The following is a 57671-nucleotide window of genomic DNA, read 5'->3' as shown; positions in this document are numbered from 1 at the left end:
ACCCAGGGCGTACGCTATGGCGGCAGTAGCGCCTCGGGACTTCAATTGAAGTGGGCACGCAGTTACAACGTGCGGGAAGTGAAGCGGATCCGAAGCAATAAGACCGAGGGCACCTCGGCCTTTGTGTGACGCTATCGATTGCGTTGCCACAGGCGGAAATAGTCGACTTCGAAGGTGGAAGGCAGGTCGGCATCGTCGACTACACCAAACCATTTCCACATGGCTTCGCTGTCGAAGATCACCTCCATCGGGAAGTAAAAATGGGTGTTCTTTGATTCCCTGACCAGTACACCATCGACGTACCAACGCAGGGTGTCGGGCTGCCAGTCGAAACCGTAGACATGGAAGTCGTCCGCCAGGCGCCATGGACTGATCCAGGTGCTGCCGTCGGCCAAGTGCTCCTTGCTTTGCGGTGTAGCCCACACGTGGGCATTCATGTTGTACGAGCGGTCGAGCGCCGCGTTTTTGGTTTTGCCGCCGATTTCGAAGATGTCGATTTCGGTGGCGTTGTCCTCCATGCCCGTCCACGCCAGCCAGAATGCGCTGGAACCCGCAGAATTCATGGGTTTGGCGCGGGCTTCATAGTATCCGTAGAAGCCCTTTTCAATGGTTCGGACCATGGCGGAGGTGTAGTCCTTGAAGCCGAGCTGGACGTACTTCTGCGGCAAGGTTTCCTTGCGGAAGACAATGTTCAGGTTGCCGTTGTTGACGGATGCATTGTTCGGCGTGAACAACGCGGGTTTGCGTCCCAGCGACTCGTTGCCGATGGCATTGTTGACGTGCCAGCGTTGGCGATCGAGGGTGCTGCCATTGAAGTCGTCGGACAGTTTGCTGTTGAGAATCCACTTACCGGTATTGGCCTGATCGGACAGCGGCAGATTGGCGTTGACCCGGTTCGGCAGTGGGCCCAGTGGTCCGACGCGGGTCCATGTATTGGCTGATTTCGGAATGGCAACCGACCATTTATCCGCCAGGTACTGAAATGCATGCTGGCGTTCTGCGAGGGAGGCAAACGCACGGTCGTACACCAACACTTCCGCGATGTCGCCGCGAAAGTTTTCAGAATTGCCAATGGCATTGCGCCCGACGGCATAGGGGCCAATCGGCACATCGTAAAGCTCCAGGACGGATACGGTCGGCGCATACGCCGTGGTCTGTTGCAGGCTGATGGCGAAATTCGGCAACACGTTATCGTTGTCGGTGCTTTGCGGGCGTGAGCTGAACAAGCGTTGCCAGGGATCAACCTCGGCTTGTTCGGCCAATCGGCGGGAAACGATCAATACCGTGACCGGGCCTTTGGCGCTGCGGATGGTTTTTCCCAGAAACCCCGACACGCCACTGAAACGCACCACCGAATGGCCATTGAGAGCGTTTGCCATGCGCTGTGGCTTGGAGGCGCCATCATCGACTGTGGCGTGATGGGATTTTCCGGATTTGTCGTTCCAGCGCTGGACACTGTCCTGCGCGCCCAGGGTCAGCGTGTTCGCATCGGCGCCGTCCAGCCACAGCACCAGCCCGGTGGTGGGGGGCGATTGTGCGGCGGTGCAAGCCAGCGAAACCCACAGCAGTACCAGCAGCAGACAACCCCTGAACATCATTTGACTGCAACCAGCGACGGGGTTTCGAACGAAGATTGATACCCCTGCGGATTACACGACTGCCACCGCCAGGTATCGATGATCATTTGTTCCAGGCCACGTTGCGCGCTCCATCCCAATTCACGTGCTGCCTTGCTCGGATCGGCCCACATTTGCGCGATGTCACCTTCGCGTCGCGGTGCGAAGCGATAAGGAATGCTGATGCCGGTGATGTCTTCGAAACTGTGGATGATCTGCAGCACGCTATAGCCAATGCCAGTGCCCAGGTTCCAGAAATCGATGCCGCGGGTGTGCTGCAATACCTGAAGTGCCTTGAGGTGGCCGATGGCAAGGTCGACCACGTGGATGTAGTCGCGCACGCAGGTGCCATCCACGGTCGGGTAATCGTTGCCGTACACCGTGAGTTCGGGGGTGCGGCCAATCGCGACCTGCGTCAGGCACGGCAACAGGTTATTGGGGCGGCCTCTGGGGTCTTCGCCGATCATCGCGCTTTCGTGAGCGCCAATCGGATTGAAATAGCGCAGCAGGCCGATGCTCCAGCGTGGGTCGGAGTGGCACAGATCGGTGAGCAACTCTTCGATCATGAGCTTGGTACGGCCATAGGGATTGACCGGTTTGCCGGTGCCGAAATCTTCGGCAATTGGTGTGCGTGTGGGCTCGCCATAAACCGTGGCCGAAGAGCTGAACACCAGCTGGAATACGTTATTGCGAGCCATTGCCCGGCACAGTTCAAGCGTGCCGGCGACATTGTTGGCGTAGTAGTCCAGCGGCTTGCGCACGCTTTCTTCTACGGATTTGAGGCTGGCAAAATGCACCACGGCATCAATGTCGTAGCGGTTGAAGATGGTGTCCAGCAGGGCCGTATCACGGATGTCGCCATTGATGAAATCAACCCGGGTCAGGGTCAGTTGCTCAAGGCGCGCAATGCACTCACGGCAGCTGTTGCACAGGTTGTCGAGCACCAGCACTTTGTGTCCGGCATTGATAAGCGCCAAAGCGGTATGAGAGCCGATGTAGCCGGCGCCGCCAGTAATCAACGTAGTTTTGCGCATGGTGAGGTCTTCCTGTCTCAGTGACTGAGTTCAGCGGGTGGTGAAAACCGATTTGAATTCCTGTGGCCAGCGCGGGTGCATGACGCTATACGCCACGGCATAGCTCAGCGCACCCACCACAATGTTGCAGACCAGGTGTAGGTAGCCTTGCAAACCCAGCTGCGGTGACACGTACAAGACGGTTGCGGCCATGACGAGTGAGGCAATCACGCTGCGGTAATTGGAGTCGAAGTACCGGCGCCAGCCGTAACCGATAGCTGCGTTGAGTCCACGGATTTGCAACGGTGTGATGATCAACATCCGCGTCAGCAGCGCGAGCGCCGCGGCCATACCGCCATAAAAGGTGCCGAAGCCGTAGACCAGCGCCAGCGCCAGTACAGTGGTTGCCACTTCGGCTTTGATCGTGAGGTGGCTGCGGTTGACCGCCACCAGTGCGGTGGTGGCGTACATGGCGGTGTTACCGATGGCCGCCGTGCAGGCCAGCACTTGCAGCAGGGGAATGGCTTCAGCCCACTTGGCACCGAATATCAACAGGATGAGGTCGTTTGCCGTCAGCGCGAGGCCAATGAACAAGGGCGTCAACAGAAAGCCGCTGACGGCGGTTGAGTCACCCAGGATCCCGAGCAATCGCAGGGGTTCTGCGCTGCGCCGGGCGAACGCCGGCAATGCATAGCTCAACAGACCGTTATAAATCGCAGTGCGTGGCAGTTCGATGATGCGCATCGCCATGTTGAACATGCCGACCGCGTTCACGCCGGCCGTCATCCCAAGCACCACGTTGACCCCGCGCTGCAGCGTTTGTGAACTCAGTGCGTTGATGGCAACCGGTGCGCCGGCTTTCAACAGTTCGCGCAAGAAAGGACGGTCAATGTAAAAGGCAATGCGCCGCGGATCTGCGCGCATCAAAACGATGATGGACACGAACTCCATGAGCAGCGCCTGGGCAACGACCGCCCAGGCACCCAGTCCCCAGAGCGCCACAGCGATGCCGCCGACACCGCCTACCACCTTGCCCAGCAACGTGCGCGACGCCAGTGTCTTGAAGTCGCCGCTGCGGCGCATTTGCGCGACATAGACACGCGCCATCATGGTGAAAAGGATTTTCACCGAAGCCACCGCCGTCAACCATCGCAGCAGCGGGTCGGGCGTGTACAGCATCACCGCGACCGAGATGACGACGATCGACACCAGGCTGACGAGGACCGAGGCCCAGAACGCCGTGCTGATGTGTTTGTCTTCCAGCCGTTCGAGCCGTACCAGCGGGTCTTCCAGAACCGACGAATACACCAGCCCGATCAACTCGACGATGGCAATGATGACGGTGCCCACCCCCAACTCTGCGGGCGACAGCAGCCTGGCATAGGCGACAAAGGTAATCATCGACAGGAAGATCAGGCCGAATTTCTCGGTAAAGATCCAGGTCAATGTCACCAGACGATGATTAGCCATGGCGGGTACCGGTTCAATGAGCGGTGGTTGACGCCGTTGCCTTGCGCAAGGTTTTGGCGCGGGCATAGAGGTAGCGCAAGGTCGGTTTGCCGTTGTGGAAGATCAGCGCTTGCCAGGAGCACTCGAGCATTCGTCGGTACACATCGATCACTTCGGCATGCTCGTCGCGTCGGGAAAACGCATTGAGAAAGTCAGTGTGGTTACCCAGCACGAAATCGATCCGTTGCTGTTTGCTGAGCTGCGCGCCATAGCGGGCGAGGTACACCTCGATGAACCTGATCTTGTTCTGGTAGTACTTTTTCGGTTGCGCGGTCATGTTGCCGGCGTTGACCGTGCGCTCCAGCAGAATTTGCGGCACCGTGTGGATCTCCCAATGTTCGGCGATCCGCGTCCACATGTAACGGTCTTCGGAGTAACGCAGGCTGGCATCGAAGCCACCCAGTTGCATGATCACGTCGCGTTTGACCAACGCGGTGGATACGCCATTGACGACGTTGGCGTGGATGAAATCGTAGAAATGCCTGCCGCTCTTGCGCACGTTGTCCAGTTGCCGCCTGCCGTCGCTGTAATTGACCTGCGTGTAGCAGTCGATCAACCCCACCTGCCGACCCTGACGCGTGAGTTCGTCATACAGGGCCAGTTGTAACTCCAGCTTTTGCGGGCGAAATTGATCGTCGGCGTCGAGCATCGCGACAAAGGTTTCCTGAGAGTGGCGCATCCCGTGATTACGAGCACTGGCCTGGCCTTCGTTGGCCTGCTGCAACAGTGTCAGGCGAAACGGCGCGACGAAGTCTCTGACCCGCTGGGGGCCGTCATCCGTAGAACCGTCGTCGACGACGATGACGTGATCGGGCAGCCGGGTTTGCTCGGCCAGCGATGACAGCGTTTGCTCAATGCTTGCGGCGCCGTTGTACATCGGGATCACGACGCACACTGTTTGCGGTGAAGGGGAGGCTTGATTGGGCACGGGTGATTCTCCTTTTGTTACGCCTTGGCTGAATCGCGCGGGAATCCCCGACCAGTCGAATGCTGGCCCAGGGTTGTCGGTGATAATTCGGGGAATGTGACGTGGTGTTGCCGGAAGGACAGGGCCAACGTGCAGAACACCAAAAACTCGGCAGAGCGGTAATTGGGTATCACGTAGGCCACATAGTTGGTGACGATGAACAAACCGATGATCACCAGGGCGCTGGCGCGAAACCTGGCAGCCTGGTTCGCCGTTACGGCGCGGTACTGTTTAAACAGGGCTTCGCCCAGCAGCAACGCCAGCGCAGTCAACTGAATAGCGCCGCCGTTGAGCAGAGTTTCCATGTAGCCGCTATGGGCGTTGCCGATGTAACCCCAGCGACGGATGAAACCATCGGCGTCGGGGCTGGCCCAGAAGGCGCCGAAGCCGTATCCCTTGAGCCATTGCTCATCGACAAACGGCGCGAGCAGCTCCCAGATCAACGTGCGGTCAGTGAGTGAGGGGTCACGACCGGCCAACTCCAGCAGCCACGAAAGGTTGTTGTAGAGAAACAGGCACACCAGCAGGAACGCCAGCGTGCAAAAGAAGAACAGCCACTGCGAGCGGTTGATGTGCAGCCGGATCAGGGTGAGGAAATACCAGTAGCTCAGCGTCCCGGAAAGGATCAGTGCCACGCCCGTTGCCGATTGGGCGAGCAGGATGGCGACCAGTGAAAAAAACGCACAGAAGAGTGCCCAGCGATTGCGTTGGCGGATCATCGGCAGCAACAACAGGATGGCGATTGCGTTGAGCCGCGCCCCGGCGTTCTTTTCGGCGAAAATCCCCTTGAATGCACCGTCACGGATGCCGCCGGACAGGAACGCGACGTCAGGCATGATCACGGCGAGTATCAAACCGATAAACGCCGCCACGCCGATGGCACAGCCCAGCATGAAATTGATTTTTTCAAGCGGGTAGTTATAGGCAATGAAACCGGCAAAGAACACCACGCTGAGCAGCGCGATAAAGCGCTTGAAACTCAGCATCGGGTCGCTGGACCAACTGATCGAGGCAATGACACAGAATATGAACACCAGCAGAAAGAAGTTGCTGCGGTAAAAGGTTTTGCTCAGGAACACCTTGTTGCGGATGAAGAAATACAACGGCACCAACAGTGTGATGAGGCCGCAGATCTGGTTGGCGACGTTGCCTTCGAGGTCTTTGCTGATATCACCGAAACTGGCTGCGCCACCCAGGCTGAGAACAAACGTGATCACCTGGATGTAAAACAGCACACCGAACAGGGTGAAGGCATCGCGTAGCGTGGAATATCTGATCTCCAGGGTACTCATGGCGATGGTCTCCGCAGTAACGCGGCGAGGTAGGTTTCTACCGCGCAGCCGTTCATGAAGCGCGCAGCGGCATCGATGCGGGACTGGCGCTGTAGATCTCGCGGTGTCGAGAGTTGCAGGGTGATCGCTTGCGCCAGGGCGAGCGGGTCGTCGACCGCCACCAGTGGCGCGACGAGGCCACCGATAAGAATGTCTTGCGGGCCGTGGGGACAGCGGGTCGACACCACCGGTGTGCCGGTGGACAAGGCCTCGACCAGCGCGTTGGGACTGCCCTCGAAACGCGACGACAGCACAAAGCAGTCGGCGGCGGCCACTTCTGCCATGGGATCACTGGCATAGCCCGGCAGATCGACTCGATCCGCCACGCCCAGTGTTCGGGCCAGGTCTTGCAACGAGTCCCTGAGTGCGCCCTCACCAAAAATGATCAGGCGAGTGTTGGCGTCCGGCAACGAGGCGAACGCGTTGATCAAGGTGTCGAAGCCTTTTTGCGGCGCCAGGCGCCCTACGGCGACAATCACCGGCCCGGGCTTGTCCTGGAGCCAACGGTGGCTTGGCTGCGCCGGCCGCTTGTTGCGAAAGTCGTCGTCAAGGACCGGGTTGTCGGCAATGGTCACGTCCTGGCGGCGCGCAATGGTGGTGTTGACCAGATCCTGGGCGACACCTCGCGAGACGCAGATCACCGGGTTGGGAATCAGCCGGTACAACAACGGTGCCACCAGGTATGCCAGCCGCACCATGAAGTCGGGGTTGACGTGTTTGTCATGGGAAAACGCGTTGCGCTCGCTGACATGCAGCCGTGTCAAAGTCCCCGACAGCAATGCGGCGAGGATGGCCACCACGTTGACGTGAGTCAGGGCCGCCAGTTGCGCGTCGAAGCGATTGGCCCGCAGAAACCGCGCGAGCGCCGGCACTGCACGCGCAGTGCGTGGGCTTCGCAATTCGACTTTCTTTACTCGCGGGTCGAGGTGCGCCGCATGCAGGCCGCCACCGGTGAGCATCAGCAAGGTCACATCATTGCCGGCGTCCACCAGTGCACTGGCCAGGCGCGCCATCATTTTTTCCGCCCCGCCAGCGCTGAGGTCGTGCAGGATAATCAGCAATTTTTTCATTGGTTCCATACCTGGTAGTACGTTTTCGCGGCGTACTGGCTGGTGTACGGTTGAATGGCGTCGGCGAGCATTTTTGCGCTTGGCGCAACGCCAGTCGGTGAAACCAGGCTGTTGAGCATTCCCTTCGCCAGGGCGGGTACGTCGTTGGCATTGACCAATTGACCCAGCCGGCCGTTGTCCAGCAGTTCCCTGGGCCCGGTTTCGCAATCACATGCCAATACCGGCGTACCCAACGCCAGTGCTTCAATCAGCACAGTCGGCATGCCTTCCTGTACCGAGCTCAGAATGAACAGCCGGGCGTGCCTGAGCAGGGGATAGGGGTTGCTCAGGAATCCGCTGAAATGCACCCGATGTGCGATGCCCAATCGGCTGGCCTGGGTGGTCAGTGCATCGAGCAGGGGACCGTCACCGGCGATCACCAGATCCGGCAGGGCTTCACTGCGCAGCGCCAGCGCATAGGCATCGAGCAACAGATCAAAGCCTTTGGGTTCCACCAGGCGACCCACGCTCAACCAATAGTCGCCGGGTAACCCGACGGGCAACGGCGCCCGTGAGGCTCGCAACAGTTGGTCGGTAACTACGGCGTTGGGGCAATAACGGATGCGTTGCCGACCCCAGGGCATCAGATCGATGAGGGACTGGCGCAGGGCCGTGGAAACCGTGACCACCTTGCCGCTGCCGCAGAGGTACAGCGCGTAGAGCAGACGCAGGCTGGAGGGGCCGGTTTTCTGTTCAGTGCAATCGAGTGCCGCGTGGCGGCTATAGATGACTTTGCAGGGAAGGCCGAGGGTGGCGAACCAGGTGCAGAGGTTGGCTTGCTCCTTGGCGGAAATGAGGTGAGTGATGCCCTCGCGGCGAATCAGCCGGCGCAACAGCACGATGGACTTGAACAGGCCGACGATGCCGTTGCCGCCAGCGCCGTTGAGCGTTTGCGCACCCGCGCTGTCCGGCGTGTCACCGTTCATGACGAAAAAACTCACGCGGTTGCCGTCCTTGAGAAACTGCTCGGACAAGCGTTGCTGGACGCGCTCGATACCGCCGCCCGCTCTGAAATCCTTGAGAATGAACAGAATGTGCATCGGTCATTCCCCCACGCTGATGGCGACTTTGCGCCGAACGAGCAGGGTCAACAGGTGTAAAAAATTGCTCGGGTAGTCGATCAGGTAGCGTTTGATCGTATGGGGCTCGCGGTACATCCGGTAAAACGCGCGCAGATGCAGTTGATCGATCATGGCGGGGTAGTAATTGCGGGTGGCCATGGCTTCCTGGCGAATGAACCCGCCACAGGTAAAGGCGACACCGCGAAAGCCTGCACGCAGCGCATCCTGTTCAAATCGCTCTTGCAGCCCGGCACCCAGGCCGACGATCAGAATGTCCGCTTCGCTGCGGCAGATGTCGGCCTGAATGTCCACAGCCTGGGACGCATCGAAATAGCCGTTGTGATAACCGGCGATGGTCAGTCGCGGATAGAGCGTCCTGATCTTGTCGATGAACAGATCCAGTTCAACCTGCCGGGCACCGACGAAATACACGCGCTTGCCCTGTTGCTCGGCACTGCCCAGTACCGCGTCGGCAATCGAGGTGAAGTCAAAGCTGACCCGGCCGATTGCACGGCCGGTCACCCGGGACATGAACAGCGACATCAGCATGCCGTCGCAAAAATAGGCGACGGTGCTTGGTGTCTGCTCGAAAAAACTGCTGATGGATGCAAAGTTGATGAAGGAATACGCCTGGTTGGCGTCCAGTAACCTGGGAGAAAAACGCCGGACTATCTGCAGCTTGATCATGGCGCGACTCCTGTCAGTTGACCGGCCGGGTTTGCCGGCCCACGGAGACGTAGGTAATGCCGCGCTTGCTCAAACGCTGCGGATCGAACAGGTTGCGTCCGTCGAAAATCAGCGGTTGCTTGAGCTGGCGGATCAGCAAATCGAAGTCCGGTGCCCGGAACGATTGCCACTCGGTGACGATAATCAGTGCATCGGCATTTTTCAGCGCTGCTTCCTTGGTGCCCGCCAGTGTCAGGTCATCGCGCGAGCCATAAATGCGCTGGGCTTCTTCCATGGCCTTGGGGTCGAACGCCTGGACGCTGGCGCCGGCGTGCCACAAGGCCTCCATCAACACCCGGCTGGGGGCTTCGCGCATGTCGTCGGTGTTGGGTTTGAAACTCAGGCCCCACAGGGCGAAGGTCTTGCCGCGCAAGGCACCCTCGAAATGATCGAAAACCCTCTTGAACAGGCTGGCTTTCTGCTCATGGTTGCGAGACTCCACGGCCTTGAGCACCCGGGCGTCGATATCGACGCTGGTGGCGGCGTGTATCAGCGCCTGCACATCCTTGGGGAAACACGATCCGCCATAGCCCAGGCCCGGATAGATGAACTGATAGCCGATGCGCGGATCGGACCCGATTCCGTGCCGGACCATCTCGATATCGGCGCCGAGTTTTTCGGCGAGGCAGGCCATTTCGTTCATGAAACTGATCTTGGTCGCCAGCATGCAGTTGGCCGCGTACTTGGTCAGTTCGGCGCTGCGCATGTCCATGACGATGATCTTTTCTCGGTTGCGATTGAACGGTTCGTACAGTTCGCGCATGACCGCTTCGGCGTGTGGGCTGTCGGTGCCGATGATGATGCGGTCCGGGCGCATGCAGTCCTCGACCGCGCAACCTTCCTTCAGAAACTCGGGATTGGAGACGACATCGAAGGTCAGATGGCTGCGATCGTTGTCGGCCAGCACCTGCTCGATGCGTTCGCGCACCCGGTCGCCAGTGCCGACCGGGACGGTGGATTTGTCGACGATGATGTGATGGCGGTCCATGTTCAGCGCGATGGTTTGCGCAACGTCCAGCACGTATTTGAGGTCCGCTGAACCATCTTCATCAGGCGGCGTCCCGACCGCGATCAACAGCACATCACCATGGTGCACCGCACTGGCAAGGTCAGTGCCGAATTGCAGCCGACCACTTTGGTGATTATCACGGACCAGGCTTTTCAAACCCGGCTCATAGAGCGGCAGCGTGCCGTCCTTCAGCGCGTCGACCTTGGCGCTGTCGACGTCTACGCAGAGGACGTTATGGCCGACTTCCGCCAGCGCGGCGCCTTGTACCAGGCCCACATAACCAATACCGAATACGCTCACATTCATGATCTAACCTCGGGGCGTCGTGACGCAGGTTCACGATGGGGCAGGGCGTCAGTAGATGTTTTTGGAGAACAGCGTGAAGGGGGTTTTGATGAGGATCTTGATGTCCAGCCACAGCGACCATTGGTTGATGTAGTTGAGGTCCTGGGCGACGCGCAGCTGCATCTTTTCCACGGTTTCGGTTTCGCCCCGATGCCCGGTGATCTGGGCCAGCCCGGTGATGCCAGGCTTGAGGCGATGACGGGCCATGTAGGCGCGCACTTTGCCGGTGTAGTAAATGTTGTGGGTCACGGCGTGCGGGCGCGGCCCGACCAAGGCCATCTGACCGAACAGCACGTTGAACAGCTGGGGCAATTCGTCGATGGAGCTGCGACGCAGGAAGCGTCCGAGCGGGGTGACGCGATCATCGTCCCGGGTGGCCTGGCGCACGTCGCTGTCGTCGTGGAGGCGCATCGAGCGAAACTTCCAGACTTTGATCACTTCGCCGTTGCAGCCGTGGCGATTTTGCTTGAACAGCACGGGCCCGGGGGAGGTCAGCTTGACGGCAATCGCCACCCCCAACAGCAACGGGCCAAGGACAATAATGGCCATGGCCGCCAGGCTGCGCTCGAACAGATCCTTGCAAAACAGGCTGGCGGGATGCGAGCTGATCAGGCTCTCGTTGAGATAGATGGCCGGCATTCGCTCTATTTCGGAGATCGAATGGTTGAGCAGCACCATGCTGCCGAAGTCCGGGATCCACACCACATCGACGTTCATGTCCAGCAGATCGATGTACAGCGCTTCGATGGTGGCTGCGTGCGCCATTGTCAGGACGATGTAGACGCGACGCACGTCCAGGCGCGTGATGATTTCGCGGATCGAGTCGACATGTCCCAGCAACGGCAAAATGCTCGGTGCCGGGCCACTGTCATCGGCGGCGGAGATGAAGCCCAGGACCAGCGCGCGGTTCGGTCGCGAGAGTTTTTTCGCCAGTTCGTGAGCGGTCGGGCAGGTGCCGATGATCACCGAGCGACGCTCCCTGCAGATCATCCGCGAATGCAGCCGGGCGAAGGAGTGCAGCGGCAGAAAACTCGCGGCCTGGACCACAAAGCCCAGCACTGCCCAGACCATGATGACCTGGCGAGAGTACGTCGCACTGGTCTGGGTGATGAAGGCAATGCTCGCCAGCACTGCCAGCAGGATCAGCCAGCCGGCCAGTAGACGGCCGAGCCCGACCACCAGGCCATGACGCTTGTGATAAACCTGCATCATGCTGTAGATCGGCACTGAACCGAGCACAGTCAGGATCATCAGGATGCGGTAAGGGCTGGTGAGGCTGCCGACGCGCCAGTACACGAGCAGCATTAACAGCGCGACCACCAGCGTCATTGCGCAAAACCACTGGCCCCAGAACGTCAGGCCTCGGCGGTGTGCCATTTGAGCGGTATAGAGCGGAGTCATGGGCTTGACCTCAAGGCAAAATGAATGCGTCAGCGCTTTAGGAGCGGACACGGCGTGGCTCCCGCAGGCTTTTCCGTAGCTCGGCAGAGGTGAAGCGAAGTGTTGTGTTGTGTTGTGTTGGCAGTTAACAGCGCAGTGACAGACCGGCAGGCCGGGCGTTACCGGGGTGCGAAGTCGTAGTTATAAAACGACTTGGAATGGTGGTAGCCGTATTTGCGCGCCTTGCGCAGGTCTACCTGATTGAGCACAGCGCCAAATACCGGCACATGGCTTTGTTGCAACATGGCAATGCCTTTCTGCACTTGGCTGATCGGCGTGCTGTCGGCCTTGACCACATAGATCACAGCGTCCGAATGCTTGGCCAGCAACAGCGCGTCGCTGATCATGTCCGCAGGCGGTGAATCGATGATGATGTGGCGGTAACGCGACTTCAGCGCCTCCAGCATCCGCGCCATGCGCGGTGAACTGAGCAGATCCTGCGGCGGAGGCTGGCGTGACGCGTTAAGCGAATCGGCAGGGGACGGCAACCGCGGTGCGGCGAACAGATCCACCGAAGGCGGCATGACCATCCCGGCCGGCAGCATGTCCAGGTTGCCCACCGAAACGATGCAATCCTCGAGCCTTGCAGTGCCTGCAATCACATTGGCCAGTCCCGGACTGTCGGGCGGAAAGTCAAAGTTCAGCGACAGGGTGGGCTGACGCATGTCGGCATCGATCAGCAGCACGCGCTCCAGTGGAGTGAGCGAGCTGGCCAGGTTGTTGGCGATGGTGCTTTTGCCTTCACCGGCAACCGTCGACGTGACCAGCACCACCTGCGAGGGCATGTCGCTGCTTTGCAACATCAGCCAGGTGCGCAAGTTGCGAATGGTCTCGGAAAAACGCGGGTTCTCATTGTCTTCGAACAACCGCGCCAGTTGCCGACGGCTTTTCTTCATGACCAGCGGAACGACGCTGAGCAGCGGAATGTTCAGCGTGCTTTCAATCGTCTCGTCAGTCTTGAAGGTGTTGCTCAGTTTGTCCATGAGCAGCGCCAGCGCCATGCCGACCAACGTCGCAACCAATCCGACGATCCCCACGATCAACGTTTTACGAGGCTTGCTCGCTTCGACAGGGACAATGGCCGGGTCGACGATGCGCACCTTGGTGGAGTCCATATCGGCGGTGGCTGCGGTCTCCTTCAAGCGGGTGACGAAGGTTTCATACAGCGCGCGGGTACTGTCGACTTCACGCTGGAACTCGCGCAACTGGAACTCTTTGCGAGCGATGTCCTGGATCTGCGCCTTGTTGCTGTTGAAGGACTGGCGCAGCGAGGCTTCGCTGGCCGTGGCGAGCTGGTATTGCCGTTCGATGCCGGCGACTACCTGCTGCACCTGCAATTGCAGGCTGGTGGTGGCCGCGCGCAATTCGGACTGCGCGGAGATCAGGCTCGGGTGTTTGGGCCCGTAGCGTCCCGCCAACTCATCGACCTTGGCCTGGGCTTTGGCGCGATCCGCCTGGAATTGCTGGACCAGCGGGTTGCTCAAGACTGCCGGCACGCTGGACAGACGGCTCAGATCGCCGTTGCTCAGGGCCTTCGCCTGACGGTATTCACTCTCGGCTTCGGCACGGTTGCGACGGGCGTCGACCATGCGATTGCCGGTCATCTCCAGTTCATTGGCGCTGATGGTGGCGACACCGCCGACGTCAACCAGCCCTTGCTCTTCGCGGTAGCCCTGAAGCTTTTTCTCGGCGACACGCAGGTTGTCGCGCAGCTTGATCAGTCGAGTGTTCATCCAGGCAGTAGTGGCCTGCGATGACTTCTCGCTGGTGTCCAGTTGGCTGTCGGTAAAGCCTTGGGCCAGCGCGTTGGCCGCTGCTGCTGCCAGAACCGGGTCGGGCAGTTCGACCTCGATTTCCAGCAACTGGCTTTTGCCAACGAACTTGACGCTGGTGTGCTGCATGAGGTTTTGCGTGACCTGGTTGAAGACGTCCTCTTCGCTGGGCACTTTTTTCATCGGTACCCAGGTACTCAGCCCCGGCAGCCATTGGTCAAGCTCAAGCTCCGCCAGCCATTTGCGCGGGGTGAACCAGGGTGTCGGTTGCTGGCGCGGGTCAGTGACCGGGTTGGTGGTCAGGCCGAGTTTTTTCACCGCGCGTTCGGCAAGGTCCCGCGATTGCAGGAGCGCTTGTTGTGTCTGCAAATACTCGGTGGCATTGCTGCCCGAGTCCTTGACCTGTTGGAAGGACATCAGCGGCGGGGTTTTATCGTTGAACAACAAGGTGGTACTGCCGATGTATTGCGGGGTAATGGCTGATACAGCAATGGCGGCCAACGCACAGCAGAACAGGACGAGCCAGGCGATGTTCCATTTGGCGCGCCAGATCACCCTCCAGATTTTGAGCAGGTCAATGGTGTCCTGGTTTTCGCTGTACTGTTGATGTACGTGCGTTGACAGAGGACGTTCGACGTAGGTGCTAGGGCTGTTGTCCATGATTAGAAAAAGCCTTGTGCAATGGAAATGGTATCGCCGGGGCCGATCGTGGTGTTGCGGGTGACTTCATCGGTGAGTGTGGCGCCGCCATCACCGCGCACGATGGTCACGCGTTTGATCGAGGCCCGTTCGGTCAAGCCACCGCCCAGGGCGATGGCTTTCTCCAGGGTGAGCCCGGGTATGAAGGGATAATTGCCGGGTTTTTTCACTTCGCCGTTGATATAGAACGGACGATATTCGATCTGGCTCAGGCTGACTTTCGGGTCGTTCAGATAGCCTTGCTTGAGTCCGTCGACGATGATCTTTTCGACTTGCCCGGGGGTCAGTCCCTTCGCGGAAATTTCCCCCAGGAAAGGGTAGGAAAAGGTGCCGGCATCGCTCAGACGGATTTTTTTCATGCTCAGCTCCGGCTCGCCAAAGACGATGATGCGCAAGACATCGCCGGCGGCGAGTTTGTATTGGGTGCCGGGGTCTGCTGCATATGTATTGGGTAGTACCGCCAGTGCGAACAACAAGGCAACTATGCGTATGTTCATGACGAAACCCTCTTAGAGGCTTACGTTGAAGCTGATCTGAACCACGTTACGGGTAAAACTTTCGTTGTCGGCATCCGAGTCGTTGTCGCGGAAGCGATAGCCGAGCTCGATGTCCAGCCACCGGCGCATCGCATAAATCACCGCCAGGTTGTAGTCCTGTAAATCGTCCGTGCGGCTTTGGCCTTCGTAGACATATCGACCGAATCCGGCCTGTGCCAGGGTGGTGATCCGATCCGTCCAGCCATGGCGCCAACCGACCTGGGTAAAGGTCGACTTCACCGCATCGGCGCCATCGTCGCCCTCGGCGAGTGCCTGGCGGGCGACAAAGGTGAATGTTGAATAGGTGCGTGGCTTGTATTGCAGGTCCACTTGCCACGTCGGGTTGTCGAGGTCCTTGGATTCGCTGTTGTCGAAGTCTTTTTTCTCGTAACCGAGGCGGACTTTACCGGTGGTCTTGGCGGTGACGTCCCAGACGGCACCGGCGTATACCGCGTTGGATTGGCTGCTGCGCGTGCTGTTGGTTTCCAGATAGTCGAAATCGGTGTGGTCATACTCCAGCAGGCCACGGGTATTGCTGCCGATGCGGTGATACCAGGTGCTCGTAAGTGCAGTGGTATTGCGTTCCTTGTCCTCGTTGATGCCATCGGAGTTGTCGGTACGCAGTTCGGCGTAGCTGGCGCCAAAATCGATCTGGTTGTCCGCGCTTTTGGCGCCATAGGTGTAAAGACCGCCCACCCGTTTGTTGTTGAACTTGTCGTTTTCACCTTCGACCGCGGTCGATTCGGTGCGCTGCCACTTGCGGTATTCGGCTTCCAGTTTCAGGCGGTGCCTGTCGGTGAACTCCATGATGCTGTCCGCCCGCAGCCGTTGTGCGGTGTAAGAGGCATCCGATTCGTCGTGATAAATGTAGCGGGCAGGCTGCCAGATCAGTCGTGTCGCGCTGTTGCGGTCTTCAGCCTTGAGCTCGAAGTTGGGCACCAGCTTGGTGATCATCGAGGACTGCGTGTTGTTTTCCAGTTCTCGAAAGTTATCGTCATAGCTCTCTGCGACCAGGAAGGTCGGCGTGAAATCGAATCCGTAAACATTGATCGGTGCCGGATCGAGACTCCAGGCCATTCCTGGGTAAAGAGAGACCATCATCAATGCAAAAGGGCAACGTGAACTCAAGGCCATGTCATGGCTCCGTCAGATATTGGGGTGAATCGAGGATAGCTGACGTTCGAGGTCACGGAGTGGCATGCAGATCGTTTGATTCCGGTTCAGAAATTGAAGCAGGATCATGACGCGCTCAGCCCCGTGCGATGTGATGAAAACCCCCTCGAGTGTTGACAGTGGCCCGCGAACTATTTGCAGGTGGTCGCCGGGTGTCAGGGGCGGGTCATCAGGGGTTAACGATGATTCAAAGCAGCGCGCACGCAGGTGCTCGATGACGTTCTCGGGCACCGTCGCAGGACCATGATTGAATTCGACGAAACGACTGACGCCACGGGTAGAGCGAATGGGCGACCAGTTGTCGTTCCCGCCAAGATGGATGAACAGGTACCCGGGAAAGAGGGACTCCCGAACCCGTTGTTGTTTGCCGCGAATGACGCGATCCCTCAAAAGCTGGGGATGAAAAACGGCATAATTCTGTTGAAGCAGATTGAGGTGGGCGCGTTCGTCCTGGTGAGGCTTGCATTGCAACAGGTACCAGTTGGAACGATCGGAGCTAATTGCGGGCATGCTGGTAAACTCCGTCAATATCGAAAGTTTAGGCAGGCAGTGGCTCTACTGAGTCCGAGAAGTTATCAAGTCAGGCAGAGTTGTTGTTTTTATTTGATGTCCATAAGTGTGTTTCAATAATGAATCACAATATGTTTCATCGGCGTAACAGTGAAGGTAACTGGATTGGCGTTATATCTGACAGCTTGTTAGGCATAACCATCAGGCAGTTTTCGATAGGCAAAGCTACCGCACGGTCCTTACCAAGGATCATTGAAAAACAGAAAAAACTGATGGCGCCCGATCAACAGAAATAAGCGTACAAACTGCACTCGTATTCTGGTTTATCAGACCTGTGTAGTTATTGACCAGTCTCAACAGCATGTCAAACGTTCCTTGTCAAAAAACATGCCTTCTATCCAATAGTTCAAAGGGTGTTGCTTAACCTGTTGTTTTGTAATGTGTTTATATTTCGGCCGAACGGATTAAACTTTTTTTGATGCTTATAGTCGTGTGCTGCATGAGGGGTTCAGAGGCAATTACCCAATAGTGGGGCTGGTTATTGAATCTGGACCCTGAAATAAAGCAAGGCTATAAGTAAAGGCCATGGGAATAACACGCGGGCAGAGATCATGACGATTCTTGTGACTGGCGCTGCAGGCTTCATCGGGTATCACACCGCCAAACGGTTGTGCCGGGACGGTCTTGAAGTTGTCGGTATCGACAACCTCAACGACTATTACAGCGTGGAATTGAAACTCGCCCGACTCAAGCAACTGAGTGAGCTGAGCAATTTCCGTTTTCAGAAGATGGACATTGTCGACAAGTCGGCCTTGATGGCTCTATTTAAACAGCACGGTTTTACCGAGGTTGTGCACTTGGCCGCTCAGGCGGGGGTTCGCTACTCACTGGACAATCCGGATGCCTATGCGCAATCGAATCTGGTCGGGTTTCTCAATGTGCTGGAAGCCTGTCGACACTATCGGCCCGCACACCTGATCTACGCGTCGAGCAGTTCTGTGTACGGCGACAACAGCAAGTTGCCATTTAGTGTCGATGACGCGGTCGAGCAGCCGGTTTCCCTGTATGCCGCGACCAAGCGCGCCAATGAGTTGCTCGCCTGCAGCTATTGTCATCTGTACGGTCTGAAGGCCAGCGGGTTGCGTTTTTTTACCGTTTACGGGCCTTGGGGCCGGCCGGACATGGCGCTGTTCAAGTTCACGCAAGCGATCCTCCAGGGTCAGCCGATCGATATTTACAATCATGGCCAGATGGCTCGGGATTTCACCTACATAGACGATATTGTCGAAAGCATTGTCCGCCTGTGTCCGAAGCCGCCGGTGCCGGACAAACAGGGGGAGGGCGTCAACCGGCTTTTCAACATAGGCCGTGGCATGCCAATGGCCCTGCTGGATTTTGTCGATTGCCTGGAAGCGGCACTGGGCATACACGCTCAGCGCAACTTTGTCCCGATGCAGGCCGGCGATGTCGTCAAAACCTGGGCTGATGTTTCGGCGCTGGCAGACTGGGTCGGTTTTTCTCCGCAGGTGGAGGTTGAAGCCGGTGTGGCGCAATTTGTGCGCTGGTATCGCCGCTTCTACCAGGTGTGAACGCAGGCTGACCAAGCAAGATCGAAACACTCTGATTGCCCGCACACGCGGGCACTCTTATGCGATCAATTTCATCTACATCCAGAGCGACCAGCACTGAAATCCAACGGCGCTATTTCACCCCCTCAATCTCATAATTCACATAACCGAACTCGTTGCTGCGAGCCGCCACATAGCGGCCGTTTTGCTCGAATACCGTGGCCTCGAAAGGCGCGCCGCCAAGGGTCGTCAGCAGATGCCCGTCCTTGATTTCGTATTTGGCCGGCACGCCGAATTGACCGCCATGCAGCATGTTCAGGTATTCCCCCTCTGTGGGCGGCTTGCCATCGACGCTGGCGACCAGGCGTTGGCCGTCTGTGCCGTAGACGATCTCGAATGTCTGGCCGGTGACGGTATTGCGTACCTTGATGGTTTTTCCCACCACGAAAGCTTGCAACTGCTCGTTGGTGAGGGCTTTGGCGCCTTCGGTTTTCAGTTGCTCGATGGTTTTGCCAGCCACCGCGGATTTGCTGTCCTCGGCTGACGGCGAGTACCAGATCGGTGAAGTCCACGCGCGCTCCTGGACGGTTGGCGCGACGTCGGCCGGTGGCGGTACTTGCAGTTTGGCCGCGTCGTAGGTGCTCCAGCGCGGTGTCGGAATCTGTAGCACGCGGGCGTAGTAGAACGCGTGCTGAGCCGGATCGAAATCCGGATCGACCCAGACTTTTTTCAGCTCCGTGGCACCGATGGTGTTGGAGTAAGTCGCCTTGGAGACATCGACCGTGGACCCCACCGCAGGGACTTTGCCAGTGATCGAGTCCGGTTGGCGATCACCGGCCCAGGCGACGTCGTAGATTTTCTCGAAGGTCTGGCCGTTTTTGGTCCAGCCCTTGATGATCTGGATGCGGTCGAGGTTGCCATCGTCGGCATCCTTGACCGCCCATACCACAAAGGAGGGTGCCTGTTTACCCGGCTTCGCCGGCAAGTCAGCGCCCATGGGAACGCCCTTGGTGTAAGCGGCATGCACCCAGTCCTTTTCGTTCCACACATTACTGTCGAAGCCCCAGCCACCAAACAGGCGCACGGGAATTCGCACGCCGCTGGTGCCGTAGACTTCTTTACGCTTCATGGCATCGAAAATCGATTCACGGGTGTTTTCTTCAGCCCATACGCCAGCCAGACCCGAGGTGCTGGTTTGCAAAGCCACCATGCCCGAATTGGCTTTGCCGGAAAGACGTGCCGCCGGTGTGCTGTCGGTGAAACCGTGGGAACCGAAATTGTTGTTCTGCAAATAAGGGATGACCCCGTTATGCGAGTCGCTGGCACCCACCACGCCCATTTTATAAGGGTTGTATCCGCGAGACTCCTGCAGGGCCATACCGTTTTGCCAGGCTTGCCTGATGTAACTGCCATTGATTTTCGACGTGCTGTTGTCGACGCCAAGCAAGAAACTCATGATCTCGTAATTGGCGAATTCATCGGTCGGCGACAGCTCAGGGTGGGTTTCGGAGGTGCCCTTGACCTGGTGGATTTCGGTGAGGGATTCATTGCGCATCCGCGTTTCGGCCCAGGCGGCATCGATGGGGCGACCACGGTCATCGACATCCACCGCAAACATCAAGCCGTTGCTGAGGTTGGCGTTGTGGGAGATCGCCAGTACTTCGTTGCCCTTTTTGCGCTGATCGTCCATCCAGCCCCACAAATCCTCCGGTTTGTCCGAGTCGAGGGCCGTGAAGGGCAGGTCCGGCACCTTCTTCGAATCACGGAAAAACACGTTCCGGTGCATGTTCTGATTGTTGGGGGCCGAGGTCCATTCATAGGCGACGAAGGTGGTGAACTTGCCGGGTTTGTAGTACTTGTCGGCAATGGCGATGTTCTGCTGCCAGATATTGCCGGCCACTTTCGGATCAATCAGCTCCTTGATCGGGTGGCTCAAGCTCCCGGCAATCCACTTGAACACCCGATTGAATTCCTCCGGCGTCCTGGCGATCAGTTTTTGCGCGATCGGCAGTTTGCTGAAGTCTGACTTGGGATCGTTGGCCAGGGCGATCACGCCAACGTATTCCGAATGGTCGGTCACGCCATGGAAATCCAGTGGTCGGCCCTTGAGCTGGACTTCAAACCCCATCGGATGCTTGACCGGCATGCCCAATGAGTATTGGTAGGCTTGCTCGGGATCGACCTGATGATTGCCGATCAGGTAGGCATCGATTGACCAGGAGGTGTGCGAATGCGTCTGGCCAAAGTAAACCTCGCGATCCGGGTTGCCCTCTGCCATTGCCATGGGGCCGACAGCCAGCAAGGCACAACCCAGCAGTGACGGTGTAATGAAGCAGGTTAGGGTTTTCATATTCCACGTCTCCGCAATACGGCAGTAACAGTGCTGGGTTCAGGCCCAGAAACTCGAGACTCGCTCAAAAAACCAAAAGGCAGCCAGCGTACCCAAACCGTAAGCAGCCATCGGTCGGGCATACCGGAGGGCGGGCTGTGGTAGCCGACAACGCAACAACAACGCTCGCAGGCACAGCACGGCGGCGACAAACATCAACTGACCGATTTCGACGCCGACATTGAACGTGAACAGGGCCAGCGGCAGGTCGCGCTGGGGCAAACCGATTTGCGTCAGCGCACCGGCAAAACCAAAGCCATGCAGCAAGCCAAAACAGAACGCCACCACCCATGGCCATTGGAGGGTGAAGCTGACGTCACCGCGGTTTTTGCGGGCTATTTCCACTGCCAGCAACAGAATGCTCAGGGCAATGGTCGCCTCCACGGGTGGGCCGGGAAGCCGCACCGCATCCAACGCTGCAAGGGCCAGGGTGATGGAGTGGGCGAGGGTGAACGCGGTGATGGTCTTGACCAGCATCCAGCCATTGCCCACCAGCAACAGGAGGCCGAAGACGAATAGCAGGTGATCAAAGCCTCCAAGAATGTGCTGGATGCCATGCACCAGAAAGGTACCGGCCACGGAAAACGCCCCCGGCGAGGCGGCGATTTCTATCCAGGGCCGAGCAGGGTGGACAAGGGTGGTCGTCTGACTGCCGTCCAGGCGCGAGACACGCACCAGCACATCGGTAATGCTCGCTTGCAGGCCTATGAATTCGATGCGCTGCCCGACCAGTCCCGATTGGCCGGTATCGATGATCCGACGTTCGATCAGTGAGTCGTTGAGCTGGCTTTCCACGGGTTCGACGACGGTGCGCATCCCTTCGGCAAAGCGCAATGCAATGGGCAATCGCATGCCTGAAAGCACCGGTGTGCGCCACAGCACGTCATAGCGTCCGATGGCCGTTTCATTGAGCTCCAGGTACGCGGGGCGCGACTCATGGGCGATCGCGGTCAGGCCCATGAACCAGAGCAGCAACAGCAGCCAGACCTTGCGCTTCATTATTGCTGGCGCTCGGCTTGCGTGGCGGCAATCGCACCGTCCGCTGCGGGAACCATCATTACCACTTCGTAACGTGCCTTCAGCGCGTCGAAACTGCTGCGCTTGGATGCGCTGCGTTGCTCCGACAGCCAATCGGACTTGACCTGCTGCGCCACGGTTTCGAAGGGCGGTGCCGGAGGTGTGGCCAGCGCATCGATCCACAACAGATGCCAGCCGAACCCGGATTCCACAGGCCCGACCCAACGTCCGGGCGTTTGCTTGAACAATGAAAGGGCGAAGGTTGAGCCGAATACCCGCGCCACCTGGTCCTGTGATTGCTCTGTGTAGGCGTTTTTGAACAGGAAGCCATCGCCTGCACCGCTGTTCTTGTCTGTCAAGCGACTCAAGGCGGCCAGCGCGTCGGCTTGCGCATTGGCACCGCGTTTGTCCGCAGCAAAAAATACATGGTGGAAAGTGGCAAGCGGTGGCGGCGCGTATTGCTCTTGATGCTGTTGGTACCAGGTTTCAAGTACACCAGGCGCAGGTTCGCGAAGCGACGCAACATCTTCGGCAAGGAAATCCATTTTTTGCGCCAATCGGCGTCGAATAATGGTGTCGTCTTTATCCAGGCCAAGTTTCAATGCTTCACGGTAAAGGATTTCCTCTTTCACATATTCATCAATCAGACCCTGCATTTGCAGTTCCGAGGGAGAGCGCTGCCAGCGCGCCAGCCAGGAAATGGCGATGCGCTGAACAACTTCAGGGGTGATTTCGATGCGTTGCGGATCTTGATTGACGGTTGAACGCTGTAAACCGCCGTACAGCATGAAGAGTGCAAAACCGCCGAGTAAAAAGTGCAGTAACGGCTGACGAAGGCATCGCTTGATTGACGAAAGTCGAGACGCCTTCGCTTCACCCACGGTCAAGTTCATGGCTCGGAGCCCCACGCTATACTCGAATGGTTTTCGAATCAGAGTGGAGTATTGCTGTTGGGCCGGAACTTTCCACCAAGGCTAATCACGATAGGCACTAATCATTAGTCGCAATCGGATTAACCGCCACAAAACTCAGGCCGTCTCCGATCCCAGGGAGATTACACATTGAGCTCCATCATCATTGGAGGAATGGTTTTCGTCTGCCTGTTCGCTGCCGCGATGATGGGGATGCTGCTGCGCATGCGATTACCTAATCATCACCTGGATATCGAGTCCAAGGACGTCATACGCCTGGCAACTGCCGTCGTGGGGACGCTGTCCGCACTGGCGCTCGGGCTGCTGATTGCGTCTGCAAAAAACGTCTACGACAGTAACGAGATTGAAGTCCGGACATCGGCCGCACGCATCGTCCTGCTCGACAGGGTCATGGCCCAGTACGGACCGGAGACAGCGCAGGCCCGAACCCGTCTGCGTCAACTGATTGAAACGCGGTTGAACCGGGGGTGGGGCAGCTCGTCCGCCGAGTCGACGGCGGTCAATCCTTTTGACGAGTCCCCGGGGATCGAACCGGTTCAGGTTGTACTGCGGGCACTAACGCCAGGTAACGAACCGCAACGCATGCTTCAGGTTCGCGCCTTGGAGGTCAGCTCTCAGCTGGCGGAAGCCCACTGGATACTGGTCGAGAGCAATACGGAGGGACTGCCCACGCCGTTTCTCGTCATCCTGACCTGCTGGCTGGCCTGGCTATTCGCGACGTTCGGCCTGCAGGCGCCGGCCAATCCCACCGTGATAGGCGTCATGCTCATCTGCTCTCTGTCGGTGGCCGCAGCGGTCTTTCTGGTGGTCGACATGGCGCATCCTTACGTCGGGATCATCCATGTTTCCGATGCGCCGTTGCGTACGGCGCTGATGAATATTGGCAAGTGATTTCCCGAGTGAAGCAGTAACGACAATCCAAAGGCTGCCTAAGGCGCACTGAACCGCTCGTTGATACCCGCTGCCTGCACCCGGTAAGTCTTGGGCGCGCAGCCCTGGGCCTTGTGAAAAAAGCGGCTGAAGGCGCTTAGGCTGGAAAAACCCAGCACCTCGGCAATCTGCGAAAGTTTCAGGTCGGTCTGGCTCAGGTATTTGCGGGCCAGGTCCAGCTTGGTCTGTTGCTTGATGGCCTGGAAGGTGGTGCCGCTGCCGGCCAGCCTGCGTTGCAGGGTTCGGCGGCTTTGCAGTTGATTGAGGGCGACAGCTTCGAGCGGCGCGCCACTGCTCGCCAGCAGTTTGCGTACGGAGTCTTCGGTGGCCGAGGCGGGACTTCGGTTGCGTCGTTGTTGGTTGTCCCGCAGATAGTCAAGCAAGGCGGGACGGGAGAAGGGCTGTTTCTCGTTCAGTGGATGCGCCAGCACCTGATGGCTGAGCAGCATGCCGTTGCACTCCTGATTGAAGAACACATTCTGCCCGAACATCCGTGTATAGCTCGCGCGGCTTTGCGGTTCCCGGCAACGCAGCATCACCCGCTCGGGCGACCACTGAGGGTAAAGGTCGCTTCGCAGCTTGCGCGCGAGCAGGGCCAGGCCCAGATGTACGGACTGGGTTTCGTCGATTTCGGCTGTTGCGGTCACCTCATAGTGTACGGTCAATCCGAGTTCATGTTGTTCCAGATGCACCAGAGCTCCGGACATCAGCACGTGAAAGTAGCGCGACAGCCGCTCGAGCCACTCGCCGACCGTGGTCGCTTCGCTGACGATGTCGAGCAGCGCACTGCCCAATACGCCCATCCCTTGTTTTTGTGCCAGCAACAGCCCGAAGTCCTCACGCCCGGTTTCCCGGGCAGCCAGTTCGAGAAAGTGCACCACCTTGGGTACCGGCAAGAGCAGGTCCAATTGGTCCAGCGACTGCGCTGCGATCGATGCCCCATGCGCCACTCGCCAGGGATCGCCGTGCAGATCGGCGATCAGCTCGCGGACGCCGTACAGGCACATGCTGCGAATGAGATGAGTATCCATGGCCCCATGCCTTTGAAGATTAATGGCGTGAAGTATCAAATGAATGGCACGTTTTATCAAATAAATGCTCGACGCCTGCGCAGAATACGACAGCCCGAACCTTACAAAAACCACAACGGAGCGATTGTCATGCTGGGTCTGATGCAGGATCACCCCTTACTCATTTCTTCGGTGCTCGAACACGCGCTGCGCTCGCACCCCAATGCCGAGATCGCCTCGCGCTTGCAGGACGGCACGGTGCATCACTGCACCTATGCCGACATCGGTCGGCGTGCCATGCAATTAGCCAATGCCCTTACCAACCTGGGCGTGCAGCCCGGCGATCGGATCGGCACCCTGGCCTGGAATGGCTACCGGCACATGGAAATGTTCTATGGCGTCTCGGGCATGGGCGCAGTGCTTCACACCATCAACCCACGGCTGTTTGCCGAACAGATCGAGTTCATCGCCAACCATGCCGAAGACCAGTACCTGTTTTTCGACCTGTCATTCGCTGCGCTGATCGAGCAACTTGCTCCACGACTCACCAGGGTCAAGGCTTTCGTTGTCCTGGCCGAGCGCAGCCAGATGCCGCCCATCGTTGTGCCGAACCTGCTGTGTTACGAAGAGCTGATCGGCGATGAGTCCGAGACCTTCGCTTGGCCTCGTCTGGATGAACGCGTGGCGGCCTCCCTGTGCTACACCTCGGGCACCACCGGAAATCCGAAAGGGGTGCTGTACTCCCATCGCTCGACCTTGCTGCATTCGATGGCCACCTGCACTCCGGACGGGTTCAACCTGTCCTCGGCCGATACGGCGTTGCTGGTGGTGCCCATGTTCCACGTCAACGCCTGGGGCATGCCTTATTCGGCGGCGATGTGCGGCGCGCGTCTGGTCCTGCCCGGCGCGGACCTCGACGGGGCCAGCCTGTATGACTTGATGCAGCGCGAAAAAGTGACCTTGGCCCTGGGCGTGCCAACGGTGTGGATGACCTTGCAACAACATGTGCAGAACGCCGGCCTGATGCCGACCGCGGACCTGTGCCTGAAACGGGTCGTGATGGGCGGGGCCGCGGCGCCACGCAGCCTGGTGGAAGCTTATGAGACGCGCTTTGGCGCCCGGGTGCTGCAAGCCTGGGGCATGACTGAGATGTCGCCTTTGGGCACGGTTTGCAATGCTTTGCCCAAGCACCGCGACGTCTCGCTTGACGAGCGCATTGACCTGCAAGCGAAGCAGGGGCGGGTGTTGTTCGGGGTAACGATCAAAATCGTCGACGCAGACGGTGCCGAACTGCCCCGCGACGGTAAGGCGTCCGGCCATTTGCGGGTCAAGGGGCCGTGGATCGCCAGTCAATATTACCAGGGTGAGGGTGAATCCTTGCTCGATGAACAGGGCTGGCTAATAACGGGTGATATCGCAACCATCGACCCGGATGGCTACATGCAGATTACCGATCGCGCCAAGGATGTGATCAAGTCCGGCGGCGAATGGATTTCCTCCATTGACCTGGAGAATGCTGCCTGCGGTCACCCGGCGGTGGCAGAAGCAGCGGTCATCGGTGTGCCTCACCCCAAGTGGCAGGAGCGGCCACTGCTGGTGGTGGTGCTCAAGCAGGGCATGTTGGCGACACGGGACGAGTTGCTCGGTTTTCTGCAGGGACGCGTGGTCAAGTGGTGGCTGCCCGACGCCGTGGCTTTCGTTGAAGCACTGCCCTACACGGCAACGGGCAAAGTGCAAAAAATGAAATTGCGCGAACAGTTCCGGGACTATCGTTTATAACCAGCGAGATCTTGTATTCAAGCCCAAAGGGCCTCACCCATGGATCGCATTGCACCTGAACTGGTCCTGAAAACCACGCCACCGCGAAGTCAAAAAACCGCTCACATGCGTGAGCGGTTGAGTATCGACAGCGCAGCCCTTTGCGACAAGACAGCGATTGCCGTGCAAGGCCCGGCGGGGTTCGGCAAGACGTTTCTGCTGGTGCAGTGGCGCCGGGAGTTTCTCTCCCGTGGGGCGGTAGTGGCCTGGTTGACCCTCGACGAGCATGACGATGGCATTCGATTCGCCAAAGGGCTGGCTGCGGCCATGGCCGTCGGCAGCGGCCGGGCGACGTTTGCTGGCTCTCTGGAGCGCACGCCCGGGCGCGATGAACTGGAGGGGCTGACTGATTGGCTGGCCGAAGTCGCCGACCTGGGCGGTGAAATCGTGCTGCTGCTCGACGAAACCGAAAGATTGCCCGAAGCCACAGTGCGGCATTGTCTGGCCTACCTACTGCACAATGCCCCGGCCAACCTGCGCATCATCATGGCCTCGCGCGGGCGTTTGAACCTGCAGGTGGGTGACCTGCAAGCCCGCGGCTTTTATGTAGCCATCGGCGCGGACGCCTTGCGTCTGCGTGTGGAGGAAACCGTGGCCATCCTCAGCGCTCGTTTCGGCCATCGTATCGACCCGGACCTGTGTGTGCGCTTGCATGAGGCCACCGAGGGCTGGTCACTGGGCTTGCAACTGGCAATCGCTTCCATCGAGAAAAGTCAGAGTGTGGTCGCAGCGGTCGAAGAATTGTCGGCGGGGACCGGTGACATACGCCGCTATTTCGTCGACACCCTGATCGCCCATCTGCCCGCCGAGCAGATTGAGTTTCTCACCAGCATTGCCCTGCTGGAGATGCTGCATCCTTCCCTGTGCATCGCCTTGACCGGCGACGAGCAGGCCGGCTTGCGCTTGCGGGATCTGTGCGTGGCAACGCCTATGTTTGTGGAGAACGTCGACAGTGAGTGGGTGCGAATTCACCCGCTGGCCCGGGAGTTTCTTCTGGGGCGCTTTGCCGGACTACCCGAAACCAGACGCCTGGATTTGCATGAGCGGGCGGCAAGTTGGCTTGAGGCGCATGACTTCTCCGAGCAGGCGGCTCGTCATTATCTTTTGGCCGGGCGTACCGGCCAGGCGTACCAGATGATCGAACAATGCCTCTACGAAATCATGTTGCGCGGGCAGTTCAGCCGGGTTCTGGAATGGGTCGAGGAACTGCCGGCGCAGGAGGTCGAATCGCGGTCGCGCATGTGCCTGGCGGCCGCCTGGTCCCTGGCCATGAGTGAACGGCATGAGGAAGCGGTGCGGCTGGTCTCCGGTATCCGGCAGGACCCGGCGACCGATGACAGCACACGTTGCGAAGCCGCGATGATTGTTGCTACCGCCGCCTATTTTGCCGACCGGCCGGACGAATCGCTGGCGCTCGTGACCCCTTGGATAGACGCCTTGCCGACCGGCGAAATCAAGTTACAGGCGGTCTTCGCCAACCAGATCGCGCGCCTGACCCTGTTCCAGGGCCAGCCGGAAAAGGCCCGACGCATCTTTCAGCGGGCGCCGTTGTATGCCTGGAGCTCCGGTCTGGACGCCATTCGGGGTTTCGGCGAATGGGTGGTGGGCCTCAGCTACGTGACCGAAGGCCGCCTGGTGCCGGCCGAAAGGGCATTGCGCGACAGCCTGACACGCGCCGAGCAGGACATCGGCCGACGCAGCCCGGTGGCGGTGATGCTGGCCAGCGGACTGGCCACGGTGTTGCTCGAGCGTGATCAGCCGCAAGAAGCGGCCACGGTTCTGGCCAACCGCCTTGACGTGGTCGAGCGCCTGGCCTCTCCGGATGCCGTCGTGATGGGCTATCTCACCGCTGCTCGTCTGGCGCTACTGCAGGGCCAGGGCCACCGCGGTTATGACCTCCTCGAGGCGCTGTTCGTACTCGGCGAGGAGCGCGGCATTGCGCGATTCTGCATTGCCGCACTCGCCGAGCAGATACGCCTGCACGCGCTGCAAGGTCGGGCCGACACCTGCCTTGCATTGGGACGCCGGCTCGATGCTCAGGTACCGCAGGTCGCGCGTGAACAAACAGGTTTGCTCGGGCCGGAGCTGGCCTTGATGGCCATGCTGGCCAAGGCCTATGTCGCCCACGTGCAACGTGACTGGCAAGGGATGCTGGAGCTGTTGGAGCGTGCCAACGAAACAGCCGAGCGCATTCGTCGCGGTCGTGAAATCGTGCAGATCAAACTGCTCAAGGCTTTGGCGCTCCAGGAATCCGGTGGAAATGGCCTGGCCTGCCTGCTTGAAGCGATCAGTCTGGCGGAGGAAAACGGCTTGCGGCGGATCGTCGAAGACACCCACCCGCAATTGCTCAAATGGATGCGCAAGGTCCAGCAAGAAATGCCCCGGGCCGAAGATCAAGGCACAGCACCCTCTGCCGCGCCGGCACCACTGGTGACCAGCACGGTGTCGCCCAGTCGATTGCTGACACCCAAGGAACGCGAAGTGTTGCAATTGCTTGCGCGAAACCTGTCGAACAAACAGATCGCGCTGGCGCTGAATGTCGGCGAAGAAACCGTGAAATGGCACTTGAAGAACCTCTTCGGAAAGTTCCAGGCTGGCACCCGCAAGCATGTGGTGGATCGGGCCTACATGCTGGGCATCCTCGATCCGGCCAGCTGAAACCTGTGGCTTGCGGACGCGTATGTTTCTGAGCCGCAAAGGCCCCCTTTTCCCCCCTGATTTCACTCAGCCCCCCTGACGATGGGGGGGCTGGATCACGCCCAATCGATAGTCTGGACCTCAATGGAGCCAACCCGGCCGGTGGATTTGCCGCCCGCCGAGCGTTGCTCAATGACATGAGTGGATCGGCAACGGCCGACTTTCGAGGTAAGGCGTATGAGTCAAAGCGTGCTGATTGCGGGGGTGGGCATGTCCCCGTTCGTCCCGCTGGGCGCTGGCGACAGTGTCGCCGCGTTGGCGGGCAGGGCGATCCGCCAGGCGCTCGACGATGCGCGTATTGACTACGACTTGGTCGACCAGGTGTTCAGCGCTTGCGTGAGTGGCGCAGTGGGTTGTAGCGAACAGGTTCTGGCCCAGATCGGCCTTACCGGAGTTCCGGTGTTTTTGCTAGCGGACGGTTGCGCGGCAGCCAGCAGTGCCTTGCAGCTGGCACGGCACAGCGTGTTGTCCAGCCAGGCCGAGTGCGCGTTGGCGCTGGGCTTCGAGTGCATGCCGGCGAACGTTACCCACCGCGCCTTCTTTGGTCTGGACGATAGCGCGCCGCAAGCCTGGGATGGCCTCGGTCAGGCCGATGCCTGCCAGACTCATTTTGCCCGGCGCGAGCATCCGGCGGCGCTGTTTGCGGCCCAGACCAGTTGGTTGCTGACCCGCATGGGCGTGGCGCAAACGAGCTTCGAACACGTTCTCGACCGGGCCCGGGCCCAGGCCATGCTCAACCCGATGGCGGTGCTCAACCGCTGCACGGCGCTCGATGGCTGGCGGGCTCGTTACCTTTGCCCGCCAGCATGCGGGGCTTCGGCGGTGCTGTTGTGTACACCGGGTTTTCTGGCCCGCTACGGCGCCCGGGGTGGTGTGGAAATACTGGCGTGTGTGCGCGGCAGCGACATGGCCTCCGAGCAGGAGGCCAGTTGCGTGCTCGATGTGCTGGGGCGCGCCACGACACGGCGCGTTGCCCAATTGGCGTATGAGCACGCAGGCCTTGGTGTCGACGAGATCGAGACTGTGGAGCTACATGACCAGAGCGTGGGCGACTTCATGGTGTACAGCGCCGCCCTGGGTTTGTGCCGGGAGGAGTGTATCAACGACTTCGTGCGCGAACGGCGCAACACGCGTGGCAATCCGGTCGATGTCTGCGCCTCCGGTGGGCTGCTCGGTCGCGGCCATGCACCGGGAGCAACGGGGCTTGCGCAAATCACTGAATTGGTCTGGCAACTGCGCGGCACAGCGCCGTTCAGGCAACACAACGGAGCCCGGACGGCACTTGCGCACAACGCGGCGCTGGGTCGTTCGGTATCGGTAACCATTCTGCAGCGCACTTAAGGACAGCGTCGCAGTGTCGTTTCAATGCGTTTTGATGAACCACAGAGAAGGTGAGCCCGTTAGATGAACAACAACAATAAGATCTGCCATGCAAACCTGCGTCGAGGGCTTTTGGCTACAGCAATTCTGGCCGGGATGGGCATCACGCCTGCACAAGCCCTGGAAATCGATACGGGCAATGAAGACCTGTCAGTGCGTTTCGACAACACCTTCAAGCTCAACTACGGCCAGCGTGTGGAAACCGCCAACAGCAAGCTGGCCAACAGTTGGAACAACAATGATGGCAACCGCAACTTCTCGGCCGGCAGTGCGGTGTCCCAGCGCCTGGACGTGCTCTCGGAACTGGACGTGGTCTTCAAGCAGAAGGCCGGTTTTCGCGTCAGTGCCAACAGCTGGTACGACCATGCCTATGACAATGTCGGCAGTGCCAACGCCTCGACCAACCAGCTCAACAATGGTGTTCCTGACTCGCGTCACATCAGTGGTTATGCCGACCGTTATTACAACGGGCCTTCTTCGGAAATCCTCGATGCCTTCGTGTTTGGCAGCACTGAGGTCGGCGATGAAACCCTGCTCAGCGCCAAGCTTGGCAGCCATACCCAGTATTGGGGTGAAAGCATCCTGGCCTTTGCCCATGGCAACAGTTATGGCCAGTCGGGCCTGGATATCACTAAAGGCCTGACGGTTCCGGGCACCGAGGCCAAGGAACTGTTCATCCCGCGGAACCAGTTGTCCACCAGCCTGACGCTCGGCTCGGAACTGACCCTGGGCGCCCAGTATTTTCTCGATTGGGACGCTTCGCGCCTGCCGGAGTCGGGCACCTACCTGGGGTTCAACGACGGCATCCAGAGTGGCGGGCACAACCTGTCGCTGATCGGTGGGCGCAATCCCTTCTTCGGCGCCCCAGGCCCCGTTGGCGCCAATGAGTTCCTGCGCCTGAGCAACGGCCACACCTTCACTCCGGACAAGCGCGGCGACTTCGGCCTGATGGCCAAGTGGAGCCCGGAATGGCTGGACGGGACGCTGGGCTTTTACTACCGCAACACCTCCGACATCCTGCCCAACCTGGTCCTGCAGCCGACGGCGGTGGGTCCGGCGCAGCTGATTTCGGGAAATATCGGCAGCTACAACCAGTTCTACGTCGACGACATCGATATCTACGGCATCAGCCTGTCCAAAAGCATCGCCGGGGTCAGCGTCGGCTTCGATCTCAACTACCGCGAAAACATGCCGCTGGCCAGTGTCGCCGGCACCGTCAGCCCGGCCGCGGCCGCAGCTGGATTGCCCGGATTCATCGGCAGTTTCGATGGCAATAACGGCGTGGCCCGAGGCAACACCGTGCATGCAGTGCTCAACGGCCTGACCACCTTCGCCGACACGCCGGTGTGGGACAGCGCCTCGCTGCTGGTGGAGCTTGGCTACAGCCGCTGGCTGGACGTCACCGATAACAAGCAATTGTTCAAGGGTGAGGACTGGTACCGCGGCGTGGACAAGGTCAGCAAGGACAACTATGTCATCGGCGTCAACTTCAACCCGACCTGGTATCAGGTTTTCCCCGGCATCGATTTCTACATGCCGGCCACCTATAACGTCGGCCTCAATGGCAACTCGTCAGTCCAGATGGGGGGCAACGAAGATTCCGGAAGCTATTCGATCGGCGTTGGCATGGACGTGCGCAATCAGTATCGCTTCGACTTGAAGTACGTGGACAACTTCGGTCCGTTCGATACCTGCGACCGCGCCGGCAATGCCGGCAGTCAGGGAGACGGTGCCGCACCCGGCGCCAACGGCCAGTACAACTGCACTCCAGGGCAGGCTACCGCCTTTGGCGGTACATCGGCCCAGCTCAAGGATCGCGGCATGGTCACCTTCACCTTCAAAACGACTATCTAATCGAACGTTGCCCGGCAACAGGAGAGTCCCATGAAATATGCACATTCGGTATTGGCCGCAGCCCTTGCGCTGGCGGTGACCGGTGCCGCCCACGCGGCCGTATCGTCCGACCAGGCCGCCCGACTTGGCAGCACATTGACCGGCGTTGGTGCCGAGAAAGCGGGCAATGCCGACGGCAGCATCCCGGCCTATACCGGTGGCCTGACCCAGGCACCGGCCAGCTACCAGGCGGGCAGTTCGTTCCGCCCCGACCCTTTCGAAAATGAAAAGCCGGTAACGGTGATCAATGCCGGCAACGCCGCCCAGTACGCTGGAAAACTGACGGTCTCGACCCAGGAGTTGCTCAAGCGCTTCCCGTCGTTTCTTGTCGATGTCTACCCGACCCATCGCACCGTGGCCATGCCTCAGCGACTGCTGGACAACACGGCGAAAAACGCCGTCGGGACCAAAACCACCGAGGGCGGAGTCGCCCTGGACAATGCATTGCCCGGCGTGCCGTTCCCGATCCCCGCCGATGGCTATGAAGCCATGTGGAACCACTTGCTGCGCTATCAGGGCTTTGCGCTGAACTCCAAGTACGATTCATGGAACGTCGATTCCTCGGGCAAGGCGACCCTGGCCACTACCGGCAACGCCTACATCGAGTACCCGTTGTACGACCCGGCCCGTACCAGCGCGGCCAACGAGAGCGACGTGTTCTTCAAGACCAAGCTGTATTACCAGAGCCCGGCACGCCGCGCCGGCGAGGCCATTCTGGTAGTCGATGCGGTCAACCCGCTCAAGCAAGGCCGCCGGGGCTGGCAGTACCTGCCGGGACAACGCCGGGTGAAGCTGGCGCCGGACATCGCCTACGACACACCGAACCCGGGGTCCGCCGGCAGTTCGACCTATGACGATTCCTGGGTGTTCAACGGTGCCCTGGACCGTTATGACTTCAAGCTCGTAGGCAAGAAGGAAATGTACGTCCCCTACAACACCTACAAGTTGAACTACCACAAGGTGGCTGCGGACGTGACCACTGCGAACCACGTCAATCCCGACCTGATGCGCTGGGAACTGCACCGAGTGTGGGTCGTGGAAGCGACCCTGAAGCCGGGCAAGCGCCACATCTACAGCAAGCGCACCTTCTACCTCGATGAGGACAGCTGGATTGCCCTGGCTTCGGACGAATACGACGCCAGCGGCAAGCTGTACCGCGGCGCCTTTGCCCACATGGCCTACAGCTACGACGTGCAGGCGCCGAACTCGGACAACCATATGTTCTACGACTTCGTCACCGGTAGCTACAACATTACCGGGATGTACGGGCCGTACGGTGGTGTGAAGTACATCGAGCCACTCTCCAAGGCCCAGTGGGCTCCGGAATCCCTGGCCGGTGCCGGAATCCGCTGACAGGACTCCATGTGGTATTTGCCATCGGGGAGAGGCCACACCTCTTCCGGTGGCTTTTTTTATCCGGGAAACAGCGATGAATAAATTCAGATGGATAGTGCTCATTGCACTGGGTGCCGCGTTGGCCTTGCCTTTCACCCGTGCCGTGGTGGCGGCGGATTTTGCCGATACTCTCGACCGGCCGGCGTTGCAGACCGACAAGGCGCTGCATGGCATTTTCACGGGACTGACCAGTGCCGGCGGGCGTTTGGTCGCGGTCGGCCAGCGTGGCCACATTTTCTATTCGGACGATGCAGGCCTGCAATGGCGTCAAGCCAGGGTACCGGTCAGCTCTGACCTGGTGGCCGTGCATTTCCCAAGTCCGTCCCAGGGCTGGGCCGTCGGTCATGACGGCGTGGTGTTGCACAGCAGCGACGCGGGCGAAAGCTGGAGTCGTCAATTCGACGGCCGCGACGTCGGCTCGACCCTGCTGGCGTATTACCAGAAGCAGGCTGCAGTACGGCCGAACGATGAGGCGGTCGCCTTATTGTTGGCCGATGCCCAGCGCATGTTCGAAGAGGGCGCTGACAAGCCGTTCCTCGATGTGTGGTTCGAGAATGACCAGGTCGGTTACATCGTCGGTGCTTTCAACCTGATTTTCCGTACCGACAATGGTGGTCGCAGCTGGACCCCGTGGCTGCATCGGACCGACAACCCCAGTGCCTTGAACCTGTACGCCTTACGCCCGGCCGGTAATGAACTGTTCGTTGTCGGCGAGCAGGGCCTGGTGCTCAAGTTCGACCCGGCCAGCGAGCGTTTCAAGGCCACCCCCACGCCCTACAACGGCAGCTTTTTCGGCATTGTCGGCAAGCCCGGCGCGGTCTTGGTGTTCGGCCTGCGCGGCAATGCCTATCGCAGCGTCGATGGCGGCGCCGACTGGAACAAGGTCGAGCTCGGCCTGCCCCTGAGTATCACCGCCGGCACGGTCACACCAGACGGACGGATCATCCTGTTGAGCCAGGCCGGCCATGTACTGGTCAGCAACGACGACGGCGCAAGTTTCAAGCTGCAGGCGAAAAGCGGCCTGGCGCCGGTGGCCGCGGCGCAAGTATCAACGGCAGGTGCGCTGGTACTGGCCGGCGCCCGAGGTCTTCGCCAGTTACCGCTCGAATAAGCCCACCTGCGTACAACAAAAGAGACAAGACACGATATGGGTACCTACGAACTCGATACGATGCCGGTGGTGCGGGAGCTCAAGGGCTTCGACGCCCGTTCCGGCACCCTGCTCGAACGCTTGATCTTCAACAACCGTCTGCTGGTGGTGCTGAGCTGTCTGGTGATCACCGTGCTGCTCGGTTACTTCGCGGCCACTCGACTGAGCCTGACTGCCAGCTTCGAAAAAATGCTGCCGCAAAGCCAACCGTTCATTCAGAACTACCTGGAGAACCGCCAGTCCTTGCGCGGGCTCGGCAATGCGGTGCGGGTGGTGGTGGAGAACACCCAAGGTGATATCTTTGACCCGCAATACCTCGATGCGCTCAAGCAGATCAACGACACCCTGTTTGTGACTCCCGGCGTGGACCGCGCCTGGGTCAAGTCGCTGTGGACGCCGGCGGTGCGCTGGACCGAAGTCACCGAACAAGGATTCCAGGGTGGGCCGGTGATGCCGGATGCCTACGATGGCTCGGCCAAGGGCGTCGAGCAGCTGCGCTTGAACATCGCCCGATCCGGCATCGTCGGCAGCCTGGTGGGCAACAACTTCAAATCGAGCATGATCTTCGTGCCCCTGCTGGAGAAGGATCCAGTCACCGGCCAGGCCATCGATTACCACGCGTTCTCGCGCGTGCTCGAAGAGCAGCTGCGCAACCAGTACGAGTTCGCTGGCACCAGCGATGCCGATGCCCGAGGCGAGGAGGGCAAGGGCCCGATCAAGATCCGCGTGATTGGTTTTGCCAAGCTGGTTGGCGACCTGATCGATGGCCTGGTTTTGGTGATGATGTACTTCGGCGCCGCCGCGCTGATTGCTACCGCCATCATTTATTTCTTCACTCGCTGTGTACGCAGCACCGCGCTGGTGATTCTCTGCTCGGTGATCGCCGTGGCCTGGCAGCTGGGATTGGTCGCGCTGTCGGGCTATGCACTCGACCCGTTCTCGATCCTGGTGCCGTTCCTGGTATTTGCCATCGGCGTGTCCCACGGCGCACAAAAAATGAACGGGATCATGCAGGATGTGGGGCGCGGCACGCATCAACTGATCGCCGCGCGCTACACCTTCCGCCGCCTGTTCCTGGCAGGGCTGACGGCCTTGCTCGCCGATGCGGTGGGCTTTGCCGTACTGATGCTGATCGACATCCCGGTGATTCAGGACCTGGCCGTCACCGCCAGCATCGGTGTGGCAGTGTTGATCTTCACCAACCTGGTGCTGTTGCCGGTGCTGTTGTCGTATTGCGGTGTCAGCCGCAAGGCGGCGGCGCGCAGCCTGCGTCAGGAAGTCAAGCAACTGCGCGGTAAGGGTCTGGGCAATCTGTGGAGCCTGCTCGACCGCTTTACCGAGCGCCGCTGGGCCACCGTCGCAGTGATCGTCGCCGGATTGTTGGCTGCGGGCGGGTTCATGGTCAGTACTCAGTTGCAGATCGGCGATCTCGATCCCGGTGCACCCGAGTTGCGCGCAGACTCCCGCTACAATCGCGACAACGCCTACATCACCGATAACTACTCGCTGTCCAGCGACCAGTTCGCCGTGATGGTCAAGACCGCGAGCGAGGGTTGCCTGAAGTACGAGACCCTGGTCGAGGCCGACCGTCTCGGCTGGCTGCTGCAACAGCAGCCTGGCGTTCAGACCACCGTGTCGCTGGTCAACGCGGTACGGCAGATCACCGCGGGTTCCTATGAAGGCAACCCGAAGATGCTGACCATCGCGCGCAATCAGGACGTGCTCAACTATGGCGCGCAGCAGGCCTCGGTGAACAACCCCGAACTGTTCAACAGTGACTGCTCGATGATGCCGGTGGTGGCCTACCTGGCCGACCATAAGGCGCAAACCCTCGATCATGTGGTCAGGGTTGCGCAGACTTTCGCTCGCGAACACAGCAACGGTGAGCGCCAGTTCATGCTCGCGGCCGGCAGCGCGGGGATCGAAGCGGCGACCAACATCGTGGTCCGCGAGGCCAACCGCACCATGCTGTTGTACGTGTATGGCGCGGTGATCGTGCTGTGCTTCATCACCTTTCGCAGCTGGCGCGCGGTCGTGGTGGCGGTGGTGCCGTTGATGTTAACGTCAGTGCTCTGCGAGGCGTTGATGGTCTGTCTTGGCATGGGCGTGAAAGTTGCCACCTTGCCGGTGATCGCCCTAGGTGTGGGGATCGGCGTGGATTACGCGCTTTACCTGCTCAGTGTGCAGCTGGCGCAGCAGCGTGCTGGCCTGTCGTTGACCGAGGCTTACAGGAACTCTGTGGCGTTCACCGGCAAGGTGGTCGCGTTGGTGGGCATCACCCTGGCGGCGGGCGTCATCACCTGGGCCTGGTCGCCGATCAAGTTCCAGGCGGATATGGGCATCTTGCTGACCTTCATGTTCATCTGGAACATGATTGGCGCGCTCGTGCTGATACCGGCGCTGTCGCACTTCCTGCTCAGGAAGGCTCGCTAATCTGCCTGCGATCTCCCGTAGGAGCGAGCTTGCTCGCGATGTAAATCAACGATGATGCGGGGAGCCTGGCACCCCGCGGTGCTCTCAGGTTCTTCGCGAGCAAGCTCGCTCCTACAAATCCCGCCGCCCTCGGCCATCCATGGCTGGGGGTGGCTAACCCGGCATCCATGTCGGGTTAGCCATTACGCAGAACCGGAACGAAGCCAGGGGGCCAGAAGTTCAAAAGCCAAAGCCAAAGCCAAAGCCAAAACCAAAACCAAAACGAGACGCCTGATAGCCGACCTGGTTGCGGGCCTGTCTACGATTCCAATGCAGGAGAGAGCCTGCTCTTGGAGGCGGTTTGCCAGCCGACATGAATTTGGCGGATGTACCGGGACCCTGTGGGAGCTGGCTTGCCTGCGATGACTGAGTGTCAGGCGACAAATATTTTGAGGGTGTACATATCCATTCCTGCGGTAACCGCCGCTGGCTGTTAACGCAGAAGTGGAAATGTGCTCAGTCGATTAATCCCGGGTCGCCTGTCAGGCCGCCTTCGCGGGCAAGCCCGCTACCACAGAAGCCCAACCTTTTATTGCACTGGCTTGAGCGGCACGATCAACGGGCCGTCGAAGGCCTGCATGATCAGCGAAGCGGGCTGGCCATGGCTGATCAGCTGGGCCATGGCGTTCATGTAGGGCGTCAGGTGACGGAAGTATTTCTTGTAGCTGGGGCACAGGTAGTTCAGCCCGGGCTCGCCGTTGGGTGCGGTCATGAAGCGGTTTTTCGGGCATTCGCCGTGGCAGGCGAAGCGGTAGTCGCATTGCTGGCACACGGTCGGCAAGGTCGTTTCCTTGGCCGCCCCGAAAGCTTGCTGGGCCGGGGAGGCGAGCAGGGTGGCCGGGTCGTCTTCATTGAGGTTGCCCAGCCGATATTCCGGGTACATGTAGTGATCGCAGGAATAGACGCTGCCGTCATGCTCGACGATCGCTGCTTTGCCACAACGCGGGCTGAACAGGCAGACCGAAGGGGCCAACTGACACCAGGCCGCCAGCGCCCATTCGAAGTTCATCACATGGAGGTCGCCGACGTCATGGCGCACCCATTCGTTGAAGATGGCGATGAGAAAATCACCATAGCGATCGGGTTCGACACTGTGCGCCGTGACCAGTCCGGGTTCGTCCACGGCATGCAGGCGTAGCTCCGGCGGTGTGGCGAAGCTCAAGCCCTGCTTGACGTCCGAAATACCCGGAAGGCGTTCGACCACCGGGTTGAACTGGATATGCCGCACGCCCTGGGCCTTGAGAAAACCATAGATTTCCAACGGATGGTGCGCCACATCGCGGGCCACGGTGACCAGCACGTTGAACTGCACCCCGTGTTTCTTCAGCAGGTCCAGGCCAGCCATCACCGCATCGAAACTGGAGCGGCCACGCTTGTCCGGTCGGTAGAGATCGTGGACCTCACGCGGTCCGTCGAGACTCAGGCCAACCATGAAATTCTCACGGGCGAGAAAGGCACACCACTCGTCATCGAGCAGGGTGCCGTTGGTTTGCAGGGTATTGCGGATGACCTTGCCAGCGCCAAGCTCGCGCTGGCAGGCCACCGCCCGCTGGAAAAAATCCAGGCCCAGCAAGGTCGGCTCGCCGCCTTGCCAGGTGAACTCCACTTCGGGGCTGGGTTGCGCGGCGATGTAACCCTGGATGTACGCGCGCAACACCTCGTCGGACATGCGAAAGCGTTCTCTGGGCGGGTAAAACTGCTCCTTTTCCAGATAGAAGCAGTAGCTGCAATCAAGGTTGCAAATGGGACCGACCGGCTTGGCCATCAGGTGCAACCCCTGCACCGCGGGAGAAGCGCTCGCCATCAGAGAAATCCGACCTTGCGCGCGTCGCTCAGCACGAAACGACGCAACAGGCCCAGGGACAGCCGACGCAGGTGGAACAGCACTTTCGCAAAGGGCCCGACCAGCAACAGGTCCTGGTTCTTTTGCACGGCGCGGACCATGCCTTCGGCGACCACCTCGGGCCCGCAGCCCTTGGTCTGATAGTACTTATGCAGTCGCGTAAGCTGGGCTTCGTCGACCGAGGGAGAGACGTTGTTGCGGGCATGGGTGATCGGCGTATTGATGATGCCGGGACAGACGGTGGTGACGCAGATATCGCTGTCGGCCAACTCCATCTTCAGGACTTCGTTGAACCCGAACACCGCATGCTTGGAGGCGGCATAGGCCGCCATCGTCGGCGACGGATACAGACCAGCCGCCGACGCGACGTTAAGCACATGGCGCGGCCCGCCGGCCTTGATCATCTGCGGAATGAAGTGATAGCAGCCATGCACCACCCCCATCACGTTGATGTCCAATACCCGTTGCCAGTGGGCCAGGTCGCTTCGCAGGAACTGGCCCAGGTAACCGATGCCAGCGTTGTTGATCAGCACATCGAGCGCGCCGACAGAGTCGTGGAGCTGAATGGCCAGATCGCGCACGGCGTCGCTGCTGGAGACATCGAGTTGATGGATGGTGCAGCGGGTGCCGAGCGCTTCGACCTCCAGCTTCACTTGCAGGAGTGCATCGAGATTGATGTCGGTGGCAATGATCCGGGCGCCTCGGCGGGCGAACGCCAGGGCCGCCGCGCGACCGATGCCGGAAGCGGCGCCGGTGATCAGGACTTTCTTGTTCTTCAGTTCGGTAGTGGCCATGGGAGTCTCCTGGGGACAATGGTTCAGGGCAGGTATGCGACATGCACATCGTCGACCTTGCCGTTGAAAGCGAATGGCGCGCGGTCGAAGTAATCCAGGGCAACCGGCGAGCCGAGGTCCTGGGCCACGTCAAAGGTTTCACTGGCAGTGAAGGTGAATGCCGGGGTGAACGGCGTCACGCCGCTGGCAACTTCATGGCCATTGAGGCGCAGGCTGAGGTTGGCCGGTGCGGCCAGTTTGCTGGCGCTCATTTGCGTCAACATTTCGATGCTGGCCTTGCCGGCCGGCACGCGTTCTGCAGAGCGCAACTTGACTCGGGCAATGGCCAGGGCGTTGTACTCGTAGACCAGAAAGCCATCGTCCAGATACAGGCTGACACCACCGCCGACGCCGCCCACCGCATACAACACGCCATTGGCGTTGGCCGGGACTTCGGCCGTCACCAGAACCCGGCTATTGCGATTGCGCAGGTTGGGCGCGGTGAACTCCGGGAGACGCTGTGTGCGATCGCTGAAATGCCATTCACGCTTGTCGCTGCTGGGGCGTACGTCCGGGTTCATGAAGGGGAACAGGCCGGCGCCAATCGGATAGACGTGGTTGGCCTTGGCCTGGATATCGAATTCGGCCTTCAGCTCAGCGAGTTTTTCCGGATGGCTGGCAGCCACATCCGTAGCTTGCGAATAGTCATTGCCAAGGTCAAACAGCGACCACTGATCGTTGTCCGGATTCCAGCCCATGAACTGGGCAAAACCTTGCACCCAGGGTTTGCGCGGGCCGAACACCGAGGCGATCCAGCCGTCCTTGTAGATGCCACGGCTGCCCAGCACTTCGAAGTACTGCGGGGGCTTGCGCGATTTGGCATCGGCATCGGCAAAGGTGTAGCGCAGGCTGACGCCGTCCACCGGATCCTGTTCGACGCCATTGACCACCTTGGGGGCGCTGATATCGAGGATGTCGTAGACGGTCGGGACAATGTCGTTGACGTGATGGAACTGTCCGCGGACCTTGGCATCGGCCTTGATCTTTTTGGGCCAGGAGACCGCCATCGGCGTGCGCGTACCGCCGAAGTAGCCCGCCACCAGTTTGGTCCCGATAAAGGGGCCTGAACCCGCCCAGGCCCAGGCGGCGTTGTACATGCTTTCAAGTTTGGGACCGCCGAGGGCTGACAGGCCACCGTAGCTGCCATTGAGTACCTTGAGCTGTTGCTCCTTGGGCACCGGAATGCCGTTCTGCGCCAGCAGTTCGTTGATGGTGCCTTCCATGCCTTCAGCCGAGGCACCGTTGTCACCGAGCACGTAGAAGATCAGGGTGTTGTCGCGTTTGCCTTCCAGCTCGAGCTCGTCGAGGATCTTCCCGGCCTGGGTGTCGGCATGTTCGAGGAAGCCTGCGTAAACCTCCATCAGGCGCGCCTGGTATTGCTTTTGCCCGGCGTCGAGGCTGTCCCAGGCCGGCAGTTCGACGGGGCGGGGCGTCAGCTTGGCGTCCTTGGGGATGAAGCCCATGGCTTTCTGGCGGGCGAAGGTCTGCTCGCGATACACATCCCAGCCAGCGTCAAACTTGCCCTTGTACTTGTCCGCCCATTGCGCGTTGACCTGATGCGGGCCATGCACGGCACCCGGAGCCCAGTACATGAAGAAGGGTTTGTCCGGGGCGTAGGTCTTGTGGTCCTGTAGCCAGTTCACCGCGCGGTCGGCCAGGTCTTCGCTGAGGTGGTATTTGGGATCGTGAGGCGGCTCGATCGGCGTGGTGTTGCGGTACAGGCGTGGCTCGTACTGGGAGGTTTCCCCGGCCATGAAGCCATAGAAGTGTTCAAAGCCATAGCCGGTCGGCCAACTGTCGAACGGTCCGGCGGCGGTGGTTTCCGCAGTCGGCGTGTTGTGCCACTTGCCGAAAGCGGCGGTGCTGTAGCCGTATTGCTTGAGCACTTCGGCCATGGTCGCCGAACTCTTGGGAATCTTGCCGGTGTAGCCGTCCCAATCGGTGGCCAGCTCGGCGATCACGCCATTGCCGACCCGGTGGTGATTGCGTCCGGTCAACAGGGCGGCGCGGGTGGCCGAGCTGATGGCGGTGGTATGGAAGGCGTTGTAGCGCACACCGCTGTCGGCCACCCGGCTCAAGGTCGGGGTGTGGATGGCGCCGCCAACGGTGTCGGCCTGGGCGAAGCCGGCGTCATCGAGCATGATCACCAGAATGTTCGGGGCATCGGCCGGCACGTGGGACTGAGCCGAGCGCTTCTGGTGATGGGAATCCTGCAGGGTTGGCCCAGCGGTGCTGGCCGAAGGCGTCGGTGCGAAGGGCAGGGTGTCTTGGGCGCAGGCGACGGAGCTCGCCAGCAGCATGCTCACCTTCAGCGTGAAATGCCCGGCGCGCGGAAGCTTCTGAATCATGGAAGACTCCTGTTCTTGTTATTGGCGCAGTGGGTGGAGCGCCCCTCTCGGGGAGGGGCGCCAGGCGTCGTCAGACCGAGAAACTGGTGATGTCCCTGGGCTGGATGTCATTGGCTTCGCAGTAGGCCAGGTAGCGCTGCACGCTGGTCTTCCAGTTCTCGATGGCGACGATGTTGTCGTTCTCGTCCATGTACATCAGGTCGCCCAGCGTGACGTTGAAGGTGATCACCTCATCGCCGAACTCAGGCAGACCGACGGGCGTATGGCTGGTGGCAGCGGTTTCGAACACCACGCCGCCTTCAGTGGAGATCCAGTCGTGTTCGAGGTACTTCCAGCCACCCTTGATGGTGTAGACGATCACGGTGCCGGAGTGGTGGTGCTTGGGCAGGGTCATGCTGGCGGGGGCCTTGAGCAGGGTAATGACTTCGCCACGCACCGGATCGCACTTGATGTACTTGATGAACACGTCATCGTTGTAAGGCGCGAAGGGCACCCAGGGCAGGTCGTCTGCGTTGATGGCGGCGGTATCGATGCTTTCGTACAACATGGTGGTACTCCTCGGGTAGGCCGTTGGCGGCAGGTGGATGCTCTGGGTGGCATCGTGCGGGAGTGGGCAGAAATTACCCCCCCGGCGGCGAGGGGGGTGGGCAATGCGCGTGACCTCGAATCAGTGCAACTGCGTGAGGGCCTGGGCCGAGCGGGTGCTGCTCAGATAGCGCCAGAACAGAAGCGCGAAGACGATGTCGCTCGCCACCAGCGTTGGCAACGGCCAGGCGACATTGCCCACCAGCCAGTGGCTGCCGATGACCGCAACCACAAGGATCTTCAGGATGATCCCCAGCACGATGAAGGGGCGATAGCGCACGGGATCGCGACTGATCTTCCAGTAGGCCCAACCGAAAACCAGCACCACGATCATGCTGACCTGGATGAACAAATCGGCGGTCGGGGTGGTCTGCAAGCCCATCAGTTGGGAGACCGGTTGTGTGGCCACCAGTAAGGGCAGGCCCGCCAGGATGTTGAAGCCGGCGGCGGTACTGAACAGGGTACGAGCGTTAGCATTGGACATGGAGCATTCCTCGAAGGGTCAGACTGAGTAGGGGCTCGGTTATTTGCTGAGTATGTGAATCGCCACGGCGGCTTCTTCGACGCCCTGCAGACCGCCGCCGTTTTCCTGAATCGCATGCCGCGCACCTTCCACCTGGCGCTTGCCGGCTTCGCCGCGCAACTGCGTCACCAGTTCGTAGAGCTGGCCGATGCCAGTGGCGCCCAAGGGGTGGCCTTTCGATTCGAGACCGCCGGAAGTATTGACCGGCAGGCGCCCGCCCAGGGTGAACTCTCCACGTTCGGCAGCCGGCCCGCCTTCGCCGAGGGCGACGAAGCCCAAGTTTTCCACCTGGATGATCTCGCCCATGGCCGAGGCGTCGTGCACTTCCGCCACGTGCATATCGCGAGGGCCCAGGCCGGCCTGCTCATAGGCAAGGTTGGCGGCCAAGCGCCCGACGTGGCGCTCTGGCTGGTCGAGGCGGCGGTTACTGAAACTGCGCATGACGCTGGCCGCGACTTTGATGCAACGGGTCTTGTCGGCGCCGATGCGCTTGAGGCCTTCCTCGGTACACAGAATGGCGGCCGCAGCGCCGTCGGACAGAGGGGCACACATTGGCAGGGTTATCGGGTAAGTGATGGGCGGTGCAGCCAGGATCTCTTCGATACTGAAAGACTGGCGGAACTGCGAGTAAGGGTTGTGCACCGAGTGGGTATGGTTTTTCGCCGACACCGCGGCAATTTGTCGTTGCGTGGTGCCATAAGTACTCATGTGATGACGGCACATTGCGGCGTAGATGGCCATGAACTTGCTGTAAGGCTTGTTCGATTCGCTGCCTTTAGGCACATCAACCCCTTCGCCCATTTGCACCAGGGTCTGGTAGTTCTGCTCGGCGCGGGTGATGTCCCAGCCCGCCTCGAAAATCGACAGGGCCTTGAGCTTGTCGACGATGTTCATCTTCTCCGCACCGATCGCCAGCGCCACGTCGGTGGTGCCGGCCTTGAGGCTCTGCACGGCCAGGTTGAAGGCGGCACTGCCTGAGGCACAGGCGTTTTCGATGTTGTAGATCGGAATGCCTTCGATGCCGACCTTGCTCAATACAACTTGCCCGGGAATGGCGATCTGGCCTTGCAATGGGCCATTGGTCATGCCTGCGTAAAAGGCGATGCCGAGATCTTCGGTGCGGCATCCGGCATCCTGCAATGCGCCATTGAGCGCTTCGCGCGCCAGGTCATCGAGGCTGCGTTCGAGGTGTCGGCCGAAGACGGTCATGGCGATGCCGGCGATATAGACGGTGCTCATGAGAATTCCTTGTGGTGGGAAGGGCGAAGCAATCGGGGGGCCTCAGGTCGGCGCCGGGCTAAATCGCTGGCGCAGGCCCGGGCCGGTTTTGTCAGATCTTTCGATCCAGGTTTTGCCAATAGGGCTGACGCAGATCTTTCTTCAGCACCTTGCCCACGGGGCTGCGCGGCAGGCTGTCGACGAAGTCGACCGACTTGGGCGCCATCACGCCGCCCAGCCGTTCCTTGCACAAATCGATCAGAGCCTGGGCGCTGACGCTCTGCCCAGGGTTAAGCTCGACCACGGCCTTGACCGCTTCGCCCCATTTCTCGTCCGGTACGCCGATCACTGCGCAGTCCTGTACCGCCGGGTGGCTCCACAACACTTGCTCAACTTCACTGGGGTACACGTTGAAGCCGCCAGAAATGATCATGTCCTTCTTGCGGTCGGTCAGGTGTAGGTAGCCTTCGGCATCGATGTGGCCGATATCGCCAGTGTGCAGCCAGCCGTCGATGAGGGTTTCGGCAGTCTTGTCCGGCTGCTTGTAGTAACCCTTCATGACCAGATCGCCGCGCACGCAGATCTCGCCAGTGGCACCGCGTGGCAGGATCCGCTGGTCATCATCCATCACCTCCACGCGGATCAGCGGGTAGGGACGGCCGACGGAGGACAGGCGCTCGTCGCCGGCCAGTTGACCGTCGACCAGGTGCTCGTCGGGGCGCAGGAAAGCGATGCTGGCCGGGGCTTCGGTCTGGCCATAACCTCCGGCCATGATCGGGCCGAACACGTCGATGGCCTTTTTCAGCTTCTGCACCGACATGGGAGCCGCGCCGTACATCAGGTACTTGACCGAGGACAGGTCCAGCCTTTCGATGCCGGGAATCTCCAGCAGCTTGTAGATCACGGTCGGCGGCAGGAAAAACTCCGTGACCCTGTGTTGCACAATGGCGCCGAGCATCGCTGCCGGATCAGGCTTGGTCAGCACCACTACGATGCCGCCCTGGGCCGTGCACGGCACGGCCAATAAGCCTGCGGTGTGGGTCATGGGTGCGGCGGCCAGGTTCACCGGTGTCTCGCCATCGCGGTAAGCGCAGGCCAGCATGAAGTGGGCGATGAAGGTCTGCGCACTGCGGTGCGTATTCATCACTCCCTTGGGCATGCCGGTGGTGCCGCCCGTGGGCGAGAGCATGATCACGTCGTCCATGTCGTAGCTGACTTCAGGACGGGTCGAGGGATGCTCCGCACTCCAGTGTTGCAGCGAAGGCGCATCGCGACCTTCGGCATCGATGCAGACCCAGTGCCGAATCTTCGGCAGCGACGGTCGCAGGTCGTCGATGATCGCCGCGAACTCGTCCTGGTAGAACATCACCTCGCAATCGAAGGCATCCAGGATGTAATGGTTCTCTTGTGCCGAGTTGCGCGCATTGACCGGTATCCAGGTCATGTTGGCGCGCCACAGGCCCAAGGTGCAGGCCCAAGCGGTGACGTCGTTGGACGACCACACCGCGCCCTTGGTTTCCTTGGGCAAACCCAGGGCCAGCAAGGTGTTGGCGATGCGACAGGACAACGCCCCGACTTCGTCAAAGGTGAAAGACCGCCCGCCCTGGATGTAGGCGATGCCTTCCGGGTTCAGACCCCAGCCGCGGTCGTAGAAATCAATGATGGCCATGAAGGACTCCCGTGCCGTCAATCAGAGCTGAGTGACCTTGGCGCGTGCCAGACCGCGCTCTTCCAGGAAGCCCAGCAGGTAGCGGTGCCCGAACGCCTTGGAGCCGGAAGCGAAGCCGACCTTGGCGGTATCGCCATCGATCAACTTGATCGCGGCGGCGACCTGCAAGGCCCCGGTGGCGATGTAGGCGGTGGTGCCATGCACGGTGGCGCGCACGGCGGAAAGCTGACCACGACCGATGGCGGTGTCGACCATGCGCACGGTGGTGGTGCGCTCGCGCGGTGGCATGCTCGGTGTGGTCGACTGAACGATCTGCTTGAGCACTTCATCCTGATGCTCGGCCGGCAGGTGTTTGTATTCGGCGTCCCACTTCTGACCCAGGCCATGCACCATCTTCATGACATCGTTGTCGTAGAAGCCGACGCAGGAAACACAGGAGCGCACGCGCGGATCGTTCTCGAAATACACCGGCAAAGAGGTGCCGCCCCATGGCAGGGCAAAGACCGGTTGCACGAAGTCAGGCGAAGGAATGCTGAAGGAGGTGCCGACGGCGTGCGGGACCAGTTTCTTCTCCCACAGGTAGCATTGCTCGGCGCGATACATCTCGAAGATGGAGGCTGTCGAACCCACGGTCACACCCGCACCGACGCCGCGTGGACCACGGCACAGGGTCGAGGTTTCCAGGGCGTCGATGCCTGGCGTTTCCAGGGCCAGTTCGGCGGCGATTTCCGCGTAGGTGAACATGTAGGACAACGAAGGCGAGACCAGCAGGCCGGCCTGGGCATAGAGATGGCCGAACTTCTCCCGCACTTCGCGCATGTAGCTCTGCTCACCGGTGGTATCCAGGTGATGGCAGCCGGCCTTGAGCGCGGCTTCGACGGCGGTCAGGCCGAATTTGACGAACGGGCCGACGGTGTTGCACACCACTTTGGCGCCGCGGAACGCCTCGGTCAGCGCCTCGACCGTGTGCTCGGCTTCGATCACTTCATAGGTGGCCGACTCCAGGCGCACCACGCGCTGGGCCATCATCTCGTGCACCCGTCCGGCATTACGCGCCACGGCGGTGAAGGGGATGTTTTGGTCGATCAGCCAGTCCATGGTCAGCATGCCTGTGTAGCCGCTGGCGCCATAAACAACGACGGGATATTTAGCCATTTTCGTGTCTCTCTTGTTTTTGAAAGGTTGCTTTTCCAGGTGTGGGATCGGGGCCGTTTCTGCGACCCGCGATCGACCGCACAGGGCCTGGAGCACGGGTGCCATGATTGGTTTTCCCCGGGGTCGACAACTCACTGGAAAAGTGGGCATATTTGTCGAAATCTGCTCATCAGGAAGCGCCCGGTGACACCGCAACAGAAAGTCCATGAAGTGTTGGGCCTGCCCATGGTCGGCGGCCTGGTGTGCCACCAGATGCCGCTCTATGCCGAGCGCTATTTCCTGCACGAAACCGACAACGACATTGCCCCGGTGGGGGGCATGACCTTACTCACTCAATTGGGTGGATCGCGGGTGATGGAAGGCACGGACGAGGCCTCGCGCCTGAGCACCTTGCCCAGCATGTCGATGCTGATTCCGGCCCACTGCGCGACCCATTGGCGCTACTCGGGAAGCGTGGATTTCGCGGTGTTCTACATTCCCGAGCGCAGTGACGATGTATTTGGTCGGTTACTGGACTGCTGCGCGCAGACGCAGGCACCACTGGCCTTCAGCGATGCCCTGGTGAGCGCGGCGGCGCGGCAGCTACTCGATGAGCTGAATTTGGGAAAAAATGCCGACCAAGGGTTCATGGCCCGCCTGGCTGCGGTGATGCTTGAGCAGGTGTGCCGTGCGCTAAGCACGCATACCCCGAACTCGATCAACCCGCCGCATATTCAATTGGCGCGTCTGCAATCGGTGGTGGCGTACATGCGCGAGCACCTGGCCGAAGACCTGTCGATCAACCGATTGGCGGCCCGGGCCGGCGTCAGTCCGGCGCATTTTCGCCGGCTGTTCGACGATGCCATGGGCATCGCGCCTCACCGGTATGTGATGAACCTGCGGCTCGAACATGCGCGTGAACTGCTTATGCAAACCGACCTGCCGATCCTGCATATAGCACTGGAGTGCGGTTTCAGTTCTCAAAGCCACCTGACGGCCGCCTTCAAAACGGCCCACGGGACCACACCTGCCCAGTTTCGCGTCCGGTCCGGTGTCGGCCGCAACTGAGAACGATCAGTGCAGCGAGGCGAAGCGTACTGCAGACGGGTAGCAGGAGAACTGACAGGACTTGCCTGGATCGTCCGGCAGGTACCCCGATTGCAACCAACCCTCCTTGATCGGGGTCACGTTTAACCGCATCGTGGACAACAATGCAATGATCCACAGCATTGTTATTATTTTCATAGGCTCACCTAATCGCGAACTCGAAAAACGCAAGGGTTGTGGTGAGATGAAAATAGCGCAGCAGGTTCCTGCTGCCCGCTATGCTTGGGGCAGAGCACAGATCTGGAAAAAATTGAAAACGAGTGGGCCGGCTGGGTGTAGCTTTTAACCAAGGCTAATCACGATAAGCACTAGGCATTGGTCGCAACTGGATTAACCCATCCCCGGAGGCCGTGCAGTATTGTGCCTGCACAGCCCTGGATGGAGCTCAGGTGATGAAAGGATTGCTGATTTTCGCCGCGATCATCGAGGCAGCCACGGGTGTGGGCCTGCTGTTCATTCCGTCACTGGTCGGGCAACTTTTGCTTGGCATAGACCTTTCGGGTGTCATTGTCCGTGTGGCCGGAATCGCTCTCATCGCACTGGCCATCGCCTGCTGGCCAGGTCCACCCATTCTCGGCATGTTGATCTACAACGCAGCCGTTGCGCTGTATCTCACCTACGTTGGCTTCTTGGGCGACTCTAGTGGAGTTCTCCTGTGGCCAGTGGTCATCTTGCACGCCGTCATGACAGTGCTTTTGATTCGGGCCACGAGAGCGATCATCCACTGAACTGCGTGGATATTGGGGGTCGGATCACCTTGGGTTAAATCAGATACCCAACGGCCTGGCCAAGGTTGTTTTCCTGAGCTCCAGCAACCAGGTGCAGCGGCACCACCGGCTGTTGGTTCTCCAGTGACGGGATTTCAAAACTGCCTACTATCTGAAGCTGTCGCTCGCCCAAACCGGTCGCCTCCAACTCTTTTGCCTTGGCCATTCTCGCGTGGTTCGCTGCGATTTCATTGAGAGTTGACACGTTACATCTCCGGTGACTGACCAAGCGTTTCGCTGGAGTCCTTAAGCGTTAGTTTGAGGTGCTGCCGTGTCAGAATTATGTCACTCCTGGGCAGCTACGCTCCGCCTGTGCAAGCCGTAAGCCAGACATGGCTGTAAATTACGTCCAGCGTTTTGCTTTGCGACGAAAGGTTGTGCGACACGTCTGAACCGGTCTTATCCGAACATTTTCGATATCGGGAAGACCGTTTTGTTGACGGTAGCAGACAGGCGAGGAGTTGCCAGAAAGCCCAATCTTTCGGATTGGGCTGTTTGCGAATGGGCCATCTTCGAACAGGAAGGCCTGATTACTGGTCCTTTTCGCAGTTGACCATCCACGACACACCAAATTTGTCGATCAACATGCCGAAACGGGCGGCCCAAAAAGTGCTGTCCAGCGGCATCTCGACTTTGCCGCCCGCGGCCAGCGCATTGAACACCCGTTCGGCTTCGGCGACGCTGTCGACATTCAGTGAGATCGAACAACCGCTCATGCCCGGTGTCGGGCGGTCGGGCGTGGTATCGGACGCCATCAGCATCTGATCGCCAACTTTCAGGCAGGTGTGGATGATCAGGTCGTGATGTTCTTTTGGCACATGCTCGGCGGCAGGCGTTTCACCGAAAGTCATCATCGCTTCGATATGGCCTTGCAGGCATTGGGCATAGAAGGTGAAAGCGGCTTTGCAGTCGCCGTTGAAAATGAGGTAGGGATTGATTTTCATGATTCTGCTCCCGGTCAATGAAGGTGCACATCGGATCTGACATCGTTTGGCGCGATGAATTCTGATGAGGCTGACCGGGACAGCAAAGCGCTAAAACGCGGCGGCTGCCTGAACATTGTCAGATTTTTTTTCGATAGAGCGGGTGATGCTTATCGCTTCGCTCGCGCGCCGTGGCGCCAGCAGGCGTTCAATGGCGCCGCTCACCAGGTTCTCCAGCAATTCGTTGTGCTCCTGCTCGTCCAGTGACTGAGTCGTCAGCCAACTGGGTGCGCTATTGAGCAGCGAGGCGATGGCATGCCCGGCCGCCAATTTTCCCGATTCGCTGAATCGCGAACGGGCGCCGAGCACCACCAGCAAGGTGCGTTCGTACTGCTCGCGCAATTGCCGGACCCGAGCCTGCTGGTCTTCATTCAGGCAGCCGCAGTCGCGTTCGACCAGGCGAAAATGCCAAGGCATCTCGCGGTGCAGATTGAGGTGGGCGCGAATCACATGGTTGAGCCGATCTCGCTTGGCCGGCGCCTTTTGCTGGATGCGTCCCAGGGTTGCCAGCAACTCTTCGTAAAACTCTTCGATGAGGTCCAGCAACAGGTGCTGTTTGCTCGGGTAATGGTGATACAACGAGCCCGGGGAAAGCCCCAGGCACGTCGCGAGCTCACGCATGCCGACCTGACCGAAACCCTTGCAGGCGAACAGTTCCAGCACCTTGTCCCGGTATTCGGCAAAACGCGAGCAACGCTCAGGCATAGGCATGGAAGCCGCGCCCCGTTTTGCGTCCCAGGTAGCCGGCGGCAACCATTTCCTTGAGCAGTGGCGCCGGGCGATATTTGCTGTCGTTGAAGCCTTCGTAAAACGCTTGCATGATCGCCAGCAGCGTGTCGAGACCGATCAGGTCGGCCAGCGCCAACGGGCCGATGGGCTGGTTGCAGCCAAGGCGCATGCCGGCGTCGATGTCTTCGGCACTGGCCAGGCCCTCCTGAAACACCAGGATCGCTTCGTTGATCATCGGCACCAGAATCCGGTTGACCACAAACCCCGGGCGGTTGCCGGCGGTGATCGCGGTTTTGCCCAGGGCCGTCGCCATGTCCAGCGCGAGGGTGTGGGTGGCGTCGCTGGTTTGCAGGCCGCGAATGACTTCGATCAGGCCCATCACCGGCACCGGGTTAAAGAAGTGCAGGCCGATGAAGCGCTCAGGCTGGCTGACGCTGGCGGCGAGCTGGGTGATCGACAGCGATGAGGTGTTGGAAGCGATCACGCAGTCAGCGCTGACCTGTGCGGCGATCTGTTGCAACACCCGCAATTTCAGTTCGAGATTCTCGGTGGCAGCTTCGATCACCAGTTGCGCATTGTGCAGGCTGCTGTAATCGGTGCTGGTCTGGATCTTGTCGAGGGCCGCGTTTTTTTGCTCGGTGGTCAGGGTGTCCTTGGCGATTTGCCGATCGAGATTTTTACCAACGGTCGCGATGGCTTTTTGCAGAGCGCTTTCGGAAATGTCGAGCAGGGTCACGTTGAAGCCGGCGAGGGCGCAGACTTGCGCAATGCCGTTGCCCATGGTGCCGGCGCCGATCACGCCAATGTTTTGCAGATTCATGTTGCCGTCCTTCCGATAAACCCTGCGATACCTTGGCCGCCGTCGTGGCACAAAGCGTACTATTGCCGCGAGTCTAGAACCGGCAGGGCGGTTGTCCTATGCCGAAACTGTTCAACGGGCCTGATGTTTTTTGCCATTTCGGGTGATCGGGAGAGAAGCGTTCACATGCGGGAAAAGGATTCAGTGGCCGCCTACTTCGTGCAGGCAATGATCCATGGTCTGGCCGACGATTCGCAGCGGGTGCGTGCCGTGCTGGAACAGGCCGGCATCGACCCGACCGTGATGCAGCAGCCATCGGCGCGAGTGCCAGCCAGTGCCTTTGCGGCGTTGTGGCTGATTCAGATCCGCGAGCTCAACGACGAGTTCTTCGGCCTCGATTCCCATGGCATGCCGCCAGGCGCTTTTGCGCTGATTTGCCGGGCGTTGATTCAGGAGCCCGACCTGCACAAGGCCATGCGCCAGTGCCTGGCCAATTTCGCCCTGTTCCTGCGCGACTTTCGCGGCACGCTGACCGTGCGCGGCAAACGGGCGGTAATCAGTCTGGAGACGTATTCGCAGAATGCCGATGCCAATCGTTTCGGCGAAGAAACGTTCCTCGTGCTGATGATCAGTTTGCTGTGCTGGCTGGGAGGCCGGCGCATACCTATCGACCGCGCAGACTTCCGCCATGAACGTTTGTCCCTGAGCGATGACCGGTTGCTCTGGGGCCCCAACCTGACCTTCGGTGCCGAGCGCACCGAAATCGAGTTCGCCAGTCACTACCTGCGGCTACCGGTGGTCCAGGACCTGGCGTCGCTGAAAGTATTTCTGCGCACCGCGCCACAATGGCTGGTGATCCGTTTTCGCAATCAGCATGGTCTGGCGTCGCAAGTGCACCAACGCTTGCGCAGCAGCCATTACAGCCAATGGCCGACCTTGCAGGCCTTTGCCCTGGAACAACACCTTAGCCCCAGCACCTTTCGCCGAAAACTGGAGCGCGAAGGTTGTTCCTATCAGGAAATCAAAGACGAAGTGCGCAGGGCGGTGGCGTTCGAACAACTGCGCGAAAGCCGGGCGAGCATCAGCGACATTGCCGAGCAGTTGGGGTTTCAGGAGCCCAGCGCGTTTCACCGGGCATTCAAGAAGTGGACGGGAGAAAGTCCGGGTCGCTATCGGGCGCGGTTTCAGGGCTAGCTGATCGGGTCAATGCGCTCAGGAATCCTGCGCACCTTGAATCATCGCCGGGCCGGCCATCTGCGGTTTTTCCCGCAGCAAGTTTTCCAGTGCCTTGCGATATTGATTGCCCCCCAGGCTCATGCTGTTGTTGTGCGTGCCGCCGGGAATCAGCAACAGGCTCTTGGGCTGGTTGGCGGCATTGAACAGTTGCTGGCTGAATCGCGACGGCATGAACTGATCGGCCAGGCCATGGACCACCAGCAGCGGCATGTCGATGTCGACGATCTTGTCGATGGAATCGAATTTCTGTGACAGCAACCAGCGCACCGGCAACCAGTTCACCGGCAGGTTGTTGCCGGCGACTTCCGCCACGGCATCGCCAAGCGAGGTGAAGGTGGACTCGATCACCAGGCCCCGGACCGGCACCGAACCATGATTGTTTTTCGCCTGGGCGGCGAGCTCTGCTGCAAGGTCGATGGCCACCGCACCGCCTAGCGAATGGCCGTAGATCAAGCGTTTGCCGGCGTCAGGTTGCATCACCTTGAAACGCTCCCAGGCGGCCCGGGCATCTTCGTAGACACTGGCTTCCGATGGCAGGTCGCCTTTGCTCTGGCCAAACCCGCGGTAGTCGATCGCCAGCACCGAATAACCCATGGCGCGCAACTGCTCGATACGGAACGCCTGTCCGGTCAGGTTCCAGCGCACACCGTGCAAGTAGAGAATTGCCGGTGCATCTTTACGCGCTGCCGGCCACCACCAGGCATGCAGGTTTTGCCCGGCCTTGAAACTTGCTGGCTTGATGTCCAATTCCTGAACGTCCTGCGGCAAGCCGCGATACCAGCCTGCCGTGCCCGGTTCGATGCGAAACAGCAACTCGCGCTCCTTATATTGCAGAGCACCGCAACCCACGGGCAGGCCCACCACCAGCGCGGCCATGCACAGCAGCGGCAGCCAGCGTCGCCGCAGACGAGTGAGAAGAGCAGTGGACATCGGTTGTTCAACCCGCACGGACATGAAGTTCGCGTTTTAGCAGATGCACACGCAGGGCGGGAATAATTTCGACAGCCGTTCAATCCACCCGCAACACAATCTTGCCGATGTGATCGCCGCCCTCCATGCGCCCGTGGGCCTGCGCCGCGTGGGCCAGGGGATAAACCTCATCGATCATTGGCAGGCAACGCCCGGCCGCCAATACCGGCCACACGTGCTCGCGCAACTGTTGCGCAATCGCGGCTTTTTCTTCCCGGGTGCGAGAACGCAACAACGAGCCGGTGACTGTGGCGCGTTTGGCCATGATCGCCAACAGATCGACTTCCCTGGCTACTGCGCCACCGAGGAAACCGAGCATCACCAGTCGCCCTTCGAGGGCCAGCGCCGCAACGTTACTGTTGAGGTACGAACCGCCCATGATGTCGAGAATCACATCGACGCCGCGCCCCGCGGTTTTTTCAGCAATGACCTGGGTAAAATCCTGTTCGCGATAGTTGATCGCCTCGGCGCCCAGTTCGCGGATCACCGCGCACTTTTCTGCACTGCCCGCCGTGGCAAACGCTTCGATGCCGAACTCACGGCAGAGCATCAACGCGGTGGTGCCGATGCCGCTGGTGCCGCCATGAATCAAGACTCGTTGATCTTTGCGCGCGCCGCCCATCTCGAACAGGTTGGCCCACACGGTGAAGAACGTTTCCGCAATGGCTGCGGCGTGTAGCCAATCCATGCCGGCTGGAATCGGCAGAGCCTGACTGGCGGGGACGACACAATACTGCGCATATCCGCCGCCGTTGGTCAGGGCGCAGACGTTGTCGCCGACCATGAAGTCGCTGACGCCTGCGCCAAGCCCGACCACTTCACCGGCCACCTCCAGCCCCGGGATCGGATTCATGCCCGGTTTCATCGGGTATTGACCGGCGCGTTGCAGCACATCAGGTCGATTGACTCCGGCGGCATGAACACGGATCAACAGTTCACCGGCGCCCGCCTCGGGGACGGGCACCAGGTTTGGTTGCAGCACTTCAGGGCCACCGGGTGTGGTGATTTCGATTTGGGTCATGGTTTGCGGCAGCGACATGATGAATACCTTTGAGCAATGAAGTCAGTTCGATAACGGTGGGATTGTTTTGTTTATGTGATCGTTGCAGCGGCGCAGGTTTGTTCCTTTGGCCCGGTCAGCAAACGCGCCGCCCATTCCAACAACAACGCACCGACAATCGCCCCGGCCGCCACCATGAACATCAATCGGTGATTGCCACCGCTGCCGTTGAACAGCGCCGAATAGGCGAAGCCGGAAATGGCCTGGAAAGTGGCGAACGAAACCGTGGCGCGGCTCCAGGCGATCTGTTGTTGATGGTGGCCGGGAATCAGTTCGTGAACCCGGGCCAGCGCCAGGGGCACGATGCCTGGCGGAAACGAGCCGATGATGACCGCGAGTAGCGCCAGAGCCACGAAGGTGCTGGACATCGACAGCAAGCCCACCGCAATCGCCTGCACCAGCAACACCAGGCGTATGCTGCGTTTGGCGCCCAGGCGATCAGCCAGAAAACCGTAACTCACCGGGCCGACAATCGCGCCGAGACCGTATATCACCCAGACCATTGCGCCGACGTGTTGCCCGGCCCCGAGACCCCGGGCGACGTAATCCACCAGGAAGACCATGGCGGGCACGAGCCCGGCTGCCATGAGGGCGTATTGGGCGAACAGCAGGTAAACACCCGCAGGCATCGACGTCGGCGCTGTTTTGACCGCTGCCGGCGCTGGAGCAGGGGAAGTGGAAGATGGCCAGCCAAACCAGCTGACCGCCGTCAGGACCAGCGCCAGCACCCCGAGGCCGAGCCAGGTTTGTTGCAAACCCATACTGAGCAGCGGCGGTACGAGGGTCCCCGAGCCGGCAATCCCCAGGCCCAGGCCGAGGAAGATCGCACCACTGGCCAGACCTCTGCGGGAGGCGGGTACATGGGGCAACACCGTCGTAGCCACCAGCACCATGACCGCGCCACCGGCAACGCCGGACAGCAGACGCCAAGCGAAGAACCAGCTCACCGATAACGGAAAGGCACAGGCGAAAAACGCAAGCGTCACCGCGAGCATCATCAGCCGCAGAACGGTTTTGTTGGATGAACGTTTGGCCAGCGGATGGCCGATCAAGGCGCCGATCAGGTAGCCCACCAGGTTCGCGGCGCCGAGGAACACCACGTCGCTGGCGGAAAACCAGTGGTTTTGGATCAGAGAGGGAATCAACGGCGTATAAGCGAAACGCGCCAGGCCGATGCTCACCAGGCTGGCGCAGAGACCTGCAAGGATCGGCAGCCAGATCGCGCTGCCAGGTTTATCGGGGGTCAGTGAGGTACGGTCCATGAACGTTGTCCTGAGTGTTTTCATGGCGACCAGCATATCGAGGTTCTTTGATGCAATAATGCTGCGATTACACTTTGTAGTGATGCACAGGTGCATCACCAGGAGAAACCATGAACTGGGATGACGCACGGGTGTTTCTCGCGGTTTGCCGCGAATCCACGTTGCGCGGTGCCGCACGGGTGCTGGGCGTGGATCAAGCCACGGTTGGCCGGCGAATCGCGGCACTGGAAAAGTCCTTGAACGCGACGTTGTTCCTGCGCACATCCGAAGGCTATGCGCTGACAGCCGTGGGCGAAGCGGCAATGCGTGCCGTGGAGAAAATGGAGCATTCAGCGCACGAGCTGGAGCGACGCATTCAAGGCCTGGACGATCGATTGACCGGTACCGTGCGAGTCACCACCACCGATTCCATGGCTATCGATTTGCTGATCCCGGCCATCGCACGTTTGCATCGACAGCATCCCGACGTGCGGGTTCAGCTGGACGCTTCGACGCAGATTCTCAGCCTGGCCAAGCGCGAGGCCGACATTGCCGTGCGCAATACCCGGCCGGAAAACCCGGATCTGATTGCCCGCCGACTCGCCCGATGGCCGATCGGTTTGTTTGCTTCGCAAGACTATGTGGACGCCCACGGCATACCGCAGCCGGGTTCGGCGTTCGAGGGGCATGATCTGGTGATCTATCAGCCCTATTTGCAAGGCGACAAGGACGTGACACTGGTTGGTGAACCGATTGGCCGCGGGCGGATTGTCTCGAGCCTGAGTTCCAGTTTGCTGGTGCGCCGATCCATCGCTGCCGGGATCGGAATCGGCGAAGTCCCCGTGTACATGGGCGAACGGGACGGGCTGGTCAGGCTGTGGCCGGAACGTACGAAGCCTGTGCCCTATGACATCTGGCTGGTGACCCACGCCGATTTGCGGCATACGGCCAGGGTGCGGGTGGTGATTGACGAGATCGTCGCGGGGTTTTGCGGAACCGGTGAATGAAAACCTGATACTGCGCTCATTCAGACAGGGCGCGTTATCGTTGACGTCCATCGCGGGCAAGCCCGCTCCCACAGGGATCTTCATTGGTCGAAAATCCTGATCACACCGGGATCCTCTGTGGGAGCTGGCTTGCCAGCGATGGCGGCCTGACAG

47 protein-coding genes and 1 pseudogene are annotated in these 57671 nt (G+C 60.0%); 14 read left to right on the top strand and 34 right to left on the bottom strand.

Features of this window, described 5'->3' with window-relative positions; translation table 11 throughout:
- Positions 1 to 131: 131 nt before the first annotated feature.
- The 14 genes from D8V06_RS19360 to rfaH all read right to left on the bottom strand — a co-directional run bounded on the left by D8V06_RS19360 (position 132) and on the right by rfaH (position 16816).
- Positions 132 to 1598: a family 16 glycosylhydrolase gene (locus tag D8V06_RS19360; RefSeq protein ID WP_241667848.1), complete on the bottom strand. Its 1467-nt coding sequence runs from the start codon at positions 1596 to 1598 to the stop codon at positions 132 to 134.
- Complete coding sequence (gene galE / locus D8V06_RS19355; protein ID WP_056854407.1) at positions 1595 to 2650, bottom strand: UDP-glucose 4-epimerase GalE; 1056 nt, start codon at positions 2648 to 2650, stop codon at positions 1595 to 1597. Before galE ends, D8V06_RS19360 begins: the two co-directional genes overlap by 4 nt.
- 30 nt (positions 2651 to 2680) lie before the next feature.
- A complete protein-coding gene (locus D8V06_RS19350; RefSeq protein WP_056854406.1) occupies positions 2681 to 4099 on the bottom strand; it encodes an oligosaccharide flippase family protein in 1419 nt (472 codons plus the stop codon).
- A gap of 13 nt (positions 4100 to 4112) precedes the next feature.
- Positions 4113 to 5066, bottom strand: a complete 954-nt coding sequence (locus D8V06_RS19345; protein ID WP_056854405.1) for a glycosyltransferase family A protein — start codon at positions 5064 to 5066, stop codon at positions 4113 to 4115.
- 17 nt (positions 5067 to 5083) lie between these two features.
- Positions 5084 to 6397 (bottom strand): O-antigen ligase family protein, encoded by a 1314-nt coding sequence (locus D8V06_RS19340; RefSeq protein ID WP_130908264.1) that lies wholly within the window; start codon positions 6395 to 6397, stop codon positions 5084 to 5086.
- The gene (locus tag D8V06_RS19335) at positions 6394 to 7506 is read right to left on the bottom strand and encodes a glycosyltransferase (protein WP_130931577.1); all 1113 of its coding nucleotides are present in this window, start codon (positions 7504 to 7506) and stop codon (positions 6394 to 6396) included. The genes D8V06_RS19340 and D8V06_RS19335 overlap by 4 nt, the downstream gene beginning before the upstream one ends.
- The gene (locus tag D8V06_RS19330) at positions 7503 to 8585 is read right to left on the bottom strand and encodes a glycosyltransferase (RefSeq protein WP_056854402.1); all 1083 of its coding nucleotides are present in this window, start codon (positions 8583 to 8585) and stop codon (positions 7503 to 7505) included. The genes D8V06_RS19335 and D8V06_RS19330 overlap by 4 nt, the downstream gene beginning before the upstream one ends.
- Before the next feature lie 3 nt (positions 8586 to 8588).
- A complete protein-coding gene (locus D8V06_RS19325) occupies positions 8589 to 9293 on the bottom strand; it encodes a WecB/TagA/CpsF family glycosyltransferase (RefSeq protein WP_130904940.1) in 705 nt (234 codons plus the stop codon).
- Positions 9294 to 9306: 13 nt separating this feature from the next.
- Positions 9307 to 10647: a UDP-glucose/GDP-mannose dehydrogenase family protein gene (locus D8V06_RS19320; protein WP_130931576.1), complete on the bottom strand. Its 1341-nt coding sequence runs from the start codon at positions 10645 to 10647 to the stop codon at positions 9307 to 9309.
- A 48-nt stretch (positions 10648 to 10695) separates the two neighbouring features.
- Positions 10696 to 12087, bottom strand: coding sequence for an undecaprenyl-phosphate glucose phosphotransferase (locus D8V06_RS19315; protein WP_056854399.1), 1392 nt, complete (start codon positions 12085 to 12087; stop codon positions 10696 to 10698).
- A 158-nt stretch (positions 12088 to 12245) separates the two neighbouring features.
- Entirely contained in the window at positions 12246 to 14558 is a 2313-nt protein-coding gene (locus D8V06_RS19310) for a GNVR domain-containing protein (RefSeq protein WP_056854398.1), read from the bottom strand.
- A 2-nt stretch (positions 14559 to 14560) separates the two neighbouring features.
- Positions 14561 to 15094 (bottom strand): polysaccharide biosynthesis/export family protein, encoded by a 534-nt coding sequence (locus D8V06_RS19305; protein WP_056854397.1) that lies wholly within the window; start codon positions 15092 to 15094, stop codon positions 14561 to 14563.
- A gap of 12 nt (positions 15095 to 15106) precedes the next feature.
- Positions 15107 to 16267, bottom strand: a complete 1161-nt coding sequence (locus tag D8V06_RS19300) for an outer membrane beta-barrel protein (protein WP_130931575.1) — start codon at positions 16265 to 16267, stop codon at positions 15107 to 15109.
- A gap of 12 nt (positions 16268 to 16279) precedes the next feature.
- Positions 16280 to 16816, bottom strand: coding sequence for a transcription/translation regulatory transformer protein RfaH (rfaH, locus tag D8V06_RS19295; protein WP_130908260.1), 537 nt, complete (start codon positions 16814 to 16816; stop codon positions 16280 to 16282).
- A gap of 611 nt (positions 16817 to 17427) precedes the next feature.
- Between rfaH and D8V06_RS19290 the strand changes: the two genes are divergently transcribed.
- Complete coding sequence (locus D8V06_RS19290; RefSeq protein WP_130931574.1) at positions 17428 to 18405, top strand: SDR family NAD(P)-dependent oxidoreductase; 978 nt, start codon at positions 17428 to 17430, stop codon at positions 18403 to 18405.
- Between the two features lie 112 nt (positions 18406 to 18517).
- On the opposite strand, the gene D8V06_RS19285 is transcribed toward D8V06_RS19290, so the two are convergent.
- Genes D8V06_RS19285 through D8V06_RS19275 form a run of 3 tightly spaced genes read right to left on the bottom strand, consistent with a single transcriptional unit; the run spans position 18518 to position 22683 of the window.
- On the bottom strand, positions 18518 to 20734 hold the full coding sequence (locus D8V06_RS19285; protein ID WP_130931573.1) for a DUF3604 domain-containing protein: 2217 nt from the start codon (positions 20732 to 20734) through the stop codon (positions 18518 to 18520).
- A gap of 39 nt (positions 20735 to 20773) precedes the next feature.
- Entirely contained in the window at positions 20774 to 21772 is a 999-nt protein-coding gene (locus D8V06_RS19280; protein ID WP_130931572.1) for a HupE/UreJ family protein, read from the bottom strand.
- Positions 21772 to 22683, bottom strand: a complete 912-nt coding sequence (locus D8V06_RS19275) for a peptidylprolyl isomerase (RefSeq protein ID WP_130931571.1) — start codon at positions 22681 to 22683, stop codon at positions 21772 to 21774. Before D8V06_RS19275 ends, D8V06_RS19280 begins: the two co-directional genes overlap by 1 nt.
- A gap of 168 nt (positions 22684 to 22851) precedes the next feature.
- Here D8V06_RS19275 and D8V06_RS19270 point away from each other — a divergent pair, with 168 nt between their 5' ends.
- Entirely contained in the window at positions 22852 to 23613 is a 762-nt protein-coding gene (locus D8V06_RS19270; protein WP_130931570.1) for a DUF4239 domain-containing protein, read from the top strand.
- Positions 23614 to 23651: 38 nt separating this feature from the next.
- Here D8V06_RS19270 and D8V06_RS19265 read toward each other — a convergent pair whose 3' ends face one another.
- A complete protein-coding gene (locus tag D8V06_RS19265; RefSeq protein ID WP_130931569.1) occupies positions 23652 to 24683 on the bottom strand; it encodes an AraC family transcriptional regulator in 1032 nt (343 codons plus the stop codon).
- 129 nt (positions 24684 to 24812) lie between these two features.
- Between D8V06_RS19265 and D8V06_RS19260 the strand changes: the two genes are divergently transcribed.
- From D8V06_RS19260 to D8V06_RS30895, 8 genes and pseudogenes are all read left to right on the top strand, one after another.
- Entirely contained in the window at positions 24813 to 26441 is a 1629-nt protein-coding gene (locus tag D8V06_RS19260) for a 3-(methylthio)propionyl-CoA ligase (protein ID WP_130931568.1), read from the top strand.
- Positions 26442 to 26480: 39 nt separating this feature from the next.
- Entirely contained in the window at positions 26481 to 29138 is a 2658-nt protein-coding gene (locus D8V06_RS19255) for a LuxR C-terminal-related transcriptional regulator (RefSeq protein WP_130931567.1), read from the top strand.
- A gap of 216 nt (positions 29139 to 29354) precedes the next feature.
- Positions 29355 to 30518 carry an acetyl-CoA acetyltransferase gene (locus D8V06_RS19250; protein WP_130931566.1) on the top strand — a complete coding sequence of 388 codons (1164 nt, stop codon included), beginning with the start codon at positions 29355 to 29357 and terminating at the stop codon, positions 30516 to 30518.
- A 63-nt stretch (positions 30519 to 30581) separates the two neighbouring features.
- A complete protein-coding gene (locus tag D8V06_RS19245; protein WP_130931565.1) occupies positions 30582 to 32411 on the top strand; it encodes a DUF1302 domain-containing protein in 1830 nt (609 codons plus the stop codon).
- A gap of 30 nt (positions 32412 to 32441) precedes the next feature.
- The gene (locus D8V06_RS19240; protein WP_130931564.1) at positions 32442 to 33803 is read left to right on the top strand and encodes a DUF1329 domain-containing protein; all 1362 of its coding nucleotides are present in this window, start codon (positions 32442 to 32444) and stop codon (positions 33801 to 33803) included.
- A 76-nt stretch (positions 33804 to 33879) separates the two neighbouring features.
- A complete protein-coding gene (locus D8V06_RS19235; protein ID WP_130931563.1) occupies positions 33880 to 34956 on the top strand; it encodes a YCF48-related protein in 1077 nt (358 codons plus the stop codon).
- A gap of 36 nt (positions 34957 to 34992) precedes the next feature.
- Entirely contained in the window at positions 34993 to 37428 is a 2436-nt protein-coding gene (locus D8V06_RS19230) for an MMPL family transporter (RefSeq protein ID WP_130931562.1), read from the top strand.
- 5 nt (positions 37429 to 37433) lie between these two features.
- A pseudogene (locus tag D8V06_RS30895) lies at positions 37434 to 37544 on the top strand (outer membrane lipoprotein carrier protein LolA); the annotation flags it as partial.
- Positions 37545 to 37996: 452 nt separating this feature from the next.
- On the opposite strand, the gene D8V06_RS19225 reads toward D8V06_RS30895, so the two are convergent.
- From D8V06_RS19225 to D8V06_RS19190, 8 genes are all read right to left on the bottom strand, one after another.
- Entirely contained in the window at positions 37997 to 39271 is a 1275-nt protein-coding gene (locus D8V06_RS19225; RefSeq protein WP_130931561.1) for an anaerobic sulfatase maturase, read from the bottom strand.
- Positions 39271 to 40104 carry an SDR family NAD(P)-dependent oxidoreductase gene (locus D8V06_RS19220; RefSeq protein ID WP_130931560.1) on the bottom strand — a complete coding sequence of 278 codons (834 nt, stop codon included), beginning with the start codon at positions 40102 to 40104 and terminating at the stop codon, positions 39271 to 39273. Before D8V06_RS19220 ends, D8V06_RS19225 begins: the two co-directional genes overlap by 1 nt.
- A 23-nt stretch (positions 40105 to 40127) precedes the next feature.
- Positions 40128 to 42491 carry an arylsulfatase gene (locus D8V06_RS19215; RefSeq protein WP_130931559.1) on the bottom strand — a complete coding sequence of 788 codons (2364 nt, stop codon included), beginning with the start codon at positions 42489 to 42491 and terminating at the stop codon, positions 40128 to 40130.
- A 70-nt stretch (positions 42492 to 42561) separates the two neighbouring features.
- Entirely contained in the window at positions 42562 to 43038 is a 477-nt protein-coding gene (locus tag D8V06_RS19210) for a 2,4'-dihydroxyacetophenone dioxygenase family protein (RefSeq protein ID WP_130931558.1), read from the bottom strand.
- Positions 43039 to 43158: 120 nt separating this feature from the next.
- The gene (locus tag D8V06_RS19205) at positions 43159 to 43560 is read right to left on the bottom strand and encodes a hypothetical protein (RefSeq protein ID WP_130931557.1); all 402 of its coding nucleotides are present in this window, start codon (positions 43558 to 43560) and stop codon (positions 43159 to 43161) included.
- Between the two features lie 39 nt (positions 43561 to 43599).
- Positions 43600 to 44838 (bottom strand): thiolase family protein, encoded by a 1239-nt coding sequence (locus D8V06_RS19200; protein ID WP_130931556.1) that lies wholly within the window; start codon positions 44836 to 44838, stop codon positions 43600 to 43602.
- 91 nt (positions 44839 to 44929) lie between these two features.
- The gene (locus D8V06_RS19195) at positions 44930 to 46486 is read right to left on the bottom strand and encodes an AMP-binding protein (protein ID WP_130931555.1); all 1557 of its coding nucleotides are present in this window, start codon (positions 46484 to 46486) and stop codon (positions 44930 to 44932) included.
- A 21-nt stretch (positions 46487 to 46507) separates the two neighbouring features.
- Complete coding sequence (locus D8V06_RS19190) at positions 46508 to 47641, bottom strand: DUF5938 domain-containing protein (protein WP_130931554.1); 1134 nt, start codon at positions 47639 to 47641, stop codon at positions 46508 to 46510.
- A 183-nt stretch (positions 47642 to 47824) separates the two neighbouring features.
- Here D8V06_RS19190 and D8V06_RS19185 point away from each other — a divergent pair, with 183 nt between their 5' ends.
- A complete protein-coding gene (locus D8V06_RS19185) occupies positions 47825 to 48688 on the top strand; it encodes an AraC family transcriptional regulator (protein ID WP_130931553.1) in 864 nt (287 codons plus the stop codon).
- 6 nt (positions 48689 to 48694) lie between these two features.
- Here the strand turns inward: D8V06_RS19185 and D8V06_RS30415 are convergent, their stop codons facing one another.
- On the bottom strand, positions 48695 to 48865 hold the full coding sequence (locus tag D8V06_RS30415; protein WP_177434452.1) for a hypothetical protein: 171 nt from the start codon (positions 48863 to 48865) through the stop codon (positions 48695 to 48697).
- Between the two features lie 254 nt (positions 48866 to 49119).
- Here D8V06_RS30415 and D8V06_RS19180 point away from each other — a divergent pair, with 254 nt between their 5' ends.
- On the top strand, positions 49120 to 49455 hold the full coding sequence (locus tag D8V06_RS19180; RefSeq protein WP_130931552.1) for a hypothetical protein: 336 nt from the start codon (positions 49120 to 49122) through the stop codon (positions 49453 to 49455).
- A gap of 34 nt (positions 49456 to 49489) precedes the next feature.
- On the opposite strand, the gene D8V06_RS19175 is transcribed toward D8V06_RS19180, so the two are convergent.
- The 4 genes from D8V06_RS19175 to D8V06_RS19160 all read right to left on the bottom strand — a co-directional run bounded on the left by D8V06_RS19175 (position 49490) and on the right by D8V06_RS19160 (position 52026).
- Entirely contained in the window at positions 49490 to 49699 is a 210-nt protein-coding gene (locus tag D8V06_RS19175) for a hypothetical protein (protein ID WP_130931551.1), read from the bottom strand.
- 325 nt (positions 49700 to 50024) lie between these two features.
- Complete coding sequence (locus tag D8V06_RS19170; protein WP_056854389.1) at positions 50025 to 50438, bottom strand: VOC family protein; 414 nt, start codon at positions 50436 to 50438, stop codon at positions 50025 to 50027.
- A gap of 90 nt (positions 50439 to 50528) precedes the next feature.
- A complete protein-coding gene (locus D8V06_RS19165; RefSeq protein WP_056854388.1) occupies positions 50529 to 51188 on the bottom strand; it encodes a TetR/AcrR family transcriptional regulator in 660 nt (219 codons plus the stop codon).
- Positions 51175 to 52026 (bottom strand): 3-hydroxybutyryl-CoA dehydrogenase, encoded by an 852-nt coding sequence (locus D8V06_RS19160; protein WP_056854387.1) that lies wholly within the window; start codon positions 52024 to 52026, stop codon positions 51175 to 51177. The genes D8V06_RS19165 and D8V06_RS19160 overlap by 14 nt, the downstream gene beginning before the upstream one ends.
- A gap of 165 nt (positions 52027 to 52191) precedes the next feature.
- Here D8V06_RS19160 and D8V06_RS19155 point away from each other — a divergent pair, with 165 nt between their 5' ends.
- On the top strand, positions 52192 to 53199 hold the full coding sequence (locus D8V06_RS19155; RefSeq protein WP_130931550.1) for an AraC family transcriptional regulator: 1008 nt from the start codon (positions 52192 to 52194) through the stop codon (positions 53197 to 53199).
- A gap of 18 nt (positions 53200 to 53217) precedes the next feature.
- On the opposite strand, the gene D8V06_RS19150 is transcribed toward D8V06_RS19155, so the two are convergent.
- The 3 genes from D8V06_RS19150 to D8V06_RS19140 all read right to left on the bottom strand — a co-directional run bounded on the left by D8V06_RS19150 (position 53218) and on the right by D8V06_RS19140 (position 56532).
- Positions 53218 to 54171: an alpha/beta hydrolase gene (locus D8V06_RS19150; protein WP_130904935.1), complete on the bottom strand. Its 954-nt coding sequence runs from the start codon at positions 54169 to 54171 to the stop codon at positions 53218 to 53220.
- A 79-nt stretch (positions 54172 to 54250) separates the two neighbouring features.
- Positions 54251 to 55249, bottom strand: coding sequence for an NAD(P)H-quinone oxidoreductase (locus D8V06_RS19145; protein ID WP_130931549.1), 999 nt, complete (start codon positions 55247 to 55249; stop codon positions 54251 to 54253).
- 53 nt (positions 55250 to 55302) lie between these two features.
- The gene (locus D8V06_RS19140) at positions 55303 to 56532 is read right to left on the bottom strand and encodes a YbfB/YjiJ family MFS transporter (protein ID WP_130931548.1); all 1230 of its coding nucleotides are present in this window, start codon (positions 56530 to 56532) and stop codon (positions 55303 to 55305) included.
- Between the two features lie 110 nt (positions 56533 to 56642).
- Between D8V06_RS19140 and D8V06_RS19135 the strand changes: the two genes are divergently transcribed.
- Positions 56643 to 57518: a LysR family transcriptional regulator gene (locus D8V06_RS19135; protein WP_130931547.1), complete on the top strand. Its 876-nt coding sequence runs from the start codon at positions 56643 to 56645 to the stop codon at positions 57516 to 57518.
- The last annotated feature ends 153 nt before the right edge of the window (positions 57519 to 57671 follow it).

The sequence above is a fragment of the Pseudomonas sp. Sample_24 genome (assembly GCF_004307605.1).
Classification (GTDB): Bacteria; Pseudomonadota; Gammaproteobacteria; order Pseudomonadales; family Pseudomonadaceae; genus Aquipseudomonas.
The sequence above is the reverse complement of the archived record's forward strand: the minus strand, read 5'-3'. Positions and strand labels throughout refer to the sequence as shown.

Coding starts and splice junctions, on each gene's coding strand:
- D8V06_RS19360 (WP_241667848.1), bottom strand. CDS start 1,598: ATGATGTTCAGGGGTTGTCTGCTGCTGGTACTGCTGTGGGTTTCGCTG.
- galE (WP_056854407.1), bottom strand. CDS start 2,650: ATGCGCAAAACTACGTTGATTACTGGCGGCGCCGGCTACATCGGCTCT.
- D8V06_RS19350 (WP_056854406.1), bottom strand. CDS start 4,099: ATGGCTAATCATCGTCTGGTGACATTGACCTGGATCTTTACCGAGAAA.
- D8V06_RS19340 (WP_130908264.1), bottom strand. CDS start 6,397: ATGAGTACCCTGGAGATCAGATATTCCACGCTACGCGATGCCTTCACC.
- D8V06_RS19335 (WP_130931577.1), bottom strand. CDS start 7,506: ATGAAAAAATTGCTGATTATCCTGCACGACCTCAGCGCTGGCGGGGCG.
- D8V06_RS19330 (WP_056854402.1), bottom strand. CDS start 8,585: ATGCACATTCTGTTCATTCTCAAGGATTTCAGAGCGGGCGGCGGTATC.
- D8V06_RS19325 (WP_130904940.1), bottom strand. CDS start 9,293: ATGATCAAGCTGCAGATAGTCCGGCGTTTTTCTCCCAGGTTACTGGAC.
- D8V06_RS19320 (WP_130931576.1), bottom strand. CDS start 10,647: ATGAATGTGAGCGTATTCGGTATTGGTTATGTGGGCCTGGTACAAGGC.
- D8V06_RS19315 (WP_056854399.1), bottom strand. CDS start 12,087: ATGACTCCGCTCTATACCGCTCAAATGGCACACCGCCGAGGCCTGACG.
- D8V06_RS19310 (WP_056854398.1), bottom strand. CDS start 14,558: ATGGACAACAGCCCTAGCACCTACGTCGAACGTCCTCTGTCAACGCAC.
- D8V06_RS19305 (WP_056854397.1), bottom strand. CDS start 15,094: ATGAACATACGCATAGTTGCCTTGTTGTTCGCACTGGCGGTACTACCC.
- D8V06_RS19300 (WP_130931575.1), bottom strand. CDS start 16,267: ATGGCCTTGAGTTCACGTTGCCCTTTTGCATTGATGATGGTCTCTCTT.
- rfaH (WP_130908260.1), bottom strand. CDS start 16,816: ATGCCCGCAATTAGCTCCGATCGTTCCAACTGGTACCTGTTGCAATGC.
- D8V06_RS19290 (WP_130931574.1), top strand. CDS start 17,428: ATGACGATTCTTGTGACTGGCGCTGCAGGCTTCATCGGGTATCACACC.
- D8V06_RS19285 (WP_130931573.1), bottom strand. CDS start 20,734: ATGAAAACCCTAACCTGCTTCATTACACCGTCACTGCTGGGTTGTGCC.
- D8V06_RS19280 (WP_130931572.1), bottom strand. CDS start 21,772: ATGAAGCGCAAGGTCTGGCTGCTGTTGCTGCTCTGGTTCATGGGCCTG.
- D8V06_RS19275 (WP_130931571.1), bottom strand. CDS start 22,683: ATGAACTTGACCGTGGGTGAAGCGAAGGCGTCTCGACTTTCGTCAATC.
- D8V06_RS19265 (WP_130931569.1), bottom strand. CDS start 24,683: ATGGATACTCATCTCATTCGCAGCATGTGCCTGTACGGCGTCCGCGAG.
- D8V06_RS19260 (WP_130931568.1), top strand. CDS start 24,813: ATGCTGGGTCTGATGCAGGATCACCCCTTACTCATTTCTTCGGTGCTC.
- D8V06_RS19255 (WP_130931567.1), top strand. CDS start 26,481: ATGGATCGCATTGCACCTGAACTGGTCCTGAAAACCACGCCACCGCGA.
- D8V06_RS19250 (WP_130931566.1), top strand. CDS start 29,355: ATGAGTCAAAGCGTGCTGATTGCGGGGGTGGGCATGTCCCCGTTCGTC.
- D8V06_RS19245 (WP_130931565.1), top strand. CDS start 30,582: ATGAACAACAACAATAAGATCTGCCATGCAAACCTGCGTCGAGGGCTT.
- D8V06_RS19240 (WP_130931564.1), top strand. CDS start 32,442: ATGAAATATGCACATTCGGTATTGGCCGCAGCCCTTGCGCTGGCGGTG.
- D8V06_RS19235 (WP_130931563.1), top strand. CDS start 33,880: ATGAATAAATTCAGATGGATAGTGCTCATTGCACTGGGTGCCGCGTTG.
- D8V06_RS19230 (WP_130931562.1), top strand. CDS start 34,993: ATGGGTACCTACGAACTCGATACGATGCCGGTGGTGCGGGAGCTCAAG.
- D8V06_RS19225 (WP_130931561.1), bottom strand. CDS start 39,271: ATGGCGAGCGCTTCTCCCGCGGTGCAGGGGTTGCACCTGATGGCCAAG.
- D8V06_RS19220 (WP_130931560.1), bottom strand. CDS start 40,104: ATGGCCACTACCGAACTGAAGAACAAGAAAGTCCTGATCACCGGCGCC.
- D8V06_RS19215 (WP_130931559.1), bottom strand. CDS start 42,491: ATGATTCAGAAGCTTCCGCGCGCCGGGCATTTCACGCTGAAGGTGAGC.
- D8V06_RS19210 (WP_130931558.1), bottom strand. CDS start 43,038: ATGTTGTACGAAAGCATCGATACCGCCGCCATCAACGCAGACGACCTG.
- D8V06_RS19205 (WP_130931557.1), bottom strand. CDS start 43,560: ATGTCCAATGCTAACGCTCGTACCCTGTTCAGTACCGCCGCCGGCTTC.
- D8V06_RS19200 (WP_130931556.1), bottom strand. CDS start 44,838: ATGAGCACCGTCTATATCGCCGGCATCGCCATGACCGTCTTCGGCCGA.
- D8V06_RS19195 (WP_130931555.1), bottom strand. CDS start 46,486: ATGGCCATCATTGATTTCTACGACCGCGGCTGGGGTCTGAACCCGGAA.
- D8V06_RS19190 (WP_130931554.1), bottom strand. CDS start 47,641: ATGGCTAAATATCCCGTCGTTGTTTATGGCGCCAGCGGCTACACAGGC.
- D8V06_RS30415 (WP_177434452.1), bottom strand. CDS start 48,865: ATGAAAATAATAACAATGCTGTGGATCATTGCATTGTTGTCCACGATG.
- D8V06_RS19180 (WP_130931552.1), top strand. CDS start 49,120: ATGAAAGGATTGCTGATTTTCGCCGCGATCATCGAGGCAGCCACGGGT.
- D8V06_RS19170 (WP_056854389.1), bottom strand. CDS start 50,438: ATGAAAATCAATCCCTACCTCATTTTCAACGGCGACTGCAAAGCCGCT.
- D8V06_RS19165 (WP_056854388.1), bottom strand. CDS start 51,188: ATGCCTATGCCTGAGCGTTGCTCGCGTTTTGCCGAATACCGGGACAAG.
- D8V06_RS19160 (WP_056854387.1), bottom strand. CDS start 52,026: ATGAATCTGCAAAACATTGGCGTGATCGGCGCCGGCACCATGGGCAAC.
- D8V06_RS19155 (WP_130931550.1), top strand. CDS start 52,192: ATGCGGGAAAAGGATTCAGTGGCCGCCTACTTCGTGCAGGCAATGATC.
- D8V06_RS19150 (WP_130904935.1), bottom strand. CDS start 54,171: ATGTCCACTGCTCTTCTCACTCGTCTGCGGCGACGCTGGCTGCCGCTG.
- D8V06_RS19145 (WP_130931549.1), bottom strand. CDS start 55,249: ATGTCGCTGCCGCAAACCATGACCCAAATCGAAATCACCACACCCGGT.
- D8V06_RS19140 (WP_130931548.1), bottom strand. CDS start 56,532: ATGGACCGTACCTCACTGACCCCCGATAAACCTGGCAGCGCGATCTGG.
- D8V06_RS19135 (WP_130931547.1), top strand. CDS start 56,643: ATGAACTGGGATGACGCACGGGTGTTTCTCGCGGTTTGCCGCGAATCC.